At 62.4% G+C, this 55,502-nt stretch carries 55 protein-coding genes, 3 tRNA genes and 1 pseudogene; 9 read left to right on the top strand and 50 right to left on the bottom strand.

The genetic code is table 11. The features are described 5' to 3' along the window. Positions 1–43 precede the first annotated feature (43 nt). The 14 genes from B7G53_RS03510 to metE all read right to left on the bottom strand — a co-directional run bounded on the left by B7G53_RS03510 (position 44) and on the right by metE (position 15,037). Positions 44–298 (bottom strand): DUF2274 domain-containing protein, encoded by a 255-nt coding sequence (locus tag B7G53_RS03510; RefSeq protein WP_096663532.1) that lies wholly within the window; start codon positions 296–298, stop codon positions 44–46. Further along, on the bottom strand, positions 295–1,596 hold the full coding sequence (locus B7G53_RS03505) for a TrbI/VirB10 family protein (RefSeq protein WP_096663530.1): 1,302 nt from the start codon (positions 1,594–1,596) through the stop codon (positions 295–297). Before B7G53_RS03505 ends, B7G53_RS03510 begins: the two co-directional genes overlap by 4 nt. 2 nt (positions 1,597–1,598) lie before the next feature. Then, positions 1,599–2,612 (bottom strand): P-type conjugative transfer protein TrbG, encoded by a 1,014-nt coding sequence (trbG, locus tag B7G53_RS03500; protein WP_096663528.1) that lies wholly within the window; start codon positions 2,610–2,612, stop codon positions 1,599–1,601. Continuing rightward, positions 2,609–3,313, bottom strand: coding sequence for a conjugal transfer protein TrbF (gene trbF / locus B7G53_RS03495; RefSeq protein WP_096663526.1), 705 nt, complete (start codon positions 3,311–3,313; stop codon positions 2,609–2,611). Before trbF ends, trbG begins: the two co-directional genes overlap by 4 nt. A 12-nt stretch (positions 3,314–3,325) precedes the next feature. Next, positions 3,326–4,702 carry a P-type conjugative transfer protein TrbL gene (gene trbL / locus B7G53_RS03490; RefSeq protein WP_096663524.1) on the bottom strand — a complete coding sequence of 459 codons (1,377 nt, stop codon included), beginning with the start codon at positions 4,700–4,702 and terminating at the stop codon, positions 3,326–3,328. Between the two features lie 5 nt (positions 4,703–4,707). Then, positions 4,708–4,986: an EexN family lipoprotein gene (locus B7G53_RS03485; protein ID WP_096663522.1), complete on the bottom strand. Its 279-nt coding sequence runs from the start codon at positions 4,984–4,986 to the stop codon at positions 4,708–4,710. Between the two features lie 10 nt (positions 4,987–4,996). After that, entirely contained in the window at positions 4,997–5,725 is a 729-nt protein-coding gene (gene trbJ, locus B7G53_RS03480) for a P-type conjugative transfer protein TrbJ (protein ID WP_096663520.1), read from the bottom strand. Further along, a complete protein-coding gene (gene trbE, locus B7G53_RS03475) occupies positions 5,722–8,190 on the bottom strand; it encodes a conjugal transfer protein TrbE (RefSeq protein ID WP_096663518.1) in 2,469 nt (822 codons plus the stop codon). Before trbE ends, trbJ begins: the two co-directional genes overlap by 4 nt. Before the next feature lie 22 nt (positions 8,191–8,212). After that, positions 8,213–8,485 (bottom strand): VirB3 family type IV secretion system protein, encoded by a 273-nt coding sequence (locus B7G53_RS03470; RefSeq protein ID WP_096663516.1) that lies wholly within the window; start codon positions 8,483–8,485, stop codon positions 8,213–8,215. Then, on the bottom strand, positions 8,482–8,814 hold the full coding sequence (locus B7G53_RS03465) for a TrbC/VirB2 family protein (RefSeq protein ID WP_096663513.1): 333 nt from the start codon (positions 8,812–8,814) through the stop codon (positions 8,482–8,484). The genes B7G53_RS03470 and B7G53_RS03465 overlap by 4 nt, the downstream gene beginning before the upstream one ends. Beyond that, positions 8,811–9,782, bottom strand: a complete 972-nt coding sequence (gene trbB, locus B7G53_RS03460) for a P-type conjugative transfer ATPase TrbB (protein WP_096663510.1) — start codon at positions 9,780–9,782, stop codon at positions 8,811–8,813. The genes B7G53_RS03465 and trbB overlap by 4 nt, the downstream gene beginning before the upstream one ends. Before the next feature lie 55 nt (positions 9,783–9,837). After that, positions 9,838–10,314 carry a CopG family transcriptional regulator gene (locus tag B7G53_RS03455; protein ID WP_217992578.1) on the bottom strand — a complete coding sequence of 159 codons (477 nt, stop codon included), beginning with the start codon at positions 10,312–10,314 and terminating at the stop codon, positions 9,838–9,840. Continuing rightward, positions 10,311–12,332: a conjugal transfer protein TraG gene (locus B7G53_RS03450; RefSeq protein ID WP_096663507.1), complete on the bottom strand. Its 2,022-nt coding sequence runs from the start codon at positions 12,330–12,332 to the stop codon at positions 10,311–10,313. The genes B7G53_RS03455 and B7G53_RS03450 overlap by 4 nt, the downstream gene beginning before the upstream one ends. Positions 12,333–12,658: 326 nt before the next feature. Next, the gene (metE, locus tag B7G53_RS03445) at positions 12,659–15,037 is read right to left on the bottom strand and encodes a 5-methyltetrahydropteroyltriglutamate--homocysteine S-methyltransferase (RefSeq protein WP_096663505.1); all 2,379 of its coding nucleotides are present in this window, start codon (positions 15,035–15,037) and stop codon (positions 12,659–12,661) included. Between the two features lie 101 nt (positions 15,038–15,138). Between metE and B7G53_RS03440 the strand changes: the two genes are divergently transcribed. Then, positions 15,139–16,068 carry a LysR family transcriptional regulator gene (locus B7G53_RS03440; protein WP_096663502.1) on the top strand — a complete coding sequence of 310 codons (930 nt, stop codon included), beginning with the start codon at positions 15,139–15,141 and terminating at the stop codon, positions 16,066–16,068. A gap of 57 nt (positions 16,069–16,125) precedes the next feature. Here the strand turns inward: B7G53_RS03440 and mmsB are convergent, their stop codons facing one another. The 9 genes from mmsB to B7G53_RS03395 all read right to left on the bottom strand — a co-directional run bounded on the left by mmsB (position 16,126) and on the right by B7G53_RS03395 (position 25,695). Continuing rightward, positions 16,126–17,022, bottom strand: a complete 897-nt coding sequence (gene mmsB, locus B7G53_RS03435) for a 3-hydroxyisobutyrate dehydrogenase (RefSeq protein ID WP_096663499.1) — start codon at positions 17,020–17,022, stop codon at positions 16,126–16,128. 38 nt (positions 17,023–17,060) lie between these two features. Next, complete coding sequence (locus tag B7G53_RS03430) at positions 17,061–18,170, bottom strand: enoyl-CoA hydratase/isomerase family protein (protein ID WP_096663891.1); 1,110 nt, start codon at positions 18,168–18,170, stop codon at positions 17,061–17,063. Positions 18,171–18,192: 22 nt separating this feature from the next. After that, entirely contained in the window at positions 18,193–18,981 is a 789-nt protein-coding gene (locus B7G53_RS03425) for an enoyl-CoA hydratase (protein ID WP_096663497.1), read from the bottom strand. Next, on the bottom strand, positions 18,978–20,147 hold the full coding sequence (locus B7G53_RS03420; protein ID WP_096663494.1) for an acyl-CoA dehydrogenase family protein: 1,170 nt from the start codon (positions 20,145–20,147) through the stop codon (positions 18,978–18,980). The genes B7G53_RS03425 and B7G53_RS03420 overlap by 4 nt, the downstream gene beginning before the upstream one ends. A 7-nt stretch (positions 20,148–20,154) precedes the next feature. After that, complete coding sequence (locus B7G53_RS03415; RefSeq protein WP_096663491.1) at positions 20,155–21,660, bottom strand: CoA-acylating methylmalonate-semialdehyde dehydrogenase; 1,506 nt, start codon at positions 21,658–21,660, stop codon at positions 20,155–20,157. A gap of 89 nt (positions 21,661–21,749) precedes the next feature. Beyond that, positions 21,750–22,610 carry an isocitrate lyase/PEP mutase family protein gene (locus B7G53_RS03410; RefSeq protein ID WP_096663488.1) on the bottom strand — a complete coding sequence of 287 codons (861 nt, stop codon included), beginning with the start codon at positions 22,608–22,610 and terminating at the stop codon, positions 21,750–21,752. A 2-nt stretch (positions 22,611–22,612) separates the two neighbouring features. Beyond that, positions 22,613–24,064, bottom strand: a complete 1,452-nt coding sequence (locus B7G53_RS03405) for a bifunctional 2-methylcitrate dehydratase/aconitate hydratase (protein ID WP_096663485.1) — start codon at positions 24,062–24,064, stop codon at positions 22,613–22,615. Positions 24,065–24,103: 39 nt separating this feature from the next. Then, positions 24,104–25,276, bottom strand: coding sequence for a bifunctional 2-methylcitrate synthase/citrate synthase (gene prpC / locus B7G53_RS03400; protein WP_096663482.1), 1,173 nt, complete (start codon positions 25,274–25,276; stop codon positions 24,104–24,106). After that, complete coding sequence (locus B7G53_RS03395; protein ID WP_096663479.1) at positions 25,273–25,695, bottom strand: acyl-CoA thioesterase; 423 nt, start codon at positions 25,693–25,695, stop codon at positions 25,273–25,275. The genes prpC and B7G53_RS03395 overlap by 4 nt, the downstream gene beginning before the upstream one ends. A gap of 139 nt (positions 25,696–25,834) precedes the next feature. Between B7G53_RS03395 and B7G53_RS03390 the strand changes: the two genes are divergently transcribed. Together B7G53_RS03390 and B7G53_RS22780 are read left to right on the top strand one after the other, a co-directional pair. Further along, on the top strand, positions 25,835–27,286 hold the full coding sequence (locus tag B7G53_RS03390) for a short-chain fatty acyl-CoA regulator family protein (RefSeq protein ID WP_096663476.1): 1,452 nt from the start codon (positions 25,835–25,837) through the stop codon (positions 27,284–27,286). Between the two features lie 219 nt (positions 27,287–27,505). Continuing rightward, on the top strand, positions 27,506–27,697 hold the full coding sequence (locus B7G53_RS22780) for a hypothetical protein (RefSeq protein ID WP_176491270.1): 192 nt from the start codon (positions 27,506–27,508) through the stop codon (positions 27,695–27,697). Positions 27,698–27,705: 8 nt separating this feature from the next. On the opposite strand, the gene B7G53_RS03380 is transcribed toward B7G53_RS22780, so the two are convergent. The 10 genes and pseudogenes from B7G53_RS03380 to B7G53_RS03340 form a co-directional block, all read right to left on the bottom strand. Then, positions 27,706–29,661 (bottom strand): DUF3363 domain-containing protein, encoded by a 1,956-nt coding sequence (locus tag B7G53_RS03380; protein ID WP_096663473.1) that lies wholly within the window; start codon positions 29,659–29,661, stop codon positions 27,706–27,708. A 318-nt stretch (positions 29,662–29,979) separates the two neighbouring features. Further along, positions 29,980–30,492 carry a S26 family signal peptidase gene (locus B7G53_RS03375; protein ID WP_096663469.1) on the bottom strand — a complete coding sequence of 171 codons (513 nt, stop codon included), beginning with the start codon at positions 30,490–30,492 and terminating at the stop codon, positions 29,980–29,982. Continuing rightward, positions 30,489–31,007: a DUF2840 domain-containing protein gene (locus tag B7G53_RS03370; RefSeq protein ID WP_096663888.1), complete on the bottom strand. Its 519-nt coding sequence runs from the start codon at positions 31,005–31,007 to the stop codon at positions 30,489–30,491. Before B7G53_RS03370 ends, B7G53_RS03375 begins: the two co-directional genes overlap by 4 nt. Beyond that, positions 31,007–31,270 carry a chromosome partitioning protein ParB gene (locus B7G53_RS03365; RefSeq protein ID WP_096663466.1) on the bottom strand — a complete coding sequence of 88 codons (264 nt, stop codon included), beginning with the start codon at positions 31,268–31,270 and terminating at the stop codon, positions 31,007–31,009. Before B7G53_RS03365 ends, B7G53_RS03370 begins: the two co-directional genes overlap by 1 nt. After that, positions 31,267–32,013 carry a ParA family partition ATPase gene (parA, locus tag B7G53_RS03360; protein WP_255249896.1) on the bottom strand — a complete coding sequence of 249 codons (747 nt, stop codon included), beginning with the start codon at positions 32,011–32,013 and terminating at the stop codon, positions 31,267–31,269. The genes B7G53_RS03365 and parA overlap by 4 nt, the downstream gene beginning before the upstream one ends. A gap of 169 nt (positions 32,014–32,182) precedes the next feature. Next, positions 32,183–33,025, bottom strand: a pseudogene (locus tag B7G53_RS03355) (replication initiator protein A); the annotation flags it as partial. A 41-nt stretch (positions 33,026–33,066) separates the two neighbouring features. After that, a complete protein-coding gene (locus B7G53_RS03350) occupies positions 33,067–33,354 on the bottom strand; it encodes a helix-turn-helix transcriptional regulator (RefSeq protein WP_176491269.1) in 288 nt (95 codons plus the stop codon). Positions 33,355–33,446: 92 nt separating this feature from the next. After that, positions 33,447–33,995, bottom strand: coding sequence for a DUF2285 domain-containing protein (locus B7G53_RS03345; protein ID WP_369680267.1), 549 nt, complete (start codon positions 33,993–33,995; stop codon positions 33,447–33,449). Between the two features lie 55 nt (positions 33,996–34,050). Next, complete coding sequence (locus B7G53_RS23345; RefSeq protein ID WP_369680266.1) at positions 34,051–34,362, bottom strand: transcriptional regulator domain-containing protein; 312 nt, start codon at positions 34,360–34,362, stop codon at positions 34,051–34,053. Positions 34,363–34,376: 14 nt separating this feature from the next. Next, a complete protein-coding gene (locus tag B7G53_RS03340; RefSeq protein WP_096663458.1) occupies positions 34,377–34,718 on the bottom strand; it encodes a DUF2958 domain-containing protein in 342 nt (113 codons plus the stop codon). Between the two features lie 143 nt (positions 34,719–34,861). On the opposite strand from B7G53_RS03340, the gene B7G53_RS03335 reads away from it, so the two are divergent. Beyond that, positions 34,862–35,170 (top strand): helix-turn-helix domain-containing protein, encoded by a 309-nt coding sequence (locus tag B7G53_RS03335; RefSeq protein WP_096663455.1) that lies wholly within the window; start codon positions 34,862–34,864, stop codon positions 35,168–35,170. 12 nt (positions 35,171–35,182) lie between these two features. On the opposite strand, the gene B7G53_RS03330 is transcribed toward B7G53_RS03335, so the two are convergent. From B7G53_RS03330 to radC, 5 genes are all read right to left on the bottom strand, one after another. Continuing rightward, positions 35,183–35,299: a DUF2958 domain-containing protein gene (locus B7G53_RS03330; RefSeq protein WP_255249895.1), complete on the bottom strand. Its 117-nt coding sequence runs from the start codon at positions 35,297–35,299 to the stop codon at positions 35,183–35,185. Between the two features lie 10 nt (positions 35,300–35,309). Next, entirely contained in the window at positions 35,310–37,475 is a 2,166-nt protein-coding gene (locus B7G53_RS03325) for a phage infection protein (protein WP_096663880.1), read from the bottom strand. 754 nt (positions 37,476–38,229) lie between these two features. Then, positions 38,230–38,538, bottom strand: a complete 309-nt coding sequence (locus tag B7G53_RS03320; protein WP_096663449.1) for a DUF736 domain-containing protein — start codon at positions 38,536–38,538, stop codon at positions 38,230–38,232. An 18-nt stretch (positions 38,539–38,556) separates the two neighbouring features. Beyond that, positions 38,557–39,144, bottom strand: a complete 588-nt coding sequence (locus B7G53_RS23125) for a DUF932 domain-containing protein (RefSeq protein ID WP_255249894.1) — start codon at positions 39,142–39,144, stop codon at positions 38,557–38,559. Positions 39,145–39,721: 577 nt separating this feature from the next. Beyond that, positions 39,722–40,252 carry a RadC family protein gene (radC, locus tag B7G53_RS03310; protein WP_096663877.1) on the bottom strand — a complete coding sequence of 177 codons (531 nt, stop codon included), beginning with the start codon at positions 40,250–40,252 and terminating at the stop codon, positions 39,722–39,724. A 456-nt stretch (positions 40,253–40,708) separates the two neighbouring features. On the opposite strand from radC, the gene B7G53_RS03305 reads away from it, so the two are divergent. From B7G53_RS03305 to B7G53_RS03295, 3 genes are read left to right on the top strand one after another with little or no spacing between them, the layout of a single operon-like run. Continuing rightward, entirely contained in the window at positions 40,709–41,365 is a 657-nt protein-coding gene (locus tag B7G53_RS03305; protein ID WP_096663446.1) for a hypothetical protein, read from the top strand. Continuing rightward, a complete protein-coding gene (locus B7G53_RS03300) occupies positions 41,362–42,471 on the top strand; it encodes a helix-turn-helix domain-containing protein (RefSeq protein WP_096663443.1) in 1,110 nt (369 codons plus the stop codon). The genes B7G53_RS03305 and B7G53_RS03300 overlap by 4 nt, the downstream gene beginning before the upstream one ends. Positions 42,472–42,485: 14 nt before the next feature. Next, positions 42,486–42,719 (top strand): DUF2188 domain-containing protein, encoded by a 234-nt coding sequence (locus B7G53_RS03295; RefSeq protein ID WP_096663440.1) that lies wholly within the window; start codon positions 42,486–42,488, stop codon positions 42,717–42,719. 129 nt (positions 42,720–42,848) lie between these two features. On the opposite strand, the gene B7G53_RS03290 is transcribed toward B7G53_RS03295, so the two are convergent. The 12 genes from B7G53_RS03290 to folC all read right to left on the bottom strand — a co-directional run bounded on the left by B7G53_RS03290 (position 42,849) and on the right by folC (position 54,111). Then, positions 42,849–45,362: a S8 family peptidase gene (locus B7G53_RS03290; RefSeq protein ID WP_176491268.1), complete on the bottom strand. Its 2,514-nt coding sequence runs from the start codon at positions 45,360–45,362 to the stop codon at positions 42,849–42,851. A 111-nt stretch (positions 45,363–45,473) separates the two neighbouring features. Continuing rightward, a complete protein-coding gene (locus B7G53_RS03285; RefSeq protein WP_096663434.1) occupies positions 45,474–46,448 on the bottom strand; it encodes an AAA family ATPase in 975 nt (324 codons plus the stop codon). 111 nt (positions 46,449–46,559) lie between these two features. Further along, positions 46,560–46,703, bottom strand: a complete 144-nt coding sequence (locus tag B7G53_RS03280) for an XRE family transcriptional regulator (RefSeq protein ID WP_255249893.1) — start codon at positions 46,701–46,703, stop codon at positions 46,560–46,562. Positions 46,704–46,856: 153 nt separating this feature from the next. Further along, positions 46,857–46,933: transfer RNA gene (locus B7G53_RS03275), tRNA-Asp, on the bottom strand. Between the two features lie 97 nt (positions 46,934–47,030). Further along, a tRNA-Glu gene (locus tag B7G53_RS03270) sits at positions 47,031–47,106 on the bottom strand. 91 nt (positions 47,107–47,197) lie between these two features. Next, positions 47,198–47,273: transfer RNA gene (locus tag B7G53_RS03265), tRNA-Ala, on the bottom strand. Between the two features lie 50 nt (positions 47,274–47,323). After that, positions 47,324–48,727: a glutamate--tRNA ligase gene (gene gltX / locus B7G53_RS03260; RefSeq protein WP_096663428.1), complete on the bottom strand. Its 1,404-nt coding sequence runs from the start codon at positions 48,725–48,727 to the stop codon at positions 47,324–47,326. After that, on the bottom strand, positions 48,724–49,938 hold the full coding sequence (locus B7G53_RS03255; protein ID WP_176491267.1) for an O-succinylhomoserine sulfhydrylase: 1,215 nt from the start codon (positions 49,936–49,938) through the stop codon (positions 48,724–48,726). The genes gltX and B7G53_RS03255 overlap by 4 nt, the downstream gene beginning before the upstream one ends. 2 nt (positions 49,939–49,940) lie before the next feature. Further along, entirely contained in the window at positions 49,941–51,458 is a 1,518-nt protein-coding gene (purF, locus tag B7G53_RS03250) for an amidophosphoribosyltransferase (protein ID WP_096663422.1), read from the bottom strand. 28 nt (positions 51,459–51,486) lie between these two features. Beyond that, positions 51,487–51,969, bottom strand: coding sequence for a CvpA family protein (locus B7G53_RS03245; protein ID WP_096663874.1), 483 nt, complete (start codon positions 51,967–51,969; stop codon positions 51,487–51,489). Between the two features lie 14 nt (positions 51,970–51,983). Next, positions 51,984–52,763 carry an SPOR domain-containing protein gene (locus tag B7G53_RS03240; RefSeq protein ID WP_096663420.1) on the bottom strand — a complete coding sequence of 260 codons (780 nt, stop codon included), beginning with the start codon at positions 52,761–52,763 and terminating at the stop codon, positions 51,984–51,986. A 22-nt stretch (positions 52,764–52,785) separates the two neighbouring features. Then, on the bottom strand, positions 52,786–54,111 hold the full coding sequence (folC, locus tag B7G53_RS03235) for a bifunctional tetrahydrofolate synthase/dihydrofolate synthase (RefSeq protein WP_096663417.1): 1,326 nt from the start codon (positions 54,109–54,111) through the stop codon (positions 52,786–52,788). A 159-nt stretch (positions 54,112–54,270) separates the two neighbouring features. On the opposite strand from folC, the gene B7G53_RS03230 reads away from it, so the two are divergent. Both B7G53_RS03230 and B7G53_RS03225 read left to right on the top strand, forming a co-directional pair. Beyond that, positions 54,271–54,615: an arsenate reductase gene (locus B7G53_RS03230; protein ID WP_096663415.1), complete on the top strand. Its 345-nt coding sequence runs from the start codon at positions 54,271–54,273 to the stop codon at positions 54,613–54,615. A 144-nt stretch (positions 54,616–54,759) separates the two neighbouring features. After that, the gene (locus B7G53_RS03225; RefSeq protein WP_096663413.1) at positions 54,760–55,491 is read left to right on the top strand and encodes a glycine zipper 2TM domain-containing protein; all 732 of its coding nucleotides are present in this window, start codon (positions 54,760–54,762) and stop codon (positions 55,489–55,491) included. Positions 55,492–55,502 lie beyond the last annotated feature (11 nt).

Here is a 55,502-nt window from a genome sequence, read left to right as displayed (position 1 = left end):
AGACGTGCAAAAGGAGTTTTTTACGCCTGTGGCAAAGGCCCCTTTAGTCGCCCTCCCCCACTCGCGACCTCGGCACCTTGGTTGTCAGAGTCTTGAATCCTCGATCCCGCATGATGAACGATTCCAGCATATGCGGAATCAGCGTGACGGCATCGACCGGGTCGCCGTAGGTCTGCGCATGCAGCGCGGCATAGCGCTCCAGATCGACCTTTAATGCCACAGTCAGTGCGATGGTCAGCTTCACAGTCTCGGTCTTGGGCAGCGGCCCCAGCCGCAATTTGCCAACGGCAGTGCTCATTGCGGTGCCCCTCTCACAAAAAATAGCGGCTGGTACGGTCGCAGAATCAGATCCTTGCTCACCATCACCCGCATCGGAGACCCAGGCCGAATTGTCAGCGTCGGCTGAACACTCATATTCCGCTTACTCATCTCCTGACCCACCTGGTTCACCGTGTCCTGCGCACCCTGACGCACGGCAATGATCACCTTGCCATCACTCCCGCTGCGATCCGGCGCCGCCAACTCGGCCCCCACACCCAGCAGCGTGGACAGCGCCGCACCGGCAAGAATCCGGTCCCAGTGCCAGTCAACACCATCCTCCAACCCGGCGTAACCCGCCGGATCAATCCCAGGCAGGCGGTCCAGTGCAATCGAAGACGTATCCGGCAGGATCAACCGCGTCCACACCAGCAACACCCGCCGCTGCCCGAAAGCAACCTGGCTGTCATATCGCCCAATCAATCTTGACCCCTGCGGAATCAGCAGGTAGCGCCCCGTGGCCGTGTCGTAAACCGTCTCCGTCACGTTGGCGATGACCTGCCCCGGCAAGTCAGAGTTGATGCCCGTCACCAATGCTGCCGGAATGACAGTCCCCGCCATCACCTGGTAAGGTGAGACCGGCATCTGCAGGCTGGCCAGATTGCGCGTAGCCGTGTCACCCGCATTCGCGACAAAAGCCGCCTTTTGTTCCTGCCGGTTCTGCGCAGCGGTCGGATCGGCTGCCTGCGCAGTGGCGGTCGGCGGCCCCATCGGACTGAACGGCTGATTGCCCGGCATCGGTGCCGATGGACTGCCAGCTGAAGCCGAGTTCGCAGTTGCCGCCGACTTGGCTCCATTGCCACTGCTCCTAAAAAACACCGTAGAGCGCGCTGCTTCCTCCGCATCACGCAAGCGCGTCAATCGATCCGCATGCGCAGGATCGTCGTACGCCGCCGATACATTCGCCTGACGCTGACGTTCTGCGCTGACGATGGCTGGCCCCAAATCACCTGGCAGCGGTTCGCCTAAAACAGGTACGGTGGGTTTAACCGGAACAGGTATCTTCGAATAGTCCTTGGGCAACTGGTCCAGGCTCTCGGCCCGTGAAACCCTATCCACGTTGTACAACTCGGTGGCCGGGTTGCGCTCACGCTTGTGCGACTGCAGCGACCACAAGGTACCTCCGAGCACGGCAGCGGCCAGCGTGCCCGCACCAAGCGCCAGCATGCGCCGATTCAGTCGCACCACTGGACGTGGCGGCGCACGCAAGGTCATGGTGTCCGGATCGACCTTCGGGGGCACCGGCGTGTCAGCCTGCGGTGTGGCGGGCGTACTCATGCTCAGTTCCTCCGTACCGCACTGGCGACACCATCGGTGCGCTCGATCCGCACCACCTGGGCCCTGTCTGCCCCCAGTCGCAGCTCGGCAGCACCGAACAGCCGGTCCACCACGTAATAGGGAGAACGGAAACGGTAGTTCACCAACTGTCCATCACCCTGCGCCCCAATCACGAACAGCGGCGGCAGCTCCCCCTGCGCAATACCACCAGGAAACTGGATGTATACCCGCTGCCCGTCATCAAAGGCGCGCAGCGGCTTCCAGGGTGGGCTGTCGCCGGAGATGGCATAGCGGAACTTGATCTGTTCCAGCGACAAACCGGAATCCACTGGCGCGGCCGCTTGAGCCTGCTGCGCCTGCTTCTGCAAGGCCAGCATCCGGTCCTTCGGGTAGTCCCAGGACACCGAAGCCATCCAGGCTTGCGGCGTCGAAGACAGTTCCAGCAGGTACATGCGCCGGTTCGTGGTGATGACCAGGTTTGTTTTAAGGCCAGTGCGAGTGGGTTTAACGAGTACGTTCACGCGCAGGCTGGCACCTGCGCCGCTGGCCGTGTCACCAACGACCCAGCGCACCGTGTCGCCTGCCGAAACCGTCACCAGCTCCTCGCCCTCCTGCAGGGCAATGACCGTGACCCGGCCTGGACTCGTGTAGACCTGGTACAGCGCGCCATCGGCGTATGGCCACACCTGGATGGCGTTGACGTAGCCTTCTCGGCTCGGTGCCACACGCGCCTCCATGTTGGCCCGTGAGACGCGAATCTTCTCGTCAGCAGCTTCTGGTGTGGACTTCGCATCTGCTTCTACGGGCAACGCTTTCAACTGCGCAGGCAAGGCCAGCGGTTCGGGCAACATCACCACTTCGATGGGCTTGGGTGGTTCCGGCAGTCGCTGCGCGGCAACGGGTTCATCCAGTGTGATGGCGGGCGGCGGCTTGCCTTGTGTGGCGCAGCCGGTGATGGTCGCCAGGATAGCGATCATGATCACCGATAAAGCGTAAATACGAAAATGTGTCTTCATGGTTTTACTCCTTGTGTCGCTTCGAGTTCACGGCTCCAGGACAGCCCGTTGACGTAGATGCCCAGTGGATTGCGGCGCAAGCGTTCTTCGGTGCGCGGCGGTTGCAGCACTACCGACACCACCGCCGTCCAGCGCTCGGTGCCCGAGGGCGCGCCATTCGCATAGCTGCGCTCTATCCAGCGCATCTGGAACGACGATTCGCTGGCCCGAACCACGCTGGTCACCTCCACCGAAACAGAGTTCTGCCCGATGCGAGCAAAAGGATCGTTGGCACGCGCGTATTCGTTCAGCGTGGCCGCGCCCTTGTCGGTGGTGTATTCATAGGCTTCGAGCCAGTTCTTCCGCACCACGATGGGATCGATTGACAGCGAACGCACGTCGGTGAGAAAGCGGGCCAGGTGATAAGCAATCTGTGCATCATTTGGCTTATACGGCGTGGCCGCTTCGCCGACTGCCCGCACCTGACCGGCGCTGTCCACCTCGACGACATACGGTGTCACGATGGACTGTGCCGAACGCCAGACCAGTCCGCCCGCCATCAGCAAAGCCAGCGACAAGCAGCCAAAGGCCATCAACCGCCAGTTCTTGGCCTGCACGCGGGCGCTGCCGATGCGCTGATCCCAGACCTGCGCTGCAGCCTGGTACGGGGTGACAGGTTCGGGCGTGTCCGAGTAACGCACCTGGGGTCGTTTGAATAACATGAAGTGATCTCCTTAATGGTTCGAAGGGTCGCGCAGGCTCGGACTGGCGCCGCCCCCGCCGTGATCACCTGAGCGCAGGGTGTGCGCAGCGGTAGAAACCCCTTGCGAAAGACGCTGGTTGCGTTGCAAGCGTTTCGCCCAGGCGGGTGCGGGAGGTGGCGTGTCGGTGCTCATAGCGCCTGTGCCAGTTGTGGCACCTGCGGCCGAAGCCGGTGCAGCCCCTTCAGATACAGCCGATGCAATGCGATCCTTCACGGCCTTGGCACCGGCCGCGATACGCTGGCCGACGGCGCCCGCACCACTCTTCGCCATGTTGGCAAGACCTGCACCGGCAGCGGGAACACCGCCACCGTCGGAAGCCGCGGCACCCGCCAGGAAGGCAGACTTCGCGCCAGCAGCCATGGTGCTTGCAGAACGGGCGGCGCTGGCACCACCCACAATGGCTGCACGTGCCGCCCCCGGCGCCATGCGTGCACCGGCGGCTACGGCGCCAGCGCCTGTGGCAATGGCTGCGCCACCTGCCACGGCCAGTCCTGCGGCACCGAACACGGTCCCCGCCGCAGCACCCGCGCCCAACTGCGGCGCGCCCGACACCAGCCCGGTCGCGATGCCGGGACCGAAGATGCCCAGACCGAGCAGCGCAAGCGAGGCCAGCATGATGACCAGCGCATGGTCGATGGAAAGCTCGGTCCCCGGTGGCGTCTGAAACTCCGCAAACAGCCCTGAGCCGATCCCGACGATCACCGCGAGCACCAGCACCTTGATGCCTGATGACACCACATTGCCCAGCACCCGCTCGGCCAGGAACGCTGTCTTGTTCCACAAGGCAAAGGGCACCAGCACAAAGCCCGCCAACGTCGTCAGCTTGAACTCGATCAGCGTTACAAACAGCTGAACCGCCAGCACGAAGAAGCTCACGATCACCACCAGCCAGGCCAGGAACAGCACGGTGATGACGTCGAGATTGGCGAACACCTCGGGGAAGCCCGTCAGGTCGCTGATCTGCACCATGATGGGTCGGCCCGCATCGACACCGGTTTGCGCGAGCCGTCCCGGCTGCAACAACTGCGCCTGCGTCATACTGGAGCCGGACGCCACCAATCCGAGTCCGGCACAGGAGCGGAACACGATGCCCGCCAGGTTATTGAAGTTGCCGATGATGAAGGCAAAAGCCCCGACATAGAGCACCTTCTTGACCAACTTGCCAATGACATCATCACCACCCCCACTGGCATGGCTCATGGCCCAGAACAGGCCTGCCAGTGTCATGTCGATCCCGACCAGCGTGGCGGTCAGGAAGGCCACCTCGCCATGTAGCAATCCGAAGCCCGAATCGATGTAGCGCGAGAAGACGTCCAAGAAGCGGTCGATGACCGACAGGTCGTTCATGACAGTCAGTCTTTCGAGGTAGCTGGTGGCGCCGGTTTCGGCACGGGATCGTTCGCGTAAGGCGACTTGCCTTCGCCCATGAAGCGCCGCCGCGTGGCCTCGGACACCGCAGCGCAAATGGCGTCCCCCACCTTGACGTGGTCGGCCTTGCACTGGGCGCGAAGCTCTTTCAGGCGTTCAGGATTCGTGACCAGTGATTCGACTGTATCGGTCGGTGTCGATTTACCGCAGCCCGTTGTGAGCGATATCGAAACCGCAAAGACAATGATCCAAAGCTGTTTCATGGCGATCCTCTCAATTGCTGTAAAAGTTGACGGTGTACGGTGTGTAAGGCGTGCCCTCCCCCTGAAAGCGTCGGCGTACCTCACGCGCCCGTTCCTGCACCGCCACCTGCCGTGCCTGCTCCAAGACAGTCGCACGGTCCTGCGTGATCTGAAGCTGTTGCGCCTGAATCGCCTGGCGGGCCTGCAAGGCCAGCAGTTGGTTAGTCGCTTGCGTGGCCTGAAGCGCACCAACAGCCGACTGGCTGCGGTTCACCAGGTCGGTTAGCGTCTGCTCGTCGGATCGAAAGTTCTGTACCGCCTGCGACTGCACCTGGGTCGCGGTGCGCAGAGCTTCCAGCGAGTTGCGCCAACGCTGCCGTGCGTCCAGCGCCATCTGACCGCCTGAGGTAGATGCGGAATACGCATTCGGGTAAAGCCGTGAAAACTCCCCATCCATCTGCGACACATTGAAGGCCATGCCCTGCGCCTGCTGAATCAGTTGGTTGGTCGCGGACAAAGCGGACCGCAAGTCAGCCAGTGCGCTGAAATCCAGACCCGTCAGATTGCGCGCTTGGTTCATCAGCATCTGCGCTTCGTTCTGTAACTGCCGGATCTGGTTGTTGATCTGCTCCAGCGTGCGCGCTGCGGTCAGGATGTTCTGGGAATAATTGGACGGGTCGAACACGACCCACTGGGCTTGTGCAGCAGGCATCGCGGTCACAAGCAAAGCAGTGGCAACGACCAGCAAGGTCTTCTTCATGGCGAGTTCTCCTGAGGGGTTGAGGGTGTGGATGGAAAAGATGGAGACGGAGGAAAGGACGGAGTCAGGTCCGCAGCCCAGTCCAGACCCCGATGACGTAACCAAGCGGCTGCGAAGTCCGCAGGTGAGACGGATGCCGACACCGAATCCATGGCACGCTGGTCCTCGGGTTTGGCCGCACCTGCAAACGCCAGTGCCACAGGCCCGAGTCCCAAATCAAAGACCCGGTTCCCCAGCCGCGACTGGTAGTAGTAGTCCCGCTTGGGTTGCGCCTGCGCGACGATGTCGATCTGCCGGCTGTTAAGCCCAAAGCCTTCGTAGATGACGCGAATCTGCGGTTCGGTTGCCTGTGGGTTAGGCAGGAAGATGCGGCTGGTACAGCTCTCGATGATGGCCGGCGCAATTGCGGAGTCCTTGATGTCGGCCAGGGATTGCGTGGCAAAGATCACCGACACATTCCTCTTGCGCAAGGTCTTCAACCACTGGCGGATGCGCGATGCAAACACCGGATCGTCAAGGAACAGCCAGGCTTCGTCCAGAATCAAAAGCGTCGGTGCCCCGTCGAAGCGTTCCTCGAAGCGGGCGAACAGGTAACCCAGTACGGCCAGCATTGCCGCCTTGCTGTGCATCAGCTCTTCCATCTCGAAACCCTGCACGTCGGCGGAACCGAGCCTGTCCGAGTCGGCATCCAGCAGCTTGCCGTGCGCACCACCCAACACATAGGGCTGTAGGGCCTGGCGCAAGGCGTTGGATTGCAGCAGCACCGACAGACCCGTCATGGTGCGCTGATTGACCGGAGCACTGGCCAGACTGTTCAAAGCCGACCAGACCGCATCCTTCTCGGCCGGACCAACGGGGACGCCTTCGTGAATCAAGCGCCCTGCTATCCATTCCGCCGCCCAGGCGCGATAACCGTCCTGGTCAATGCGCGCCAGCGGCTGGAAGGAAATAGCACCCTCGGCACCACCATCATTCCCCAAGTCGTAGTGCTCACCGCCCAGCCCGAGGATGGTGGCGCGAATCGAACGCCCCATGTCGAAGGCCAGAATGCGTGAACCCGGATAACGACGAAACTGCATGGCCAAGGTGGCCAGCAGCACCGATTTGCCCATGCCGATGGGGCCGACCACCAGCGTATTGCCCACGTCGCCAATGTGCGTGACAAGCCGGAACGGTGTCGCACCATCGGTGCGCGTCACGATCAGGGGCGGCCCGTCCAGGTGCGCATTGCGTTCCTGCCCCGCCCAGACGGCTGACACCGGCATCATGTGGGCCAGGTTCAAGGTTGAGACGATGGGTTGGCGCACATTGGCGTAGGCATGTCCCGGAATCGACGACAGCCAGGCATCGACCGCGTTCAAGGTCTCAGGGATCGTCACGAAACCCCGGCCCTGGATGGTTCGCTCCACGGCGCGCAGCTTCTCGTCGGCGGCCGTGGCATCCGTATCCATCACCGTGACCGTCGCCGTCACATACCCGAACGAAACCTGGTCACTGCCCAGTTCCTGCAAGGCAGCATCGGCATCCGTCGCCTTGTTGGACGCATCGGAATCGACCAGCGGGCTTTCCTGCTGGAAGATGGTCTCGCGCAGCAGCGCGACAATGTTCTTGCGCTTGGCGAACCACTGGCGGCGCAAGCGCGTCAGTTCTTTCTCGGCTTCTGCCTTGTCCAGGCACAGGAAACGCGTGCTCCAGCGGTAGGCAAAACCCAGACGGTTCAGGTCATCCAGTAAACCCGGCCAGGTCGAGGTCGGGAAGCCCCGCACCGACAGCACGCGCAGGTGCTGATTCCCAAGCATGGGGGCAAGCCCACCGGTCAGCGGCTCGTCCGCCAGCAAGGCGTCCAGGTGCATCGGCACCTCGGGCACAGCCACCGGATGCCGGCGCGTGGACACGCAGCCATGCAGGTAGGTCAGCGTCTGTCCATCGTCAAGCCAGCCAATCTCGGGTATCACGCCTTCGAGCAGGCCGAAGAAGCGTGCCGTCTCGGACACAAAGGCGTCAAGCCTTTCGCGCCAGTCAACGCCCTGGGCTTTGGTGTTCTCGTACAAGAGCTTGGCGGCGCGGGCCTGGGACTCTTCGGGCGGCAGATACACCAGCGTCAGGTGGTAGGTGCTTTCGAAGTGGCTATCGGCCTCCTCGAATGCGGCGCGGCGCTCTTCATCGACCAGCCACGACAGCGGCTCCGGGAAAGAAGACTCGGGATAGTCCGCCGCTTCGCGCCGTTCGGCCTCGACAAATAGCGCCCAGCCCGACCCCAGTCGGCGCAGCGCGTTGTTGAGCCGTGCAGAGGTTGCGACCAGTTCACCCTGCGTCGCGCTGTCCAGGTCCGGCCCCCTAAACCGTGCGGTGCGCTGGAACGAACCATCCTTGTTCAGCACAACACCCGGCGCCACCAGCCCGGCCCAGGGAAGCCAGTCGGCCAGCAAGGCCGGGCGTTTGCGGTATTCGGCGAGGTGCATCATGCTGTGTTCTCCATGGCTTGCCTCACACGTCCAGCAGCACGCGGTGCTTGATATGCCGCGCGAAGACAGGCATGAACTGCGGGTCCAGGCGTGCGCCCCAGACCGCCAGCGAGTGGCCGATGATCCACAGTGCAAGGCCAGGCAACCAGAGTTGCAGGCCCAGCCCGATCGCAGCAGCCAATGTGCCGTTGGCAATCGCCACAGTGCGCGGCGCGCCACCCAGCAGGATGGGCTCGGTCAGGGACCGGTGCAGCGGCACCTCAAAACCCGGTGTGTTGGCCGTGCCGGCGTTCATGCCAGTACCGCCCCACCCGAGAAACTGAAGAAGGTCAGGAAGAATGACGACGCAGCAAATGCAATCGACAGCCCAAACACGATCTGCACCAGCTTGCGAAAGCCACCGCTGCTGTCGCCAAACGCCAGCGTCAGACCCGTGGTAATAATGATGATCACCGCCACAATGCGGGCCACTGGTCCTTGAACCGATTCGAGGATGGACTGCAGCGGCGCCTCCCAAGGCATGTTCGAGCCGGCCGCAAAGGCAGGCAAGGAAACGGTCAGCAATAGCGCGCCAATGGTGGCGACCTGAAGGACTGGTTTTACGGAAATGCGTGAAGTCGTCATGACGGTTCTCCGGTAGTGGCGGTAGGTAAGGTGGCGGATGAAATGGAAGGAAACGAAGGCATCAGCTCGGTGCTGAGCTGGTAGCCGTGACTGTCGAAGCCGATGACGCGCGCAATCTCCTGCACGCGCCTATGGCGGCCGCGGCCTGCGATGAAGACGATGACGTTGACCGCCTCAGCAATCAGCGCGCGAGGAACGGTGACCGAGACCTCCTGGATCAGTTGCTCCAGCCGGACCAAGGCACCATGGGCCGAACCGGCGTGCACGGTGGCGATGCCGCCGGGGTGGCCGGTGCCCCATATCTTGATCAGGTCCAGCGCCTCGCCACCGCGTACTTCGCCAACTACCACGCGGTCTGGCCGCAAGCGCAGCGTGGCGCGCACCAGGTCGGCCATGGTGCTGACGCCGGGCTCGGTGCGCATGCACACGTGGTCGTCGGATCGACACTGCAGCTCCACCGTGTCTTCGAGAATCATGACCCGGTCGCCGGTATCGGCAATCTCGTTGAGCAACGCATTGGCGAGCGTGGTCTTGCCGGTGCTGGTGCCGCCACATACGACGATGTTGAGCCGCTCGCGCACGGCAGCGCGAAGAAACCCCGCTTGCGCTTCGGTCAGGATGCCATCGGCCACGTAGTGGTTCAGCGTCATGATGCGCAGCGCCCGCTTGCGGATCGCAAACGAGGGCGCACGCACCACCGGCGGCAACACCCCCAGAAAGCGATCTCCGGTCTCGGGCAGCTCAGCCGACAGGATGGGTGCCCCGGCATTCACCTCGGCCCGCACGTGTGCCGCCACCAGGCGAATAATCCGCTCGGCCACCGCAGGCGGCAGCGTGGTGCCGGTCGGGGCGCGCCCCGAGCCCAGCCGGTCCAGCCACAGCGAACCGTCCGGGTTCAGCAGCACTTCCACGACTTCCGGGTCTTCCAACGCCGCCGCAATCTCCGGCCCCATGGCCGTGCGCAGCATCCGTATGCGGCGCTCCAATGAGACGGCGGCGCTGCCGCAGTCCGCCGTGTCTCTGTCAGGCTTGTGGAGCACTGGATATCTCCCCTTCCTTTTGTTCTGGTGTGGTCACCTGCGAAGCCAGGTCATCCGGAGCAACCTCTTCATGGACCTCCCGGACCAGGCTGCGCCCGCGCTGGATGTGACGGGCGAGCTGTTCGATGAACTGGGCATAGCGGGCGCGGCCCTGGGCTCTAGCCGCATCCTGCTGGCCTTCAGGCACAGGCAGAGAAACGGTCAGGAAGTAGCGGATGTAAAGCGCCACCGTTTCAATCAGGATGGACTGATCGCGCTCCAGCCGGTCGAACTGACGCGAGAGGCGGTCCAGCCGTTTGCCCATGGCCGCTTCGCGCTGGTCGGCCGCATCCGGTGAGAGGAACGAGGCCAGGGCGGCGGCGATCACCGCCGACTTCGACACACCCTTGTGCACGGCGAGCTGATCCAGCCGCTTGGCATGATCTGGCTCGATGAAGATATTGAGACGGGTCCGAGTCATAGTGAAATCCCGTCATCCGGGTCCAATGCAGCGAGTCGCGCATTGCGCTGCATTCTTTGGTCCGTCTCACCAATGTCCCGCCTATCCCGCTTCAGGCTGTGCGGTTGCAACGACATGTCGTCCTCGTCATCGAGCACCAGCAGGTCGTCGATGTCCATCGGGGTGGGTGCATCAAACGCAACGTCCAATTCAGGTTTGAGCTGGTAGCCGCCTTCGTCGGCAAAGCCACCCGACTGGATTGCAGTCAAGGCCTCGGACACGGCAGGGATCGCCAATCCGGTCCAGTCGTCTGGTCGCGCCATGGGTTTGTCTGCATAGCCGTCCAGCCCAAGCACCGGCGGTGCCAGCATCCGGACCATGAAATTCCTGTCCTGGTAGTAGCGCAGCTTCGCCGCCTTGATCGGTGGATGCCCCGACACCATCACAACTTCTTCATCGGGCGGCAACTGCATGACCTCACCCGGCGTGAGCAAGGGGCGTGCGGTTTCTTGCCGCGACACCATCAGGTGCCCCAGCCACGGGGCCAACCGGTGGCCCGCGTAGTTGCGCTGCGCCCGCAGTTCGGTGGCCGTGCCCAGAGCTTCGGAGATTCGCTTGGCCGTGCGTTCGTCGTTGGTCGCGAAGGCAATGCGCACATGGCAGTTGTCGAGGATCGAATGGTTCTGGCCGTAGGCCTTGTCGATCTGGTTCAAGGACTGTGCAATCAGGAAGGCGCGCAGACCGTAGCCGGCCATGAAGGCCAGTGCGGACTCGAAGAAGTCCAGGCGTCCCAGCGCCGGGAACTCATCGAGCATCAAGAGCAGCTTGTGTTTCCTGGCAATGCCGTCGGAGCCGTCCAGCGATTCGGTCAGGCGTCGGCCGATCTGATTGAGGATCAGCCGGATCAGCGGTTTGGTGCGGCTGATGTCGGAGGGCGGCACCACCAGGTACAGCGATACCGGGTTCTCCGCTGAAATGAGATCGGCGATGCGCCAGTCGCAGCGCGAGGTGACTTCGGCCACCGTGGGGTCGCGGTAGAGACCCAGAAAGCTCATGGCGGTGGAGAGAACACCGGAACGTTCGTTGTCGCTCTTGTTAAGCACTTCGCGCGCGGCCGAAGCAACGACGGGATGGGTGACGTCACCCAAGTGCGGTGTGGTCATCATCCGGTGCAGCGTGATCTCGAACGGGTTGGCTGGATCCGACAGGAAGTTGGCGACGCCGCGTAGAGTCTTGTCGTCACCGGCGTAAAGCACGTGCAGGATGGCCCCGACCAACAGGGCATGTGAGGTCTTCTCCCAATGGTTGCGCCGCTCCAGCGCACCTTCGGGATCGACCAGGATGTCGGCGATATTCTGCACGTCGCGCACCTCATGCATGCCGCGCCGCACTTCGAGCAGCGGGTTGTACGCAGCAGAGCGGGCATCGGTCGGGTTGAACAGCAGGCATTGCGAGAAACGTGAGCGCCATCCGGCGGTCAAGGTCCAGTTCTCGCCCTTGATGTCATGGATAACGGCGGAGCCAGCCCATGATAAGAGCGTTGGTACCACCAGGCCGACGCCCTTGCCTGATCGGGTCGGGGCGAAAGCCATCACGTGTTCCGGGCCTTCGTGACGAAGGTAGCCACCTTCTTTAGTCTTCAGTCGGCCGAGGAACACGCCAGCCGGTTGGGTCAGGCCCGCCGCCCGAACCTCTTCAGGATCCGCCCACCGGGCTGAACCGTAGGTCGTGACGCGCTTTGCAAGACGCGAGCGCCAGACGGCCATTGCGATGGCGGCAGCGGTTGCAAGCAGTCCGCTGGATGCCGCGATGATGCCTCCGCGCAGAAAAACTTCGGGTGCGTAGGCGTCGAAGAAGTACCACCATTCGAATAACTGCCAAGGGTGATAGATTGGTATGCCAGACAGGTCGAACCAGGATAGCCCAAGGCGCGCCTGGTAGCCCAGCGCTGCCGCCGTCCATTGGGTGGCGACCCATAGGCCACCAAGCGTGAGGCCGAGCACTACAGCTATCTGTCCGAACAGGATGCCTGTTGGCATACTTTCCCCCTTATGCACCGACTCCAAGCCTGCGCATACCACGGCAGCAGCGCTGATGTGAGTCTGACCTCAGAGGGTCACGCCACATACCCATGGGCGAGTAGCACAGCGCAGTTCGTCAAAGAGAATCCAATCCCCCCCCTTTATACTGACCGCAGACATTGCCAATATCGGCCGGCGTTGCCGAGGAGAAAATTCTGGGTGTCTGTCATATCCACACCGTCCCAATAAGACAATTGAGAGCAGCAGCAGCTGTCCCCCTGGCATGAAATTGCGCGCCAGAGTGTCAGTCAGACAACCAGTTGCACTACGCCCGCTCAAAGAACTCAAGAATCTTCGGTTGCTTTGGGTTGGCTATTGGGTGCCAGCTTTTGGCGCAGTAGTTTCGTAGCCGTCATCATGTTCAACAGTGCGGCTTCCGTTTCAGGCCAGCCGCGGGTCTTGAGGCCACAGTCCGGATTGACCCAAAGATTCTCTATCGGTACGACACCAGCCGCCTTCTGAATGAGATTGATCATTTCGTGGACGCTTGGCACACGTGGCGAGTGAATGTCGTACACACCGGGTCCAATCTCGTTCGGGTACTTGAAGTCACCAAAGCCGCGCAACAACTCCATCCCCGAGCGGCTGGTCTCGATGGTGATCACGTCCGCGTCCATCGCGGCGATCTCGGGCAGGATGTCGTTGAACTCCGAGTAGCACATGTGGGTGTGGATTTGCGTCCGGTCGGCCACGCCGCTGGCGCTGACGCGAAAGGCGCGGGTGGCCCACTCCAGGTAGGCCTTCCAGCCCGCGCGGCGCAGCGGCAGGCCTTCGCGGATGGCGGGCTCGTCGATCTGGATAATGCCTATACCGGCCCGCTCCAGATCCAGCACTTCGTCGCGAATGGCCCAGGCAATTTGCTGGGCGGTGCTGCTGCGCGGCTGGTCGTCGCGCACAAAAGACCATTGCAGGATGGTGATGGGACCGGTGAGCATCCCCTTCATGGGCAGCGGGGTAAGGCTCTGAGCGTACGTGGTCCACGCCACCGTCATGGCGGCGGGGCGTGACACGTCGCCGTAGATCACCGGCGGCTTGACGCAGCGCGAGCCATAGGACTGCACCCAGCCATTGGTCGTGAAGGTGAAGCCGGCCAGCTGCTCGCCAAAATACTCGACCATGTCATTGCGTTCAGCTTCACCGTGAACCAGAACATCCAGGCCAATGGCCTCCTGCTTGCGCACGGCCAAGGTAATCTCGGCCTGCATTTTCTGGCGGTAGCTGGCTTCATCGAGCTGGCCGCGCTTGAAGGCGGCGCGGGCGGCGCGGATGTCGGCCGTCTGGGGAAAGGAGCCAATGGTGGTCGTCGGCAGCAAGGGCAAAGCAAAGCGCTCGGCCTGCACCGCCTGGCGCTGCGGGAAGGCGGAGGCGCGTCTGTCGTCATCGGCCGTCGTGCGGGCCAGGCGCAGGGCGACATCGGCACGGTGCACGCGCGGGCTGCTGCGGCGCGCGGCGCAGGCGCTGCGGGCCTCGGCAAGCGCGGCCTGCACAGAAGCCGCGTCGTCATTGAGCACGGCCTTCAGCGTCTGCAGCTCACCGAGTTTTTCAACGGCAAAGGCCAGCCAGGACTTGATCTCCGGGTCCAGCGTCGCTTCGGCCTGCAGGCTGTAGGGCACATGCAGCAGCGAGCAGGACGGCGCAATCCACAGCGCGCCCTGGTGCTTGTCGGCCACCGGGCGCAGCCGGGCCAGCGCCGCGTCCGGGTCGGTGCGCCAGATGTTGCGGCCATCGACGATGCCGACCGACAGCACCTTGTGGCTGGGCAGCCAGTCGGCCACGCCGGTCAGTTCTTCGGGGGCGCGCACCGCATCGACATGCAGACCAGCCACCGGCAACTGGCAGGCCAGGCGCAGGTTTTCCTGCAGCGGCGAAAAGTAGGTGGCCAGCAGCACAGGGGGCGCGCTGCGCGCCAGCCGCGAGTAAGCCGGCTCGAAGGCATGGCGCCAGTGATCGGGCAAGTCCAAGCCCAGGATGGGCTCGTCGATTTGCACCCATTGCACGCCCTGCGCCTTCAAGCGGGCCAGGATGTTTTCGTAGACCGGCAGCAGTTGCTCAAGCAACGAGAAGCGGTCAAAACCGGCCTCCTTCTCCTTGCCCAGCCACAAAAAGCTCAAAGGTCCGAGCAGCACCGCCTTGACCGGGTGGCCCGCCTGCAGGGCTTGATCCACTTCCTCAAACAGCCGGTGGCTCGCCAGCTTGAACTGCGTGGTGCTGGAAAATTCGGGCACCAGGTAGTGGTAGTTGGTGTCGAACCACTTGGTCATCTCCAGCGCCGTTTCGCCTTCGGACCCTTCTGACGTGTTGCCGTGGTTGCAGGCGAGGCCGCAGGTGTGCTCAGCATCGACCTGCACACCGCGTGCCATCGCAAAGTAACGCGACAAAACCGGCTCATCGCCGCCAAAGCCAAAACGGGCGGGCTCGCAACCGAGCAGCTGGATCTGGTTGGCAACATGGTCATAAAACGCAAAATCGCCCACCGTGACAAAGTCCAGCCCAGCTTCGCGCTGGATGACCCAGTGGCGCGCACGCAGATCGGCGCCGACGGCCTCCAGCGCCGCCGCATCGATGTCGCCTTTCCAGTGTTGTTCAAGTGCAAGTTTCAGCTCGCGGTGCGCGCCCATGCGGGGGAAACCAAGGGTGTGGGAAAGGGTTTTCTTGGCGGTCATGCCGGTCCTCTTGTGATGGATTGGGAGTCAGGACAGCATGGTCGGCCAAGCCAGTATATTATTCAAGCGAAACATTTGGCCATTCAACATGAAAAATTCTAATGCAACAATCGGTTCTTGAAATTCGCCACTTGCGCACGCTGGTCGCGCTGCGCGATGCCGGCAGTCTGGTGCGGGCTGCGCAGTTGCTCAATCTCACACAGTCGGCACTGTCGCACCAGGTCAAGCTGCTGGAGGAGCGTTATGGCGTGACGCTGTTTGAACGCAAGTCGGTGCCGCCACAATTCAGCGCGACCGGCCTGCGACTGCTGGGCCTGGCCGATGCAGTGCTGCCGCAGGTGGAGGAGGCTGAGCGCGACGTGGCTCGCATTGCACAGGGTCTGGCGGGGCAACTGCGCATCGTCGTGGAGTGTCACACCTGCTTCGACTGGCTCATGCCCGCCATGGATGCCTTCCGGGAACGCTGGCCCGAGGTGGAGCTGGACATCGTCTCGGGCTTTCACCCCGACCCGATCGCGCTGGTGCTGCAGGACCGGGCCGACATCGCCATCGTGTCGGAGCAGGACGCCGGCGAAACGGTGGACTTCCATCCCTTGTTCCGCTTCGAGATAATGGCGCTGCTTGCCAATGACCACCCGCTCACGGCCAAGCCACATCTTGTAGCAAAAGACTTTGCGGACGAAACGCTCATCACCTACCCCGTACCCGACGACATGCTGGACGTGGTGCGCCAGGTGCTGGAGCCCGCAGGCATCAAGCCCGCGCGCCGCACCACCGAGCTGACGATCGCCATGCTGCAACTGGTGGCCAGCGGCCGCGGCATCGCGACGCTGCCGCTGTGGGCAGTACAAAGCTACCTGGACCGCGGCTACGTGACCGCGCGGCCGGTGGGCCGCAAGGGCCTGACCGGCCACCTCTACGTGGCCTGCACCAGCACGACCTCCGGGCGCCCCTGGCTCGCGGACTTCGTCGCCATCACGCGCGAGAGCTGCTTCCTCACCTTGAGCGAGATCGAGCTTCTCTACGGATGAAATCCGGCTCCAGCCCTTTCTCCTCGGACGCAAAAAGCTATCGAAAAGATAGCAACTTCAGACCTGTGGCTTTTGCAGCAAGCGGATCACGCTGGAGAAATCCAGCGCGCCGCCGCCGGCCAGGCTGTGCGCGGCATACAGGCTGCGCGCCAATCCGCCCAGCGGTGTGGCTGCGCGCACGGCTGTGGCATTTTCTTGCGCAAGGCCCAGGTCCTTGAGCATGAGGTCGGCGCCAAAACCGCCCATGTACTTTTTCGAGGCGGGCGCATTTTCCATCACACCCGGCAAGGGGTTGTACTTTTCCAGCGCCCAGTTGCCGCCCGAGCTGCGGCGCATGATCTCCGACAGCACCTTGGGGTCCAGCCCGTTGGCCACACCCAGTGCCAGCGCCTCCGACGTACCGATCATAAGGATGCCCAGCAGCATGTTGTTGCAGATCTTGGCGGTCTGGCCGGCACCGGCCTCCCCCGCGTGAAAAATGTTTTGCCCCATCTTCTCCAGCAAAGGCCGCGCACGCTCCAGATCCCCGGCCGTGCCGCCAACCATGAAGGTCAGCGAGCCTGCGATGGCGCCACCGGTGCCACCGGACACGGGCGCGTCAATGCAGGCGATCTGCCGCTTGGTGGCGCCCTCGGCCACCTTGCGCGCAGTGGCGGCGGCAATCGTGCTGCAGTCGATCACCAGGGTGCCGGCGGGCAACTGGTTCAGCAGGCCGGGCTGGCCGTTGCCAAAATAAAGCGACTCCACATGCTGACTGGCTGGCAGCATGCTGATGACGACCTCGGCGCCACGCACCACGTCCTGGGCCGAGCCGGCAATCCGCAGTCCCTCCTCGCCCAGCCGCTTGCAGGCATCTTCCGACAGGTCGAAGCCCGCCACCTCGTGGCCGGCCTTGTGCAGGTTCAGCGCCATGGGCGCGCCCATGTTGCCCAAGCCAATGAATGCGATTTTCATGTGTGTCTCCTCAGGATGGTTTGAAGGGGGTTCAGATTTCAGGCCAGCGCGGCCAGCGGATGGGGTGCGGCGAAGCGGGGTTCAAAGTGCTCGTTGATCCACTCCGGCGTGACATGCTCCAGCGTCTGTGGCGTCCAGTGCGGGTTGCGGTCCTTGTCGATCAGCAGCGCGCGTATGCCTTCGGCAAAGTCAGGGTGCGCGCAACAGCCGAGTGACACGCGGTATTCGAGACGGAACACCTCGGCCAGCGAAAGCCGCTGCACGCGGCGCCAGAGTTCGAAGACCAGCGCCGCCGAGGTCGGCGAGCCTTTGGCGAAGGTGGCGGCGGCTGTCATCAACCAGGCGTCGTCGCTTTGCAGCTTGCGCAGGCGCTGTGCGATGTCAAGAAGGTCATCGCCGGCCATGAGTTCGTCGATCAGGTCGAAATGCCGGCGCAGTTTCGATTCCGGGAGGTCCTGGGCCGCCTGCCCGGCCAGCAGGCGCGACAACGCTGCGCGGTTGTCGCCCGCAGCATCGTGCCAGTTCGCCGCTGCAATGCTGCTCAATACATCCGTCCGGTTTTGGCTACCCAGGTAGAAATCGGCCAGTCCGCAGAACAGGGCATCCGCCGCGTTGAGTGGCGCGCCTGTCAGCGCGAGGAACAGGCCGACGCGCCCAGGCATGCGGCGCAGGAACCAGCTGCCGCCCACGTCGGGATACAGGCCGATGCTGATTTCGGGCATGGCGAGCTTGCTGGTAGAAGTCACCACACGGTGCGAAGCACCCGCCATCAGGCCGATGCCGCCGCCCATCACAATGCCCTGGCCCCAGCACAACAGCGGCTTGGGGTAGCGGTGGATCAGGTGGTCGAGCTGGTATTCCTGCGCGAAGAAGCCCTGCGCATAGGGGTTGGGGCCGGCGCCGCAGTCGCGCATGGACTGGTAAAGCTCGCACAGGTCGCCGCCTGCGCAAAAGGCTTTGTCGCCGCTGGCCTGCAGCACCACGCCGGCGATACCGGGGTCCACCGCCCAGGCGCGCAGGGCCGGTGTCAGCGCCTGCACCATGGGCAGGGACAGGGCGTTGAGTGTGGCGGGCGCATTGAGCGTGGCCAGGCCAAAACACCGGCCGCAAGCCGTGGGCAGTTCGTCAAACAGGACGACGTCGGTCATCGTCATTTCTTTCATGGTCATTTCAGGCGTTACGCCAGACCGGCGCGCGCTTGGCCAGAAAGGCGCTCACGCCTTCGCGCTGGTCCTGGCTGTCAAACAAGTCGACAAAAGCCTCGCGCTCGGCCACCAGGGTGGCCGTGGGCGACTGCGTGCGCGCGCCCTGAATCAGGCGCTTGCAGGCGGCCACGCTGGTCGGGCTTTGTTTTTCCACGCGCTGGGCCAGCAGCAGGGCCTGCGCCAGCGCCTGGCCGCGCGGCACGACTTCTTCGACCAGGCCGATGCGCAGCGCGGTGGCCGCGTCCACGCGCTCGCCGCACAGCACCATGCGCTTGGCCCAGCCCTCGCCGACCAGCCAGCTCAGCCACTGCGTGCCACCCGCGCAGGGCAAGAGACCCACGGCGGCCTCGGGCAAGGCCATCTGCGCCTGTTCCTCGGCGATGCGCAGGTCGCAGGCCAGCGCGCATTCGAGACCGCCGCCCATGGCATAGCCGTTGATCGCGGCAATCGACAGGCCGCGAAAACCGGACAGCGCCTCAAACGCTTCGCCGAAGCGGCGCGCTATCTCGCGTGCCACGGCCTTGTCGCCGTCGGCAAACAGCTTCAGGTCGGCGCCGGCCGAAAAAAACTTCTCGCCCTGGCCGGTGACGACCAGGCTGTAGATATCGCGCCTGGCGTTCAGCTCGCTCACCAGTCGCGTGAGTGCGGCCAGGCTTTGTGCTGTCCAGGTGTTGGCGGGCGGGTTGGCCAGGGTCAGCACGGCGGTGTGACCGCGCAGTTCCAGTTGCAGGCCTGCGTAAGTTGTTGGGCTCATCGGATCTCCTCGGTATGGTCTGTGTTGTCGGTTTCCAGCATGCGGCGCGAGACGATCACGCGCATGATTTCGTTGGTGCCTTCAACGATCTGGTGCACGCGGGCATCGCGCAGGTAGCGCTCCAGTGGGTACTCGCGGGTGTAGCCGTAGCCGCCGTGGATTTGCAGCGCCTCGTTGCAGACGCGAAAGCCAATGTCGGTGGCAAACTGCTTGGCCATGGCGCAGTACACAGTCGCCTGCGGCACTCCGGCATCGAGCCGGGATGCGGCCAGCCGCACCATCTGGCGCGCGGCCACCAGCTCGGTCGCCATGTCGGCAATCTTGAACTGCAGGGCCTGAAAACTGCTGAGCTTGCGCTTGAACTGGCTGCGCTCATGCATGTAGCGCCGCGCTGCGTCCAGCGCACCCTGCGCCGCGCCGACCGAGCAGGTGGCGATGTTGATGCGCCCGCCGTCCAGCCCCTTCATGGCGATGCGAAAACCCTCGTCCTCCTCGCCCAGCAAATGGTTGATCGGCACCCGCACGTTGTCAAAGGCGATGGTGCGCGTGGGCTGGCTGTTCCAGCCCATTTTTTCTTCCTTGCGGCCAAAGCTGATGCCGGGCGTGTCGGCCGGTACCAGCAGCGCCGAAATGCCGGCCGCGCCTGCGCCGCCGCTGCGCGCCATGACCACCAGCACATCGGTCGCACCGGCGCCCGAGATGAAGGCCTTGCTGCCGTTGAGCACATAGTGATCACCCTCGCGCTGGGCGGTGGTGCGCAGCGCGGCGGCGTCCGATCCCGCGCCGGGCTCGGTCAGGCAGTAAGAGGCGAGCTTTTCGCCGCTGCTTAGCAGCGGCCCCCAGGCCTGCGCCAGCTCGGGGCTGGCCCAGCACGTCACCATCCAGGTCGCCATGTTGTGAATCGTCAGGTAGGCCGTGGTCGAAGGGCAGGCCGCGGCCAGCTCTTCAAACACCAGCGTCGCGTCGAGCCGCGGCAGGCCCAGGCCGCCGTAACGCTCGTCGGCGTACAGGCCGCAAAAACCGAGCCGGCCCGCCGCGGCCAGCGCCTCGCGCGGGAAGATGCCTTCGGCGTCCCAGCGCGCCGCATGCGGTGCGAACTCGCCCGCAGCGAAGTCGCGCGCGCTGTGCTGATAGGCGCGCTGCTCGTCCGACAGTTCGAAGTTCATCCGGGGCCTACCGCAGGCTGATGGTGGTGTTGACCGCACCGGCCACGCTGCTGTCGTCAAACCAGCGCTCGGTGATGGTTTTGGTCTGGGTGTAGAACAGCACCACCTGCTTGCCGTAGGGCCCGAGGTCACCGAGCTTGGAGGCGCGCGAGCCGGTGAACGAGAACAGCGGCACCGGCACCGGAATCGGCACGTTGATGCCGACCTGGCCCACGTCGACCTCTTCCTGGAACTTGCGCGCCGCCGCCCCCGACTGGGTGAACAGCGCCGTGCCGTTGCCGTTGGGGTTGGCGTTGATCAGGGCAATCGCCTCGTCCAGGCTGGCAGCCTCTGCAATGCACAGCACCGGGCCAAAGATTTCCTGGTCGTAGATGGCCATGCCGGGCTTGACGCCCGAGAAGATGGTGGGGCCGACGAAATTGCCTTCACGCACACCCCCATCCAGCGGCGGCTGGCGGCCGTCGAGATCCAGCGTCGCCCCTTCGGCCACACCTTGCGCGATCAGGCTTTCCACGCGCTCTTTCGCGGCGCAGGAAATCACGGGCCCGACATCGGTGCCGGCCGCGGCCCCATTGCCAATCACCAATTTCTGGGCGCGCTCGACCAGCTCAGGAATCCATTTCCGGGCCTCGCCCACCAGGATGGCGACCGACACCGCCATGCAGCGCTGGCCTGCGGCCCCGAACCCCGCGCCAATCAGATTGTTCAGCGTCTGCTCCTTGTGTGCGTCGGGCAGGATGATGGCGTGGTTTTTTGCGCCCATCATGCACTGCACGCGCTTGCCCGCCTGCGAGGCGCGGTGGTAAACATGGGTGCCCACGCGCGTGGAGCCGACAAAGGACACGGCCTTGATGTCGGCATGGTCACAAATCGCGTTGACCACCTCTTCGCCGCCGTGCACCACATTGAGCACGCCGGGCGGAATGCCGGCCTCAATGGCCAGCTCGACCAGGCGCATGGTGCTCATCGGGTCTTGTTCGGACGGCTTGAGCACAAAGGTGTTGCCGCAGGCAATCGCCATCGGGAACATCCACAGCGGAATCATGGCCGGGAAGTTGAAGGGCGTGATACCCGCGCAGACGCCCAGCGGCTGCTGCACGGTGTAGGTGTCAACGCCGGTGGCCACGTTGTTGGCCAGCTCGCCCATCTGCAGGTTGCCGATGTTGGCGGCATGTTCCACCACTTCCAGCCCGCGGAAGATGTCGCCCTCGGCATCGGGCAGGGTCTTGCCCTGCTCGGCCGTGAGAATGGCGGCCACTTCCTTCATGTGTTCGCGGATCAGTTGCTGGTATTTCAAAAAGATGCGGGCACGCACGCCGATGGGGGTGTGGCGCCAGGTTTTAAAGGCCAGCTTGCCGGCGGCGACGGCGGCATCGACTTCTGCGCGGGTGGCCATGGGCACGCGCGCCAGCACCTGCTGGGTGGCGGGGTTGACGATGTTGCGCCACTCGGTGGTTTCCGATTCGACGAACTGGCCGCCTATCAGCAGCTTGACGGTGGGGATGGTGTTCATGCTTGTCTCCTGTTGATATGAAATTGCTATTAATTTAATAGCTGCTTGCACCCATTCAATATGGGCTAGAGGCCTAAAAGGCTTGTCATTCAGGTGTATTGGCGCTCCAGCGCGTCGTACAAGGGCTTGTTCACCAGCCGCTGCCGTTCAGCAAACGGTACGACCAGCGCCGGGTCTTCGTCAATACGCCGGGTGTCACGCAGCACGGTCAGGGCTTTCTGCATGCCCGCCAGCGCGCCCTGCAGTGCGGCGTTGGCATACAGCACGATGCCGTAGCCCAGCCCGGCCAGCTCGTCGGTGCCGAAGATAGGCGTTTTGCCGCCTATCACCATGTTCATCAGCTGGGGCTTGGGCAAACGCTGCGGCAGCGCGCGGATTTCATCGGCCGTCGTCACGGCCTCGACGAACAGGATGTCGGCCCCCGCTTCGCCGAACTTGTGCGCGCGCTCGATCGCAGCTTCGAAGCCGTGCACCGCGCAGGCATCGGTGCGCGCCATGATGAGCAGGTCGGGGTCGTGGCGTGCATCCACTGCGGCCTTGATCTTGCCCACCATTTCTTCGCAGGAAATCACTTCCTTGCCTGCAAAATGCCCGCAACGCTTGGGCGCTACCTGGTCTTCCAGCTGGATGCAGTCGGCGCCGGCCCTTTCCAGCACGCGCACCGTGTGGCGCACGTTGAGGGCGTTGCCAAAGCCGGTGTCGGCATCGACGATCAGCGGCAGCTGCACCGCGTCGCGAATGCGCGCCGTGTGGTCGGCGATCTCGGCCAGGCCCATGAAGCCCTGGTCGGGCAGGCCGAGCCACATATTCGTCACGCCGGCGCCGGTGACGTAAATCGCCTCAAAACCGAGGTCTTCAATGACCCGGGCCGAGAGTGCATTGAAGGCGCCCGGCACCAGCACGCCGCGGCGGGCTTCGGCGAGTGCGCGCAGTTGTTGTTTGGTTCCCATGTTCAGATCACGTAGAGGTCGACGTACTCGTGCACTGGCATGGCTTCCAGCTTTTTCTGGTCCAGGCTCACGGCCAGAATTGCCTCCTGCTGCTTTTTCGGAAAGCGCCGCGCCAGGTTGGTGCGGAACTTGGCTTCGAGCAGCGGAATGCCGTCGGCGCGGCGGCGCTTGTGGCCGATGGGGTATTCGACCGCGACTTCGGGAAAGCTGCTGCCGTCCTTGAATGCCACCGTCAGCGCATTGGCGATGCTGCGTTTTTCCGGGTCGTGGTAGTCGCTGGTGTAGCGGCTGTCTTCCACGCAATGGATCCTGGCCCGCAAGGCGTCAATGCGCGGATCCGCCGCCACGCTGTCCTCGTAGTCGGCCGCAGTCAGGTTGCCAAAGATCAGCGGCACGGCCACCATGTACTGGATGCAGTGGTCGCGGTCGGCCTCGTTGTTCAGGGGCCCCTGTTTGTCGATGATGCGGATGCAGGCTTCGTGCGTGCGGATGGTGATCCGTTCGATGTCCTCGACCCGCTTGCCCGCCGCCTTAAGCTGCTGGTGCAGCGTGACGGCGGCTTCCACCGCCGTCTGGCTGTGAAACTCGGCCGGAAAGCTGATCTTGAACAGCACGTTTTCCGACACATAGCTGCCGTAGGGCCGCTGGAACTTGAAGGCCTGGCCCTTGAACAGCACGTCGTAAAAGCCCCAGGTCTTGGCCGTGAGCGCCGACGGGTAGCCCATTTCGCCGGTCTGCGCAATCAGCGCCAGGCGCACGGCCCGGCTGGTGGCATCGCCCGCGGCCCAGCTCTTGCGGCTGCCGGCGTTGGGCGCATGGCGGTAGGTGCGCAGGCTTTGGCCATCGACCCAGGCCAGCGACACGGCCGCCAGGGTTTCGTCGCGGCTCAAACCCAGCAGTTGCGACACCACGGCCGTGGACGCGACCTTGACCAGCAGCACGTGGTCCAGCCCGACCTTGTTGAAGGAGTTTTCCAGCGCGATCACGCCCTGGATTTCGTGCGCCTTGATGATGGCCGTGAGTACGGCATGCATGGTGAGCGGCGGCTTGCCGGCGGCCACGGCGTTGCGGCTAAGCCAGTCGGCCACGGCCAATATGCCGCCCAGGTTGTCGCTGGGATGGCCCCACTCTGCCGCCAGCCAGGTGTCGTTGAAGTCCAGCCAGCGGATCAGCGCACCGATGTTGAAGGCGGCCTGCACCGGGTCAAGCTGAAACTGGGTGCCCGGCACCTTGGCCCCGTTGGGAACCACCGTGCCTTTGACGACGGGGCCCAGCAGTTTGCAGGCAGCCGGGTATTCCAGCGCTTCCAGGCCGCAGCCCAATGTGTCAATGAGGATGTTGCGCGCCGTGTCGTAGGCGAGGGCCGACTTGACGGTGTAGTGGAGGGCGTAATCGACGATATCGACGATGACGGGGTCCCATTCAGGGCGAACGTTGCTGATGTGTGCGGACATGTGTGCGGGTGGTTGATGGAGTGAGAGAAATGAAAAAATTCAGACGCGCTCGGCAATCGGCACGAAAGCCAGGTCGTCAGGCCCGGTGTAGTGGGCGCTGGGGCGAATGATCTTGTTGTCGAGGCGCTGCTCGATGATGTGGGCGGCCCAGCCCGAGGTGCGTGCGATCACGAACAGCGGCGTGAACATGGCCGTGGGCACGCCCATCATGTGGTAGCTGACGGCGCTGAACCAGTCGAGGTTGGGGAACATCTTTTTCACCTCCCACATCACGGTTTCCAGCCGCTCGGCGATGTTGAACATCTTCATGGAGCCAGCCTCTTGCGACAGCTGTTTGGCCACGCGCTTGATCACCTCGTTGCGCGGATCGGACACGGTGTAGACCGGGTGGCCAAAGCCGATCACCACTTCCTTGGCTTCGACGCGGCGGCGAATGTCGGCCTCGGCTTCGTCGGGTGAGTCGTAGCGTTTCTGGGTTTCAAACGCCACCTCGTTGGCGCCGCCATGCTTGGGGCCGCGCAGCGCGCCTATGGCGCCAGTGATGGCCGAGTAGACGTCCGAGCCGGTGCCGGCAATCACGCGGCTGGTGAAGGTGGAGGCGTTGAACTCATGCTCGGCATAGAGGTTGAGCGAGGTGTGCATGGCACGCTCCCAGCTTGCCGACGGTTTTTGCCCGTGCAGCAAATGCAGAAAGTGCGCGCCTATGGAATCGTCATCGGTTTCGACCACGATGCGGCGGCCCTGCGTGGACCAGTGGTACCAGTACAGCAGCATGGAGCCCAGCGACGCCATCAGCCGGTCGGCAATGTCACGCGCGCCGGGTGTGCCGTGCTCGTCTTTTTCGGGCAGCACGCAGCCCAGTGCCGAGACGCCGGTGCGCATCACGTCCATCGGGTGGCTTGACGCGGGCAGGTGCTCCAGCGCCTCCTTCACGCTGGCGGGCAGGCCGCGCAAGGCCTTGAGCCGGGTTTTGTAGGCCCGCAGCTCGGCGCTGTTGGGCAGCTTGCCATGCACCAGCAGGTGCGCGATTTCCTCGAACTCGCAGACATCGGCCATGTCCAGGATGTCATAACCGCGGTAATGCAGATCGTTGCCGGTTTTGCCGACGCTGCACAGCGCGGTGTTGCCGGCAGTCACGCCCGACAGCGCGACCGATTTTTTGGGTTTGAAACTGCCTGGCAGGGCGGTAATGGCGGTGATGGCGGCGTTCATAGGGTCTCCGTTAAAAGTGTTGACGCAGGGCTTGGCGTCAGGGCGCTCGGTTTGATGGCGGCCGGCTTGCCTTGCGCATCCACGGCCACCATTTCAAAGCGCCCCTGCAAGGCGCGCTGGCTTTGGCCGGTGGCCAGGCTCTCGGCCATGCCGACCACCTCCACCGTCAGCGAGCTGCGGCCCACGCGCACCACCTGGGCCATCAGCTCCAGCGTCTGGCCCAGCCTCACCGGCCGGTGAAACTGCACCTCCTTGCAAGCGGCCATCACGACGGATTGCCGGGCGTAGCGGCTGGCCGAGATGAAGGCGGCCTTGCTCAGCAGGTTCAGGGCGTTGCCGCCGAACAAGGTGCCGTAGTGGTTGGTCTGGTCCGGAAAAATCATTTCCACCAACCGGGTTTTGAGGGCTTGATCTGTCATGGATTCGCAATTTACGCCGAAGTATTCATCTGCGGAAGGACTGAATTGGCGAAGGAGTGCGAAGGTTTTTTGCCGGTTTTGCGAATCTTGCGAATAAAAATGGCGTTAGCATGCGGGCAGATGATCAGGAGCGCTTGAGATGAAAAAAACCTTCATGGGCATACGCCTGCGCCGCCTGCGCGAAGAGCGCGGCATGACCCAGCTCGCGCTGGCCCACACGCTGGGGCTATCGCCCAGCTACCTGAACCAGCTGGAACAAAACCAGCGGCCTCTCACCGTCTCGGTGCTGCTGAAGATCAACGCCGCTTTTGGCGTGGATGTGCAGATGTTTTCCGAAGACGAAGAGGCTCGCCTGATTGCCGGCCTGCGTGAAGCGCTGGCCGATGTTTCTGCGGCCGATCCGGTGTCCTTGGCCGAGATCCGCGAGCTGGCTTCCAACATGCCGGCCGTGGGCCGCAGCCTGATCGGCCTGCACCGCCGCTACCGCGATGCCATTGAGCGGCTGGAGACCATGGCGGCCCGCCTCGGCGATGACCGGGGCAGCGCGCCGGGCGTGCAGCCCATGCACTACGAAGAGGTGCGCAATTTCTTCATCGCGCGGCACAACCACATCGCCGAGCTTGACGAACAGGCCGAGCGCCTGTTTGTCGAATGCCGGATTGAAGTCGGCAACGCTGCAGAGGGACTGGAGCGCCGGCTGGCGCAGCGGCATGACGTCAAGGTCATCTATGCCGACGGCGATGCGGGCCTGCCTAAAACCGACGTGCAGCGCCAGTACGACCCCAAGAGCCGCGTGCTGCGCCTGTCGCCGCACCTTGAGCCGGGCCAGCACGCCTTCCAGATGGCCACCCAGCTGGCTTTCCTGGAGATGGGCGCGGTGTTGCAGAAGCTGACACAGGGCGACAACGAGCTGTCGGGCGACCATGCCCGCGCGCTGGCCCGCATTGGCCTGGCCAACTATTTCGCCGGTGCGCTGCTGCTGCCCTACCGGCAGTTTCTGGATACCGCCGAATCGATGCGTTATGACATCGAACGGCTGGGGCATCACTTCGGCGTTGGATTTGAGACCGTGTGCCACCGCTTGAGCACGCTGCAAAGGGCTGAAGCGCGCGGTGTGCCGTTCTTCTTCATCCGGGTGGACCGGGCCGGCAACATCTCCAAGCGGCAGTCGGCGACGCATTTCCACTTTTCGAAAATGGGCGGCACCTGCCCCTTGTGGAATGTCTACGAGGCGTTTGCCCAGCCCGGACGGATACTTACCCAGCTGGCCCGCATGCCGGACGGGCGCGCCTACCTGTGGATTGCCCGCGCCGTGTCGCAGGGGCATGGCGGCTACGGCGCACCGAGCAAGACATTCGCGATCGGTCTGGGCTGCGACATTCATCAGGCCGAGCGGCTGGTGTACTCCAAAGGACTCGATCTCAAAGACCCGGAAGTGCCCACACCCATCGGCATGGGCTGCAAGGTCTGCGAACGCGAAGCCTGCCCGCAACGCGCGTTTCCGTTCATCGGCGGTGCGTTAGACGTCAATGAGAACCAAAGCCGGTTTGCACCTTACCCAGTCGCCTCCCAGCCACTGCGGCCCAGTTAAAACGGAATACTCATGCAACTGATTTGCCAAAAAATGTAGCCTCCTTGCAGGACAAAATTCGCGTCAAACCGCCCCGTAACACGGGGTATCCAACCATCACTTGTTGCACCAAAAAAAGTGCGTGATCGGCCACTATTCTTTGAAGGGTTCCATTGCACCAGGTCTGCGCAACATCTTGTTCACTTCATCAAGATGCAACTCTTCTTGAACAATCATTTCATGGGCATATTCCTCAAGCAAAACCGAAGCGTCTTCCGCGATTTTTCAACAGATCGTAATAGGCCCCCAGTGAACCTTTTCATGCTCAAGGCTTTCTCGAAGAATGTCGCCAATATCGTGTTTCTCGGTTTCAAGCAGGGCACCAATTTTCAACGAAATGTGACCGCCCAAATGATTGCTTCACCCCCATAACCCTAAACCTATCGGCCACGCTGCCGCCCCAGCCCCCAAGTAACTGATACCCCCCGTGCGATGGCTGACACCTGCTGCCCCAGCCGCTGCTCCACCACCGGTCTCCACGGCACCAGGCTGAACCCCATGCCATCGTCCAGCATTGCGAATCGACCGCTGGCAAGCTGGACTGAGCGGCGGTAGACGCCGTTTGCCCGCTCACCATCAAGCAGCGGGCGGTGGATCAGTCCGGTCTGATGCTGAATAACTTTGCCCGTTTCTGCCAGTTCCCGGTCACGCAAGGTGGACAGCAAATTGCGCGCTAAAACCACGCGCTGGCCGCGCCGGTCGGCCAAGCCCTGATCGACGAGGAAGCCCATCCGATCCTGCAACGCACCATGCACCTGGGCCCCAAAGCCCTTTGGCGACAGCTCTTTGGCATCACCCACCAATCGATGGTCCAGCCATGTTGCCCCCTGAGCATGCACTTGCTGCTCAATAGACAGGTGCGAACGCAATTCGACGATGACCCCCGCAGCTCGCTGTGCATCATGTACCTGGGCATGCGACAAGAAGTCAGACGGCACGCGCCAAACACCATCAGCCACGCGCTCCACGACCCCCGATCGGCGCAACGCTTCGAGGCGACGCACATGGACATCGACCGCAGTTTGCGGGTCTCGGGAGCCTTCGTGTCGAAGTCGCGCACGATGGTCAGCGCCACGGTAAAGCCCCTCGCGCACGATGCCTGCGATATTGCGATCTACCGCTCGTTCCACTCCAGCGAACGTCACTTCCACGATGCCACCCACCGGCAGTGCAGCCAGGTCAGCGCCGGCCGGCAGACGAACATAGTGTGCACGACCATCAATGCCATCCACCACAAGATACCCCCGGTCGTTGAGCTCGTCGGCCAGGCCCTTGGCCGTGATGCAGCCGACGACGGGTGTTGCCGGTTCCGCTTCCAGCACCAGCTCCCGTTGCTGTTCCTTCAAGGCCTTGTGCATCGTGCGCAGGATGTCTCCGCGCTCGCCCATAGCGGTCAGCGTCTGTTCCATCCTTGGGGATAACCGCCAATGGTTCGCATCGATTCGCTGGACCAACTCCATCGCCTCCAATCGCTGTAGTCGGGCACGAAGGAGGGTCTGGCGCTGTCGATCAGTAGGCTGCTGGGTCAAGTCCACGATATCCACGGTGGCTTGCCGCAGCAGCGCCCGGTCCAGGCTCGTCAGCCGTTCATGTTCAACTTCCCGTAGCAGCCCTTGCCGGATCTCCAGTTCGGTACGTGGACCCAACCATTCGGTTGCCAGTTCACTGGCCCGCATGCGCATGCTGTGGGCCATGTAGTCCGGCGCAATCACCAGGTCCTGACCTTTCCCCCTCCCCTCCCCGGCGCGCCCGCGTAGCACAATGTGCGTGTGCGGGTTGTCGGTATCCCAGTGGTCAACGGCCACCCAGTCCAGCCGGGTTTCCAGGTCGGTGGCCATGCGTTGCATGAACTCTCGCGTGTAGTCGCGCAAGTCTTCCAGCGCCTCGGCATCTTCCACCGACACGATGAAGCGGAACTGGTGACGATCACCCTTGCCGCATTCCTCGAAGGCCTTCAGGTCGGCGGCGTCAGTCTCAGGTCCGTAGGCCTGGCCGCGTTGCCCGTCGCGTGTCACTCCATCCCGTTCCATGTAGCGCAGGTGGGTGGATACGGAATTGACTCCGGCCTTCTTCAGCACCACATAACGGGACTTGATCACCACGCGCCGGGCGGTCACCGCCAGCGTTTGACCTGCCCTTCCCGCTGCAACGCGCCCTCGACCGAACGTCGATGCAGGGCGCGCACCACGCGTGCCAGAAGCCTTCGCACCGGACTTCGAGACTTGCTTCAACACCTGCGAGACGAAGCGTTGCGCACGTTGTCCACTACCTCCGCCAGCAACGTCCTTGGGTGCTCCTGGCTTGACCTTGAAACGCTCATCGTCACGTGTGACCATGGCACAAGCTCCAGCGCAATGCAGCGAATCGCATCGAAGACAGCACGCGGCCAGCCCTGATGCTCTGCGGGTTTGCGTTCTGCGACGGCACACAGGCTGCAAGCCGCCGTGCCGCGTCAACCCCACGTGCAGACTGGCTTTGCAGCCGGGCGCGTGCCGGCCCTTTTATCTTGCCCTCTGTCTTCACCGGTCCCCTCCGGTCCCGGCTCCGACTCTGCGCCAGATGCACACCAGGCGTGCCACGCTGCCCAACGGACAGCGCCAGTGCAGCAAAAGCTGCACGCTGGCGACAGGACATCTGCACGATGGACAACACCATCATGGCGTGCTCCAGGTCCAAATCGGCTGCGCATTGCCAATCACATCCGATGCACGGATGGGACCGAAGTAGCGACTGTCGAACGACACCGGATTCGTGCTACTCAACAGAAACAATTCACCGCGCGCCAGTCGTCGGCACTGCGGCCAGGCAGACAGTGGACGGCCACGTCCATCGACAGGCAGCACGGAGGCTACCGCCACGTCGTCGATGCGCACCGATGCGCCATCCATGCACACCCGTTGCGGTGCCACGGCACCAACGCGCTTGAGCAAGGGAATGCCGGCTGGCAGATAGTCACGCTGCGCCGCCAGCGTAGCCGCCTGTACCGGAAGCCGGGCCAGCACGATGTTACCAACCTGCAGCGAGTCGGCAGATTCGATGCGGTACCAGCCGCGCGGCACGCTGTCGCTGGGGTTGTAGCCCAGGTGCACACGGTTTGGGATGGCCAGCGGCATGAGCAGCGCCGCCAGGCCGATGTCCATGCAGAGAATCACTGCAGCCCGTTTCATTGCAGCGCCTCTCGCGCAATGTGCGCCGCATGCCGCTCGACTGTGTACTCGGGCAGCGGCTGGCGTGCAGCCAGCCGGTTGCCAACCATGCGCCAACACGTCACAGCCACAGTACACGGGTCGATGCCCAACGCCTCAATGCCGTCAATGACGACTAGCACGGCCTTTACCTGAAGCTCACCGTCGGCACGCAACAGAATGCGCGCTCCTGGCACCACACCTGCGACGCGCTGCGCACCGTCAAACAGCATGGGTGCCTGCAACACCATCAACTGCCATAGCGCCGTCCCGTAGTCATTGGCAATCCACTTCACCCGGCAACAGACCGCGCCGGGTTCGAACACCGCGACGCGCCGCCAGCGGTTCAGAACGGTGTCGCGCAATGGCCTGCCGAAACGCAGCCACACGTTCACCCGTTGCTCGACGAAGGCAAGGGAAACCTGCATCGGTATCGACCTGTGCGTTGCCAATTCAGGTCGCATGACCTGTACCGCTGCTTGCACGCTTGACTGCATCATGACGCCCCCTCCGGAAACTCACGCTCCAACAGTTCGCGCAACATCTCGACGGCAGTAACACCACGTTTGAACGCCACAACCTTGATGCGCCCACGTAGCACGGGCGTGACATCAATGGTGAGCCGTGCGGTGTAGACCGATGCCTTTGCGGTCGCTATCACCGCGTCAACCTTCTGGACCCAGGCTGCTGCCGGATCGGCACCTGGCCTGCGACCAATCGGTGCACGCCGCTGCGAATTGGACGACTGTGGTTTTGTCATAACAGCATCTCCCGCACCGCTTGCGCCAGCGCCGCGATCTCGCGCGCGGCTGCGCAGTGCGGTGCCACCTCGAACGCCAGTCGACCCGCGGCAACGCTGTCGGCAAACACGATGCGTTGTGAGACTTCCACTTGCAGCGCAGGAAACGGCTGATCGGCGAGCGCCGCACGCGCCTCGCGCCCAATCACCGTTCCCACAACGCGCCGGTTGATCACAAAGGCCGTGCGCAGCTGCGGCCGAAACACCCGCGCTTCGGTGATCAGCTGCACCATCTCATGGCTGGCCCAGACGTCATAGGCGCTGGGCTGTACCGGAATCAGCACCAGGTCTGCGGCCAGCAGCGCGGAGCGCGCGAGTGCCGCGACCCGGGGTGGGCCGTCAATCACGACGAAATCCGCCTGCAAGGCAATCTGCGGTGCTTCCTGGTGCAGAGAGTCCCGTGCCAGGCCAAACACACCGTACAGGCGACCATGGCCGCTTTGCGCACGTCGCTGCGCCCAGTCCAGGGCGGAGCCCTGCGGATCGGCATCCAGCAGTGTCACGCAGCTTCCCGCGAAAGCGAACTCCCCCGCGAGGTGCGTGGCCAGCGTGGTCTTGCCTGCCCCGCCCTTCTGGTTGAGCAGCGCGATCACCTTGCCGGGCTTGGTTTCCGCTTTGGTTTTTGCTTCTGATAAACGGTTTTCATCGGTGCTGGATGAAGCACTGCCCGTTTTTTGGGCAGCGGTGTTTCCTCTTTTATCCATAGTTATGTCTTTAGTTAGATTAGTTAAGGAGGCCCGAAACCGTTGCTGGGCGTGGGCTGGCGGCCGATGCGCACGTGTGATTACCCGTGTCGTTTGCGGGCGATTCCCCGAATGCCGTGCGGGTGATTCCCGAGTCCGGACACAGCTTGTCCACCGACTTGTCACCAGCGCCTGTGGATAAGTCGGGTTGCGGTGGGTGCGACCAGCAACGGAATCGGAGCCAGTCCGCGCCGCCCACGTGCTCAAGGGAGAGCCAGTAACCTGGCAGTGACTGCCGGTGCACCAGCCGTCGCAACTGAACTGCGAAGTCGGCATAGCGCTGCAAGCTGCCCGACTTCAGGTGCAGGTGGCGCAGATTGAAGCGCCAACCCTCCGCCTGCCGGCCACCGTGCTTGCGCACTACGCGATACAGCCAGCGCTCAATGCCCCCAGTGAGCCGGAAGTACGCCGGGTCCAGGGTCAGGACCAAGGCATCGTCCATCACACCGGCATAGAACCAATCCGCCAGAATCAACTCAATGCCGTAGGACCGGCCCCGGGCACCGGGCAGTTCCTTCCATTCGTTGATCCAGGAGAAGCGGTGCATGCGCCGCCCCGCAGGCTGGCGGATGGACGTGGCCACCGTGGTGGACTGCAGCCGGTCCAGCGCCGCCTTGAGCATCAGGTAGTCCTTGAAACCGGTGCCGCGCTGCACGAAGGTCAGGATTTCATGCGGCGTTGCGGCCATCAGGCGCGAAGTGCGCAAACCCCGGTCCCGCGCCTGCACGAGTTGGCTGGCCGCCCAGATCAACACGTCGGCATCCCAGATGGTCGCTATACCGTGTTCCGGCACGCCTTCGACCGTCAGCGACACGCTCCCTGCTTCGAAGCAGATCGGCACCACCCTGCGGGACTTGGCCAGCGAGAAGAACGGGTAGGCCATCAGATCCTGCGCATCGCGCGGGGCCATGTCGCCGCCCGGCAGTGCCCGGAACAGCATCAGCTGGTCGCGGTCAGTCAAGGGTTTAACCATGACGCCCCATCGATTCGCGCGTTCGTGAATCGGACACCGGATCAGCGAACAGAAGCCCGCTGCGGGCAGCCGGGATCGGAGGTCATGTCATAGGCCCGGCTGTTGGCCCAGGCACGCAGGTCCTCGGCCGCGTAGAGCACGCGTGCGCCAAACTTCCGGTAACGGGGGCCGCCACCCAGAACGCGCTGCTTCTCCAGCGTGCGGGGCGAAAGGCGCAGAAAGGCTGCGGCCTCATCGTTCGTCAGAAACTCAGGGTTACCGGGTGCTGCAGCAGACGGCTGCGCAGCCGCAGGTAAAGGACGCAAAGGCAGGGAATTCGCAGTTGCCATGAAGGACTCCATCGACGGTCATCGCCTGGCAGCGAAATGCCGCCAGATGGAGGGAGTCTCAGAAAAGCCAGGCCAACTGCGAAGGGAGATATTCAGTGCGCCGGTTCGTCTCCGGGGGCGCCAGTGTGCTGCTGGCGTACCCCGGCCAAGGCCAGATAACCGCCACGCATCAAACCCTCGGCCCGACTCAGGAGGTGGCGAATCTGCGCACGAAGTTCGCCATCTGCTGTCCAGCGCTTGCGCACGGCGTCAGCGCCGAACAGTGCCCCGGCAATGTCGCGATGGCGTGCACCGGCCCGCCACCCATCGAGCGCCTGCAGGGCGCGCAAATGCAGCAGCGCCGCGCGGCCCGCTGGTCGAGGCAGGGGTCGGGGAACTTCGCCATGAAATACACGCGCCTGTGCCTGGTACTCGGGCAGCCGTGCGCGCGGGGACGGGTCGAGCGGCACCATCAAACCGCAAGCCGTGCCGTCTTCCAATTCAGGGGACAGCGAGGCACGCAAGCAGTGCGGACCATGCACCGCCACGAGAACCAACTCCGTGCCCGCATGCGCCATGCGCTTACGACCAGGAATCTGCCAGGCGCTGAATGTCCTGGCTACCGAGGTATCGTGCTTGCCCGTGGCGCGTGCGTGGAGCAATTCAGCAGTACCAACGGCCCAAAGTGGATGCGCATGGCGTGCATCCAGGTCAGGATCATCGGCAATACTTCAACCCCCATCGGGCCGCCTCGGCCCGGTGGCGCTTACCGAGCCAGCTGGCACGGTAAGCAGGGTTGCGGCGCAGGTACTCCCATGCGAGCGCAGGATCGTCCAGGTCCAAGGTGTAGAGGTAGGCTGCCGCAGCGCGCCAGGGCGCGGGACAGTCAGCGGCATCGATTCGGATCGTCATTGTTTTTACTCCCTTGGCGCTTCCAGAAACCTGCCGCGGATGGTAGGGCAACCGGTCGTCATCAAGACAGCTGACTGTTACCAAAGGTTGTTGCCAACGCTCCATCTGGATGGCCATGGCGGCAACACCCGTCAATCGTGAATCGACCCATCCCGTGCCGCATCAGCGGCATAGGCCGACAGCGCTTGCCTGGCCTTGAAATGCGGATCGGCCACGATACGCAGGCCGCGCGGGCCGCGTACGCCCGCCAAGGCGGACAGGCTCACCGTGCCCAGCTCTGGAAATCCGGTGCCAGCATCGCACAGTCCGTAGGCCTGGTCACCATCCGCATCCAGGCTCACCAGCAGCCAGACGGCACCGGCGTCCAGTGTGTAGAGCTTGACGACGGGAAAAGGATCGATGGCTTCGCCACGCGCACGGGCTGCGCCGTTGGCCAGCATTTGCGCGCGCTGCAACTCAGTGAGGAAGGTCATGGCGCATCCGTGGGATCGTTTACAGAAATTTACTGTTTTGGAACCGCCCTGAACAGCTTCAACTTTAGTCGCAGTTTGCGTTCAAGGCAAAAGAGTTAAATATAACGTGGTTTAAATTGTTCTAAACCGCGACGCTCCTGTCCATGCAGAAGCGTGTCATTCAGCGAGGAAGGCCAACCGGCGCAACGACCTTTGAGTCCGCGCCCGCTCTGGCGTTCGGGGCTGCGGTGCGCGCCACCAGAACCGAAGACGGCATCGCCCAGGAAACGCTGGCTTACATGGCGGGCATCGAGCGCTCCCACCTGGGCAAGATCGAACGTGGCGAGCATATGCCTACGTTGGCCATGATTTTAAAGATCGCGCGGGCATTGGGCCGCAGTGCAGGTGAACTGATGCTGGAGACGGAAGCCAGGCTTCCGGCGGAATGGCATCAACCGCCAGCCGACGGTTGATGCCCGCGGCGCTTACGCCACGATGCGCCCCACCATCCGGGCTTCCCGTGCATAGGCGCTGATCGGCTTGTCGGCTGTGAAGCGCAGATCCCGCTCCACCATCGACGACTGGCGGGGACGAAGGAACACTATCGGAAGACTAAGCAAGCGATAGGACGTCCTCGTACAGCCTACGCAAATGGCTATCGGACATGTCGAGGATCGGCTCGTACATGAAGGAATTCAGGTGGATGTTCTCCGGTGTCATAAGCACGACGCGCTGTAGCGCGGAGATGGATGCAGTCTCTGTCGAAAAGTTGTTCTTGAAGCGCTGCAGCAAAGCTGGTGTCTGATTCGCGGTGATCGAGGCCACCCATGCATCGTCGCTGATCTTCTTCACCATGAACCGCTCGGCTGCAAGTCGGGTTGCGATGGACAAAACCACCTTGTTCTCGAAGTTAATCCCGTCCGGCGCCTTGAGGCAATTGCTCGCTTCGCCTTCGATGAGGTTCATCACAGCGATAGTGCCGTCCGGTGATTTGCCGTTGTCAGAGAAAAGCCTGCTGTAGATGACGTCCAAGTCCCCGATCGTGATCTTTGCAGAGTCAGGCTTCCAGTGCAGCAGTGACGTGAGCTGGAGGAAATCCGCGTCGCCTTCGCCTTTCGTGTACTCGATTAGGTTGCGCATGAACGGAACGCAGGCGACCTTCTTCTTGGTGTCGGTGTAGAACGCATTCTTCCAGTCCCGCACGAACACGTTTTTTACGCCAATTGCCTTCTCCAACTGAACCCCTGTGCTCCCTTTCGAAACCATGAAGCAACTACTACGGTTGACGAGTCGGCTCTCCAGCGTGCGGTAGAAATCGAAGTTGTGCGTGAGAATCAGCTGCTTGAAGCAATCGTCCACGGAGATGTCCATCAGGTATTGGATGATGGCGTACTTGTTCTTGTAGTCGAACGAGTCCGCGATATCGTCGACCACGATCAGCGTATCGACCTTGGCCTTGCGACGCACCTCGATCTCAAACAAGATGTTCAGCACGTAGAACGCCTTCTTCTCACCGGTGCTGAGGGCTTGCATCAGGGTATCGCGGCCCACCGACGCCTTTTCGGCGCCGTCCTCAAAAATGAAGCCGAGGGTCAGGATGTCCTGCTGGCCAAGCATGACCTCGATCTTATTAGCAGGCACGAGCTTGAAGGGAACGAAGAAGCGTTGGTTGAAGATGTCAATTACTAGCTCCCACAGGGTGCGCTCCTTACTGGCCTGCTCCTGGATCTCCTTGCGGCGCGCCTCCGCAGCCTGATATTTTTCCAACAACGCGATGTACAGGTCGTAGCAATTCCGGATGTACGACTTCCAGAGCTTTTCCTTGAACGCCGGAATATTTGCGAACTCTGCCAAGAGCTCCTCATGGTTTTGCAGATAGTTCTCGAAATCGCGCAGGGTGACGTTCTTCTGGATCTGCTTCTCGATATCCGCGAATTTTTTCCGCAGATCTGCGTCATTGGAGATCGCCTCTTTCTCCTTGTTGATCAGCGCCTCCAAATCCTTCTCGGACTTGATTTCCAGCGGCGTTTCTGCATTCAGGCTCACCGTGTGCTTCGCTTTGAAGAACCCATTGTCGGCCAACTGTTTGGCGATGGTCGAGGCGTTGTAGAAGTTGAAGGTGCCCTTCTTGAAATACTTTGACGCTGCCAACAATTCGTTATATTTCTTGACATAGGCGTCAATGGACGTCCTGAAGTCCTTGGTATCGAGGAAGGCCAGCACCTTCTCATCCATTACGGTGTCGTAGGGTACCGCCGCGAACGGCACCTCGGTTTGCGAAGCCAGTTCACCCTTGATCCGATTCAATGCGACATAGAACTGATCTTCACTTGCGGTGAATGTCGCCGAGAGTTCCTTCTCCAGATTCCTCTTCGAGCCAGACTGATCCTTCAGCCCTTTCAAGAAGGCAGCCTTCGCGGTATCGATGTCCGCGTAAAGTGTCTCGTATTCCTTGCGCAGGTCCGGATTGACGAGCAGGGTAGATATTTGCGTGGTGTTTCCAAAAACTTCGTCATACGGACGCACCACTAGCACGCTTCCTTTCGGGAGGTCTTTGCCGTTCTCGTCCAGGATCAAGCGCTTGGTCTTGCGATCCGGGAAAATACGGTCCCTGGAGTCTTTGTCGTCGGCCACGTCCTGAAAGGTTTGTGCCAACGAACTCTTCATCGACCCGTTCGGCGCGTACACCGAGATCGCGCTGGACTTTGAAAAATCCAGGCTCGTCTGCAACTTGCGCACTCCGTAGCAGTTCTCGAGGTCAAGACTGATCAGCTTCAAGTTGATTACTCCCTGTGCATGGCGCCCCAATGGCTAGGCGCGCGCTGTTGTACATACCTGCATTTTGCATGACTGACCGGGGCCTATCGGATCGATTTAGGTTCTCGATTGCTTGGGGGGATGACGCCGTCAAATCCAGCGGTCTCGGTCACCGAGGCGCATCATGAAGCAGACAGGTTGCAGTCATAGGACCGAAGGCGGGGAATGGCCGCCAACAGCCTATGAGAAGAACTGCGAAATGTCGGCGGAATCGGCGCGACGGCGTGGCTGCTCTACCGGCCGATCAGGCACCGTCTGTTCTGCGGACTTGGAGGGGCGCCAAGCATCGCGCGGCGGGGACGGGCTGGCAGCCGGTCCCCTGAAGTGCAAGCGAAGCGCGCAGGCGTCAGGGATGGAAGCCCAAAGGGGCGAGACGCCATCGGTGGCTCGATGCGCAGCACGACAGCGCGACCCGGCATCGCCGGGGGACGCTCGGACATCCGTGGAACCTGCAATGCGTCTTTACTCAAAGCCTCAGAAACACGAAACCACCTTCACGCATCTGCGTAAACCCACAGAACCGTACATCCGTAAAAGCGACTTTGTGCTCATGCAGAAATCCGGATTTGCTTGTCTGCGTCAATCCGTACATCCGCAAACCCGTCAATCAGCAGAACAGGTCAAACGTAAAAAATACCCGCGACACATGGCGGGCCACTCACTTGCCGGGGTTGGCTAAAACGCCCCGCCACAGGGCGGGGCGTCAGGGCGACGCTCAGTCGCCCTTGCTGCGCGACCAGATCAGGTTGTGCGTACCGTCCTCGGCTTCAACCAGTCGGGCGTAGATGGTCGCCGGGAACGACGGATCATCCAGGGTCGCCGACAGGTAGGGCCGCTGCTCCGCCTTGCTGAGTTTCTTCCATGCCGCACCGATCTCGAAAGTGCCGGCGACGATGCGGTAGTCCGGGGCGTTCTCGCTTTCCTTGGTGTTGGGAACGATTTTGACCTTGACGTTGAGCGTCAGGGTGCGAACCGTGCCGGAGAAGCTGTTGCCTTGTGCGGTGAAATTGCCGATGTTGGCCATGATGAAGTCCTTTAGAAGTTAACCAGGTCGCAACCATTGCGGCCTTGGCGTGATCCGATGGGCGCGGGTCCGGGCGCGCTGCACCGCAAGGCGGCCGCAACGCAGTGAAGGACCGGTAGGCCCAAAGAATTTGTTTCGCGAGGAAGGCGCGCAGCGACGGGGAAATTGTTTGGGCCGGACGGTTGCAGCGAACAAGCCCGAGGCGAAGCCGTGCCCGCGCCAGGATTCACGACAAATACAAGGCCGCTGTGGGTGCGATCCTGCCTTTAAAGGACGCATGCCGTCGTGCGAGTTCAACAAGATGATTTCGTTGGCCTCTGCACCGTTGATCTGGTTGGAGTGGCGCAATCGCAGCATGTGCTTGGTGTACTCGCGCTTGCCGGTATCGCGTACACGCGTCTGGCACACCATGAACGGCTGAAAACCTTCTTTGCGCAAGGCACCCAACACCTCCCCGGTCGGGATGTAGGTGTAGCGCTCGGATCGGCTCTGGTGCTTGGCCTCCGCATAGATGGACGGGGCGACCCGGTAAATCTGCTCATCCGATAGCGGATGATCGGCGCGTAAGAGAGGGGTCGCATTTGCGAAACGGGAACTGAGTTGCATGGTATTTCTCCAGTGGTTACAAGCTGTGGTATCAAAGCTGACCGGATTCCAAGATTCGGAGCCCGGTGTGGCTTCGGTGGGTTCGGCGCAGTGACCTGGGCTGGTCGCCGTTACCGCCGTCTTTCCTGAGTTCATCGCCCGCGAATAACCGGGCCGGCGGGGAATGGCTGTCAGGGGAACAAGCGCAGGGTTGGTGCGGCCCGCAGCCGCAGGCGAGGACACGGCCCTGCGCGCCTTGACGGCCAGGCACCGCGGGCTACGGTCGCGGGATCAGTGATGAAGTAGGGGCAAGACGGATGACCGGTCAACGGCCAAGTCTGCGACCTTGGGCGCCGAACCCACGCCGCGCGGCGAGCGCCCCGCGTGCCGTAGTCACGCCTGGCTGGTGGTACACAGAGCGCATAGCGTGAAATGAACAACGTGCACTGGCCGATCAGGCACCGCCTGTTCGGCGGTATCCTGGGGCGCAAAGCCAGCGCGGCGGGGTGGGCCGAAGGCCGCCCCCTGGAGGCAAGCCCAGCGCGCAGCCTTTCCCCAACACCAAGGGCGAAGCAAAAAGGGGGCGGTGCCCCCTGGGTCACATCAGCCCGCGCTCCGCCATCGACAGGATGTCGTTGCCCGCCACAATCAGGTGATCCAGCACCCGTACGTCCACCAGCGCCAGTGCAGTCTTGAGCGTCTGCGTCAGCATCTCGTCGGCCCGCGACGGCTGGGTTGAACCGCTCGGGTGGTTGTGCACCAGTAGCAAGGCGGCCGAGTTGCGCATCATGGATTCCCTGACCACCTCGCGGGGATAGACCGATGTCTGGCTCACCGTACCGCGAAACATCTCGACGTATTCGATGACGCGGTTCTGCGTATCCAGATGAACCACCGCGAACACCTCATGCTCCAGCGTCCCCAGCTTGACCCGCAGGAAGTCGCGCACCGCCTGCGGCGAGGCCAGCACGTCACTGCCCCGCACCCGGCCCAGCAGCACCTGCTGCGCCGCCTGCAGCACCTCGTCGGCATCGACTTGCCGATAGTCGCCCGCAACGTCACGAACGAGAAGGACAGAAGAATTGGAAGAATCGAAGGAAGCGAAAGAGGAAAAGAGATCGTGCGACATGGTCAGCTCCGTGCATCGGGCGGGATTGCCCGAGACCGGCAGAAACACGGCGCAGCGCAGTTGTCACAGGTTCAAAGACGGCCGCCAGGACGCAAGCGCACAAGGTGCGCGCAGACCTTGACAGCGAGAACGCCGTGGTACGGTGAAGGGAACAGCAAGCCAGCCCCACACCCCCCACTACTGCATCACGGCAAGCGCAGCGCGCAGGCCCACCGGGCCGGAGGCGTGAAGGATCGAAGCCGAAGGGCCGAGACAGGCGCAGCCTGACTCGGGGTGTAACCCGCAGAGCCTGCCGGCAGACCGTACCGGGACGCACTAGCATCGACAAAGCTCGCCATGAGGTCCGGTCGTATGACATGATTTTTGCCTTCGTCAAGTCGAAACTTCTTGTTTTACCTCCTTATTTAAGGTATAAAAACCGGAAGTTAAGCCCACTGGGCAGAAAGGCAACTAAACATGACGCAGATTTACGCAGACGCCGGAGACATTGACGGTCGGCTGACTCAACTCGGACTCGAAGAAAGCAAGCTGGCAGAGATCGTGCGCCGTGGATACCTCGCCTTTGCGTCATGCACGCCGAACGATCCTCCTCTCTACCCAGGTTTTAGCGCCTGGGCGGCCATGGTCCGAGGACTGCGGGAGTACTTGCTGCCTGAATGGGAGCGCTGTGACGAGAACAACTATTCGCTGGTCATCAATCCAACGGGAACCATGGCAATTGTCGTAGCGACCGGCGACGATGCAACGGGTCGCCCTGACGCCGCTCCCACAACAAAGTCTTCCAAAGGGCCGAGCACTATTGAGGCTGTCACTTCAAATCAGATGCAGTTGGAGCTTCCCTACGTTTTCGACTCTGTGCCCGCCTCGTCGCCTGCGCGCCCTGAAAACACGGATGAGCAGCGGATGACCTGGATTCTTCTTGTCCACCGTGCGCGTGGCGAAGTCCGGTGCGAACTGTCGTTGCCGACGTCAATGGGTTCAGATGGCCGTGTGGACGGATGGCGCGAGCGAATCATTTTGAAGGCAATCCCGACCGACTCCGAGATCGTGGAAATCACGCCGCCACAGCCGTCGCTGCCGGACATCTCGGTCGACGTCAAGCGTCGAGCATGATTGCTAGCCGACTTTTCAACCCGTCTCGGCTCACTTTAGCGCGCAAACGCCGCGGGCTGACAATGATTAAATTGGCAACTGCGGTTGGCGTAGAGCCACGTTCGGTTTCAGCCTATGAAAAAGGCGAGTTTGGACCTGATGACAGTCGAATGGCCAGCTTGGCATCGGTATTGAAGTTCCCCCAAGCATTCTTCTTTGGAGATGATTTGGACGAACCTACACCCGATATCGCCAGTTTTCGGGCGCTGTCGAAGATGACCGCTGGGCAGCGGGATACGGCGCTGGGTGCTGGCGCCATTGCGCTGATGCTCAACGCATGGATCGAGGCTCGCTTCGAGCTGCCATCCCCAGATCTGCCGGATCTGAGCCGCGAGGGCAACCCCGAAGCCGCCGCACATGCATTGCGGCAGCAATGGGCGCTTGGCGAGCTACCGATCAAAAACATGATCCACCTGCTCGAAGCGAAGGGGGTCCGGGTTTTCTCGCTGTCTGTAGATGCGGCCGAGGTCGATGCTTTTTCTATGTGGCGTCAGAGAACGCCATTTGTGTTCCTGAACACAAAGAAGTCTGCAGAGCACAGCCGGTTCGATGCCGCGCATGAACTTGGGCACCTGGTCTTACATCGCCATGGATCACCACAAGGTCGCGAAGCCGAACGTGAAGCCAACGCCTTTGCCTCTGCATTTCTGATGCCTAGGGCAAGCGTGCTCGCCTATGCACCTCGGATGGCCACCATCGACCATCTGATCAAGCTCAAAAAAATCTGGAGTGTTTCGGTGGCAGCCTTGACATACAGGCTGCACTCAATCGGCGTACTCAGCGATTGGCACTACCAGTCGCTGTATATCGAGCTGTCATCGCGGGGCTATCGCAAGAGTGAGCCCGATGAAGGGCAACGGGAAACCTCGCAAGTGCTTCAGAAGGTTTTTGCCGCGTTGCGGGATGAAAGCATTTCGAGAGGTGATATCGCGGGCGAGTTGTGTGTTCCCGTAGAAGAGCTGGATCAACTTGTGTTTGGGCTCGCGCTCACGGGGCTCAGCGGTGGCGGTGGCAATGGAAGTGCTCGAACAAGAAAGCCACCTCAACTTCACGTCGTGAGCTCATAAAAGGAATTTCAAGAATGACCAAAAAGGATGTCCATGTGGTTCCCCATGAAGATGGCTGGGCCACAAAGAAAGAAGGAGCGGGGCGCGCAGGCGTAGTCGTCAACACACAAAAAGAAGCGATTGAACGTGCACGCGACCAAGCCAAACGAGAGCACGTTGAGGTTGTCATCCACCGCCGTGACGGAACAATTCGGGATAGTGACAGCTACGGGAACGACCCGAACCCGCCAAAAGACAAGAAGCACTGATTCACTTCGCTGCTTTGTGGCAGTCATTGTCCGATTGACGGGCAACGGTCGATTGTCATCGTCACCACACATCATATGCCTTTGGTGGCCTCAGCGATTCTGTTGACGGCGACGAAACGCGTACCGAATTCAGCCAGCAACTGGCTGAATGATGACCGGCGGTTTGATTCTGTCGCGTATTTCTTGGTACACAGGAATACCCGAACCGACTGCGACCTCCAGGGATACGCAGACCGCGAATCGAACTTTGCCCGTCAACTCACCCGCGTCAGCGGCGCAGTTCACCTTACACTGGAACCGGTTGCCATCGACGAATGCCACTGCATCCGTACCTTCAAGGATCTCATGCTGCACGGAGCCACGTAGCGCCGCCTTGTCATGCACGCTATTGGCTCGTTTGATCCGAAGTTGATCCTGCGGCGGCGTCATCCAGAGCTTGGCACGGCGGTACCCCTGGTGGGAACAATTGATTGGCGCCATCCATGCCAACGTCACGGTCAAACGGCGCCATGCAATCTTGCCGGCCAATGTCGGCGGCAGCGGTGCAGAAAACACAAAGGCCTCATCTGCACCCAACTCTCCCACACCGAGCAGCGTTGCTCGCTCGGCCGCACAGGTAATGGCTCGTTCGACATCGACGGGGCCGTACCCCAACCATCGCGTCACCAGGTCCTTCTCGGCTGCATGCCTCGCCACTCCATGAGTGATCGCCGCGATTTCCGGGTGCTCGGCCAAGAGCCGCTGCGGCCAGTCACCCCACTGCGCGCCATGAACCAACAACGCTTTGAGCAGCACTGCGTCATACATGGCTCCCGGTGCGTCTTCCACCTCGGCACGCAACAATTCGAGCATGTCATAGGCTTGCACGGCCGCACGACTGGCAAGAGCAGCGGCGTTGCTGGTGCCTCGGGTATATGCAGTCGCGGCCAGTGTTTCCCCTTGTAGCGGCGGCACCGCCACGCGATGACCAGGTGCCACCCCTGCCGTGACGACCTCCAGCACGCTGGCAGTCGGATCGGGCTGCATCCTGGCGCGATAAAGCACACGTCCTCCCGGCATCAGGATGTCCGGTTTGATGGCTCGACGAAAACCATGGCCGACGCGCGACAGCGGACTGAGCCCGCCGGCCGCGAAGAGGTCGAACCGTCCGGGCACCACGGGCGGATTTGCTTGGTCAGCGTGCAAGGCACCGACGGTCAGCACATTCAGCGCCTCCGCGGGAGCCAGCAGGCGCCGCTCCACGTGTTCGGTGGTCATCGCCGTGAATGCCAGCGCAGATCGCTGCTCGGCAGTCAGTCCATCCAAGGTGTGGCTCGGCGTATTGAGGCTGAGCGCCCGCATGTCGTTGCCCACGCTGACGATGAACAGTACAGAATACCGGAACGACAGCCAATCCAGCAGGCGCGCCCATGGCGACATCTGGCGTTCGAACAAGCGCGCTTCGTCGCCAATCGACAAGTTGATGACACGCACCGACGGTGCCGCCGCGGGCTCCTGGCCCTCCCCTTCGCAAATCCGCTTGACGGCTCGGTGGATCAAGTCGATCAACAATACGTCGTCCGGCGTATGCTCGCGCCGGCGGGCGTTGAAGTTGTCATTGGGATCAGGACGCAGGACCGGGCGCACATAGAGGCGGCGTCGCAGAGGTTCAGCAGGACCATCCAACTCACCGTGCAGGATTAGAGAAGCCATCGCAGTGCCGTGTACCCGGTCCTTGGCCGCGTAGTTTCCCTCCCAACCATCTGGGTCATCCACCAACAGCCGTCCTTGTAGCTGCGCGTGGTTCTGCAAGGGCAACCCGTCGAGCAGTGCCACCACCGGCAGTTGGTCCGAGGCCCCAGCCGCGGGAGCTTGAGAAAGTACATCGGCCTCGTTGACGCCATCGGTGATAGATTGCGCTTTGGGCCGGAAGAACATGATGCGGTCAGACAACACCAACTCAGGTGTCTCACCCGCCATCACGCCGGCAACGGCTTGCGCGGGCATTTCCACAAGAAACCCGTGGTAGCCGATCTCTCCAATGAGCGCACGGCGCAGAACCTGTCCGCCGAGCCCTTGGACCAGGGTTTCTATTTCCTCGCGGGATTTGTCGTTCTTCTGCTGCGAGACGAAATACCATGCCTCGATCTCGAACCGGATGACCTGCAGGCCATCGTCGATACAATCCTGCCAATACTGGCGAACGTCAACATCGATACGGTCCGCCACGCTCCAATGGCGAATGTTGCGTAACTGTCCAAACAGGTTGCGGAACTTGTTCAGTCCGCGCTCGAACTGAGCGGCGGGGTCATTCTGGTAACGGGTCCAGAGCGCCAGCAACTGTGTGAGCGCCTCCTGGTTGCTTCCCAACAGAAACAAGCGCCCCGAGAAAGGCTTTTCTTCCTTGCCTCGGATGAAAAAATCATCATCCGGTGCAATCTGGTCTTCGGCCCATTCAATAAGCCATTCCAGTCCAGGTATCTTGGCAACGGCCTTGGCGAAGTCCTCCACCGTGCTCGCAACTTCCAGAACCAGGATCAGTTCTGGGTTCTCCATCGGCGCCGTCTGCTGCAGCTTCAGGCGCTGTGCATCGAAAGCCTGTTGCAGCACTGCGAGCTGTGGGGCGATGCGAGAACGCTGGCGTGCAATATCCGGAATATGCACCTTGCCTCCTCCGCCTGGGAGGAGGTTTCGATCAGCGGGTGTAGGTTCGGGAAAAAATAGAAGTGGGAAATTTCCTGTTGCCATCCGTTGATCATCCCTTGTTGTCGCTTGTTATTGGCTAATGGTGAATCGAGCCTGCCATTGCTTGAGCCTTTCCGCCACGATGCGCTTCAGATTCGCATCAGGGAGCGACAGCACATAGCGCCGCTGAATATCCTCGCAAAACTGCTCCAGGTCCGAAAAACTGGAGGCTTGAATCTTGGTGGCCAGGGTCTTTGGCGAGAAGCCGAGCGGTCCTTCCAGACGGGCCTGAAAGCGCGTGAACCATTCTTCCTTCTGCGCGAGCGTCGGTGCCGGCAGCGAAAGCCGCAACTGGAACCGGCGCCACACTGCCCGGTCCAGCAGTTCGGCATGATTGGTCGCGGTCACCACCACGACATGGCTGGGCAGGGCATCGATCTGCAGCAATAGCGAACTGACAACACGCTTGATCTCACCGGTTTCATGGACATCACCACGCTCCTTGCCGAGCGTATCGAATTCGTCGAAAAAAAGAACGCATTGATGCGTACGAACGAAGTCGAACAGCTTCTTCAGTCGCCCGCTGGTCTCGCCCAGAAAGCTGCCGATAACCGCCTCATACCGTACGACAAAGAGAGGGACGAGCAACTGAGCAGCTATCGCTTCGGCAAGAGAAGTCTTACCGTTGCCCGGCGGGCCGGACAACAGAACGCGGTGCCTTGGCTCCAGGCCATATGAACGAAGGATGTCCTTGCGATGTTGCTCTTCCACCAGCTCGCGGCATGCCGCAAGCGACGCGGCATCCAGGAACAGCGCTTCGAGAGCGCGGCGCGGCTCCACCTCATACAGCAAGCCGCCGTGCCCACCATCGAACGAGCGGACGACCTCAGGCGTGCGCGGCCGTCCATTAACGGCCCGCAAGTTCTGTTCGAGTTTGTCTGCGAGCTGATGATGATGTTTGGCACGCTCTTCCGCAGCCATCGCTTCAACTGTCGTGCGCAGCAACTGTTGATCGCCTTGGCTCCCTGCTTTGACGAGACTGACTATGAGGTCTGCTCGTGACATATCTCCACCTCTCTCAATATCGGATTCATGTGCTCTTCCCGCATCTTCTCACACTGCAACCCGGATCGAACCGCTGCCACCCCTGCGACAGGGCTTGACGATAATCTCAACCTACGGGTTCAGAGCAAGAACGGCTTGCATCAAACGCTCCAGCGAAATCTCGCGGAGCTTGTAATTCCGGATGACAGACACCTTCGGGTGAGGCATGCCCAGGAGCATCGTCCACTCGTTGACTCGAAGGATTGAACGGATCACGCAATCAAAACGCGAGCGTCGCGTGACGGCAGACTCAGGGCACCGATGAACATCAAACACTTAAGCCAAGTTCAAGTGTTCCCATAAGCGTTCCCATGGCGAAGACAAAGAAAAACGGGTTACAGCAAAACTGCTGTAACCCGTTGATTTTATTGGCGGAGTGGACGGGACTCGAACCCGCGACCCCCGGCGTGACAGGCCGGTATTCTAACCAACTGAACTACCACTCCTGGTAGTGACAACTTTCGCTCTTGCGAGCCAAGTCACCTGCTTGCGCAGGCTTGTTATCAACTTGTGCCTTGTGCTTCACATCGCTGTGAAGAATTTTGGCGACCCTAAGGGGATTCGAACCCCTGTAGCCACCGTGAAAGGGTGGTGTCCTAGGCCTCTAGACGATAGGGTCTAAACCTTGGAACTTCCGTCAGCAGGTTTTTTGTTTTTACACAAAGACCTGCAAAAAAAACTCTACTCAAAAAAACTTTTCGACCATTTAATGGTGGAGGTAAGCGGGATCGAACCGCTGACCTCTTGCATGCCATGCAAGCGCTCTCCCAGCTGAGCTATACCCCCCTGTTGCAAGTTTCCTTGCAATCGTCGAGCCTTGAATTATAGCCCGAAAATCAGAGCCTTTTCAAGTGGACGAGACGCGCAATCACGTTTTCCCTGTCCATCAACGACAAAAAAGCATCGAGCGACGGTGTTTGCTGGCGGCCGGCCACCAATACCCGCACCGGCATGGCCAGCTGCGGCATCTTCAGGCCCGTGTCCAGCAGCACCTGCTTGATGGCGGCCGCGATCGCCGGCTTGCTCCACTCGCAGCTGGCCAGCAACTCGGCGAGTTGGTACACGGCCGGCGCCACATCGGCCGGCACATGGGCCTGGATGTCTTCCGCGCTGACCGGCTCATGGCTGACCAGCACGCCCATCCAGTCGGCCAGTTCCACCAGCGTGCTGCAACGGTCTTTCAGCAAGGCGCAGGCGGCCACGCGCCGGCCTGCGTCGAGACCAGCGAGCGCATGCTCATTAAGGAAGGGCAACACCAGTTCCGCGAGCCTGTCATCGGCCAGGGCCTTCATGTGCTGGGCGTTGACCCAGCGCAGCTTGGCTTCGTCGAACTGTGCCGCGCTCTTGCCGAGGTGATCTAGGTTGAACCATTGCAGGAACTGTTCGCGGCTGAAGATTTCATCGTCGCCATGGCTCCAGCCCAGGCGCGCCAGGTAGTTGACCATGGCATCGGGCAGATAGCCTTCTTCGGCGTACTGCGTGACCGCCTTGGCGCCGTGGCGCTTGCTCATTTTTTCGCCCTGCTCGTTGAGCACGGTCGGCAGGTGGGCATACACCGGCACGTCCTTGCCCAAGGCACGGAAGATGTTGATCTGGCGCGGCGTGTTGTTGATGTGGTCGTCGCCGCGGATCACATGGGTGATCGCCATGTCGAGATCGTCGACGACCACGCAGAAGTTGTAGGTCGGCGTGCCGTCGGGCCGCGCGATCACCAGGTCGTCGAGCTCGTCGTTGCTGATCTCGATGCGGCCCTTGACCTTGTCGTCCCAGACCACGGCGCCGTCCTGCGGGTTTTTGAAACGCAACACGGGCAACACGCCTGCGGGAGCCGGCGGCAGGGTCTTGCCGGGCTCGGGCCGCCAGGTGCCGTCGTAGCGCGGTTTCTGCTTTTCGGCCATCTGCTTTTCACGCAGGGCATCGAGTTCGGCCATGCTCATGTAGCAGGGATACACATGGCCGGCGGCCTGCAGCTCGGCCAGCACGGCCTTGTAGCGGTCCATGCGCTGCATCTGGTAATAAGGGCCTTCGTCGTAGTCCAGGCCCAGCCAGCGCATGCTTTCAATGATCACGTCCACCGCGGCCTGCGAGGAGCGCTCGACATCGGTGTCTTCAATGCGCAGGATGAAGTCGCCGCCGGTGGCGCGCGCAAACGCCCAGGGGTAAAGCGCCGAGCGGATGTTGCCGAGGTGGATGAAACCTGTCGGTGAAGGCGCAAACCGCGTTCTTGTTTTTGGTGTCATGTCAGGGTGCCCAGGCCGCGCAGCAGGTCGGCCTTGATGTCTTCAATATGCTCCAGGCCCACCGCCACGCGTATCAGGCCCTGGCCGATGCCGGCGGCCTGCCGCTGGGCTTCGGTCAGACGCCCGTGCGAGGTGGTGCCGGGATGGGTGATGATGGTCTTGGTGTCGCCGAGGTTGGTGGCGATGCTCAGCACGCGGGTGCTGTTGATGACATGGAAAGCATTGATGCGCGCGGTGTCGGGGTCGTTCCCCACAACGTCGAACGACACCACCGCCCCGCCCTGCCCCGACTGCTGGCGCATGGCCAGGTCGTGCTGCGGATGGGAGGCCAGACCCGGGTAATAAACGCGCGCCACGCCGGGCTGCGCTTCCAGCCAGCGCGCCACCGCCAGCGCATTGGCGCACTGCGCCTGCATGCGGATGCCCAGTGTTTCGAGCCCCTTGAGCACGACCCAGGCATTGAAGGGCGACAGCGTCATGCCGGCGGTGCGCACGACCGGGCCAAACACATCGACGATCAGCTTCGAAGGGCCGCAGATCGCCCCGGCCATCACGCGGCCCTGGCCATCGAGGTATTTGGTGCCGGAGTGGATCACCAGGTCGGCGCCCAGTTCAGCCGGCCGCTGCAAGGCCGGCGTGCAGAAGCAGTTGTCGACCGCCAGCAGCGCACCGGCGCCGTGCGCGAGATCGGCGAGGGCGGCAATGTCGCAAACGTCGGTCAGCGGGTTGGTCGGCGTTTCGGCGAACAGCAGCTTGGTGCTGGGCTTGATCGCTGCCTTCCATTCGGCCACATCGGTTTGCGAGACAAAGGTGGTCTCGACGCCGAACTTGCCGAATTCGCGGCCGATGAGTGTCAGCGTCGAGCCGAACATCGAGCGCGAACAAACAACGTGGTCGCCGGCCTTGAGCAGGCCCATGCACATCATGAGGATCGCACCCATGCCGGTCGACGCGCCTATGGCGGCTTCCGTGCCTTCCAGCGCGGCCAGCCGGCGCTCGAAGCTGCTGACAGTGGGGTTGGACGTGCGGCCGTAGGTGTAGCCGTCTTCCGTGCCGGCAAAGCGCCGGGCCGCGGTTTCGGCGTCGGGCTGCACGAACCCGCTGGTCAGGTAGAGCGCTTCGGAGTGTTCGCCGTATTGGCTGGATTCCAGCGCCACGCGCACGGCCAGCGTGTCGCGGTGCAGGTTGTCGGGCAGTGGTTTGCCGGCCATGCTCAGGCTTCCTGCGGATTGGGCAGCGCCAGGCGCGAGACATCGACATCGCCCTCTTCGCTGCTGTCAACGCGCTGCGCGTTCATTTTGGCAATGCTCTCGGGCGTGATGTCGCCGGTGATGTAGACGCCGTCAAAACACGAGGCGTCAAAACCGTCGAGCTTGCCATTGAGCGAGCCGATGGCGCGTTTCATGCCATCGACGTCCTGGTAAATCAGCGCATCGCAGCCAATGGCGAGGCGGATTTCCTCGACCGTGCGGTCATGCGCCACCAGTTCGGCCGCGGTCGGCATGTCGATGCCGTAGACGTTGGGGTAACGCACCGGCGGCGCGGCGCTGGCCAGGTAGACCTTCTTCGCGCCGGCGTCACGCGCCATCTGCACGATCTCTCTGGAGGTGGTGCCGCGCACGATGGAGTCATCGACCAGCAGCACGTTGCGGCCCTTGAACTCGCTGGCGATCACATTGAGCTTTTGCCGCACGGATTTTTTGCGCACGCCCTGGCCCGGCATGATGAAGGTGCGGCCCACATAACGGTTCTTCACGAAGCCTTCGCGGTAGGGAATTCCCAGCAGGTGTGCGAGCTGCGTAGCGCTCGGGCGGCTCGACTCGGGGATCGGAATGATCACGTCGATTTCGTTGGGCGGCACGGTGGACACCACACGTTTGGCCAGCGTCTCGCCGAGGTTCAGGCGCGCCTGGTAGACCGAAATGCCGTCGAGCACCGAGTCGGGCCGCGCCAGGTAGACGAATTCAAAAATGCAGGGCATGAGTTGCGGGTGCTCGGCACACTGCTCGGCGTGGACCTTGCCGTCCATGTCGACAAACACCGCCTCGCCCGGCGCAATGTCGCGCTCGAACTGGTGGGCCGTGCCTTCCAGGGCCACCGACTCGCTGGCCACCATGACGGTGTTGCCGCTGTCGTTCTGGCCATGGCCGATGCACAGCGGGCGAATGCCGAAGGGGTCGCGAAAAGCCAGCAGGCCGTGGCCGGCAATCAGCGCCACGACGGCATACGAGCCCTTGATGCGTTTGTGCACGCCGCGCACGGCTGCAAACACGTCGGCGGGTGTCAGCGGCAGGCCGCGCGTGGTTTTTTCCAGCTCATGCGCCAGCACGTTGAGCAGCACTTCGGAGTCGCTGTCGGTGTTGATGTGGCGGTGGTCGGTGTTGAACAGCTCCGCCTTGAGTTCGGCCGCATTGGTCAGGTTGCCGTTGTGCGAGAGCACCAGGCCAAACGGTGCGTTGACGTAAAACGGCTGGGCCTCGTCTTCGCTGAAGGCGTTGCCGGCCGTCGGGTAACGCACCTGCCCCAGGCCCACGTTGCCCGGCAGCGCGCGCATGTTGCGCGTGCGAAAGACGTCGCGCACCATGCCCTTGGCCTTGTGCATGAAGAACTTGCGTCCCTGCTGCGTGACTATCCCGGCCGCATCCTGACCGCGGTGCTGCAGCAGAAGCAGACCGTCGTAAATCAGCTGGTTCACCGGGGCCTTACTGACAACGCCAACTATTCCGCACATAGATTTCCGTTCATCAATTCGCCAATCATTAAAGGTACTTTGCAAACTGTTCGGGCAACACCGGCTTCAGGCCCTGGACCGCCGCCGTCAGCACCCCGGCGCCAACGGACTCCTGCCACCAGGCGCTGGCCTTGAAGGCGGTCATGTTGACAACCACCGTGACCGCCAGCAGCAGGATCACCCCGCGCACCAGGCCAAAAGCCGCCCCCAGGGTCCGGTCCACCGGCCGCAGGCCGATGGCCTCCACCAGTTTCTTGAACAACACCGCCAGCAGGCCCGCCAAAAACACGGACACAATGAAAATCAGTACAAAGGCCGCGGCGAAACGCACCGGATCGGATGCACTCTGCAGCGGCAGCACGGCAGCGACCTCTGGCGCAAACCATTGCGCGATGTAAAACGACAGCGCCCAGCCGAGGACGGAGAGGATCTCGTACACCAGCCCCCGCCACGCGCCGATGATCAGCGACACCACCAACACCCCCAGAAACGCCCAGTCCGCAACAGCCAGCACGCGACACAAACCTACAAGGTCAGGACGGCGGCCGGCAAATCAAGGCTTTTGATCTTGCTGGCGGCCTTGTCGGCATCGGCCTTGCTGGCAAATGGCCCGACCCGCACGCGGATGCGCTTGCCGTCCTTGGTGTCGGCCACCTGGGTGTAGGTCTTGAGCCCCGCCCTTTCCAGTTTCTGGCGCACTTCGCGGGCCTTGTCGGCATCGGCGAAAGCGCCCACCTGCACCACCAAGCGGCCTTCCGCCTCGGCCTTGGCGGCGGTCGCCTTGCCGTCGAGCAGGGCCTTGGCACGGGCGCCCTCGTCGCCGGCAGGCGCCGTTGCGGGCGTTTTGGCCGCGACCTTGGGCTCTGGTTTGGGTTCTGGCTTCAGCTCCGGTTTCGGTTCGTGTTTTGCTTCTTTTTTGATAGCAGTTTGCGCAGGTTCAGCGGGCGCCTCGGCCTTTTTTTCCGCGATGATTTCTTCGCGGGGCGAGAGGCTGGACGGCGTGGCGACCTTGTCGCTGACTGCAGGTGCGGGACTGGCTGCAACGGCCGGTGTGGTGGCCGGCACCGGCATCACCAGCGGCTTGCCGCCGCTCTTGGCAGGGATCTCGATCGGAATATCAACCGCCACCGGGCGCGGCTGGGTGTCGAACAACAGGGGGAAACCGATCACCCCGGCCAGCACCAGCACCACCGCACCGATGAGGCGGTGCTTGGCACGTTTGCGCATCACTTCCACGCTCTCGGTCTGGGCGGCAGACCCGGCTGCAGCAGAGGCTTGGCCCCGGCGAAAGTTGAAAAACGGCATGGCGATGACGGTATCCGTTACGTTAGGTATCGGTTGATGAAGCGTGGCGCTCAGGCGCAGCGTGCGGAGCGAAAAGACGCGGCAGGCCGTCCTTCAAAACACCCCCCACCGTATAGAACGATCCGAAGACCACAATTCTATCAGCGGGGTCTGCGGCAGCGACGGCGGCCTGCAGGGCTTGCACCGGGTCGGCATGCACGCTGGCACGGGCATCCTGGCGGGTGTTCAGCGCCTGCCACGTGGCCAGCAAATCCCCGGCCCTGGCGGCGCGGGCGGTCGGCAGATCGGTGAAATACCAGCGGTCGACCAGCGGCCCCACCCGCTTGAGCATCTGCGCCAGGTCCTTGTCGGCCATGGCGCCGAACACGCCGTGGGTGCAGGGGTAAAAACCCATGGCGTCGAGGTTCTCCGTGAGCGCCGCTACCGCGTGCGGGTTGTGCGCGACGTCCAGCACCAGCGTCGGCTGGCCGGAAATGATCTGGAAGCGCCCCGGCAGTTCGACCATGCCGAGCCCGTTGCGCACCGCCTGCGCGGTCACCGGCAGGCGGTCGCGCAGGGCCGTCAGCGCGGCCAGCACGCCCGAGGCATTGACCAGCTGGTTGGCGCCGCGCAGCGCCGGGTAGGCCAGGCCGGCGTAACGCCGCCCGCGGCCGGCCCAGGCCCACTGCTGCTTGTCACCGGAAAAGTTGAAGTCCTGGCCCAGGCGCCACAGGTCGGCGCCCACTTCGGCGGCGTGGTCCAGCACGCTTTGCGGCGGCACCGGGTCGCCCACCACCACGGGTTTGCCGGCGCGCATGATGCCGGCTTTTTCAAGACCGATGCTTTCCCTGTCCTTGCCCAGCAGCTCGGTGTGGTCGATGTCGATGCTGGTGATCAATGCGCAGTCGGCATCAATGATGTTGACCGAGTCGAGCCGACCGCCGACCCCGACTTCGAGAATGACCACGTCCAGGCCGGACGCAGCCATCAGGCTGAAGATGGCGAGCATGGTGAACTCGAAATACGTCAGTGAAATGTCGCCGCGCAGGGCCTCGACCCGCTCGAAATGCGGCAGCAGCTGGTCGGCGCGGGCCATCTCGCCGCGGATGCGGCAGCGCTCCTCGAAATGCACCAGGTGCGGCGAGGTGTAGACCCCGGTGCGGTAGCCGGCCTGCCCCAGGATGGCCTCGAGCATGGCGCAGCTCGACCCCTTGCCATTGGTGCCGGCCACGGTGATGACCGGGCAGTCAAAACGCAGCGCCATGCGTTCAGCCACGCGGCGGACGCGGTCCAGTCCGAGGTCAATGGCGTGGGGGTGCAGGCGCTCGCAGTAAGCGAGCCAGTCGTCGAGGGTGTTGGGCTTGTCCATGGAAGCCGTATTGTCGCCGCTGCCGCGCCGCGTCCCGTGGTGCCGCCGCCCCGCCCGTACGCAAGATGGGGTTGTACAGCTATCAAATCAATAGCTATCGACGCCCTCGCTGCAAGGGGTCAAGGCCCATTTGATGCCAAACCATGCGAAAATCCGCACATGATCACTGTTTACGGCATCCCCAACTGCGACACTGTCAAAAAAGCCCGCGCCTGGCTGGCCGCGCACGATGTTGCCCACACTTTTCATGACTTCAAAAAACACGGCGTGCCGGCAGACCGGCTGGCCGCCTGGGAGCAAGCGGTGGGCTGGGAAAAACTCCTCAACCGCCAGGGCACGACCTGGCGCAAGCTGGACCTGCCCTTGCAGGCCGCCACGGTGGACGCAACCAGCGCCCAGGCCCTGATGCTGGCGCAGCCCAGCGTCATCAAGCGGCCGGTGGTGGACTGGGGTGGGCAGATCACGGTCGGTTTTGACGAAAAAAGCTGGTCGGCACGGCGTTGAAACGGCGTTGAAGCGGCCGGGGCAGCTTTACAGGGCTTTACTGAACTTGTGTGCACCAAATCCACTCTGAATCATTAAACTGATAGCCGTTATTTTGGCCTCCCCGGGCGGCCTCTTCCAGCCGGCTGAAAAGGGATTTGCACCATGAAAAAAACACTTGTTTTATCGGCAGTTGCCGCAGCCTCCGGCCTGTTTGCCGTCAACGCCTCGGCCATGGACATCCTGGCACGCGTGATCTCCAGCACCCCGGTGGTCCAGCAGGTCAGCGTGCCGCGCCAGGTCTGCTCCGTCCAGCCCATGGTCACCGAAGCCCCGCCCTCGGGCGCCGGCGCCGTGATGGGCGCCCTGGCCGGTGGCGCGATGGGCAATGCCATTGGCGACGGCGGCGGGCGCGCCTTGGCGACCATGATTGGCCTGGTCGGCGGCGCCATGGTCGGCAACAACATCGAAGGCAACCGCAGCCAGGTGCAGAACGTGCAGCAGTGCGGCACCCAGATGTCCTACGAAAACCGCACCACGCACTACAACGTGGTCTACGAATACGCCGACAAGCAGCACACCGTGCAGATGCCCAGTGACCCCGGCCTGTATGTGCGGCTGCAGGTCACGCCGGTGGGCGCGATGCCCGCGCCACAGGCCGGTGTTCAGCCCGGTTATGCCCAGCCCGCCCAGCCGGTGTATTCGCAGCCGATCTACGCCCAGCCTGTCTATGCCCAACCTGTTTATGCCCAACCGGTGTATGCCCAGCCGGTTTATGTGCAGCCGGCGGTGGTCGCTTACCCCGGTTATTACCCGCGGCCCTACTACCCGCCGGTGGGCGTGTCGCTCAATTTCGGCTACAGCCGCGGCGGCTACGGGCACCGCCACTGGCGCTAGGGCCTGTTCCC

The sequence above is a fragment of the Polaromonas sp. AET17H-212 genome, assembly GCF_002379085.1.
In the GTDB taxonomy this organism is placed as follows: domain Bacteria; phylum Pseudomonadota; class Gammaproteobacteria; order Burkholderiales; family Burkholderiaceae_C; genus Polaromonas.
The sequence above is the reverse complement of the archived record's forward strand: the minus strand, read 5'-3'. Positions and strand labels throughout refer to the sequence as shown.

What these genes read in the sequence shown, in the direction of transcription:
- B7G53_RS03510 (WP_096663532.1), bottom strand. Translation starts at nt 298, where the DNA reads ATGAGCACTGCCGTTGGCAAATTGCGGCTGGGGCCGCTGCCCAAGACC.
- B7G53_RS03505 (WP_096663530.1), bottom strand. Translation starts at nt 1,596, where the DNA reads ATGAGTACGCCCGCCACACCGCAGGCTGACACGCCGGTGCCCCCGAAG.
- trbG (WP_096663528.1), bottom strand. Translation starts at nt 2,612, where the DNA reads ATGAAGACACATTTTCGTATTTACGCTTTATCGGTGATCATGATCGCT.
- trbF (WP_096663526.1), bottom strand. Translation starts at nt 3,313, where the DNA reads ATGTTATTCAAACGACCCCAGGTGCGTTACTCGGACACGCCCGAACCT.
- trbL (WP_096663524.1), bottom strand. Translation starts at nt 4,702, where the DNA reads ATGAACGACCTGTCGGTCATCGACCGCTTCTTGGACGTCTTCTCGCGC.
- B7G53_RS03485 (WP_096663522.1), bottom strand. Translation starts at nt 4,986, where the DNA reads ATGAAACAGCTTTGGATCATTGTCTTTGCGGTTTCGATATCGCTCACA.
- trbJ (WP_096663520.1), bottom strand. Translation starts at nt 5,725, where the DNA reads ATGAAGAAGACCTTGCTGGTCGTTGCCACTGCTTTGCTTGTGACCGCG.
- trbE (WP_096663518.1), bottom strand. Translation starts at nt 8,190, where the DNA reads ATGATGCACCTCGCCGAATACCGCAAACGCCCGGCCTTGCTGGCCGAC.
- B7G53_RS03470 (WP_096663516.1), bottom strand. Translation starts at nt 8,485, where the DNA reads ATGAACGCCGGCACGGCCAACACACCGGGTTTTGAGGTGCCGCTGCAC.
- B7G53_RS03465 (WP_096663513.1), bottom strand. Translation starts at nt 8,814, where the DNA reads ATGACGACTTCACGCATTTCCGTAAAACCAGTCCTTCAGGTCGCCACC.
- trbB (WP_096663510.1), bottom strand. Translation starts at nt 9,782, where the DNA reads ATGCTGCGCACGGCCATGGGGCCGGAGATTGCGGCGGCGTTGGAAGAC.
- B7G53_RS03455 (WP_217992578.1), bottom strand. Translation starts at nt 10,314, where the DNA reads ATGACTCGGACCCGTCTCAATATCTTCATCGAGCCAGATCATGCCAAG.
- B7G53_RS03450 (WP_096663507.1), bottom strand. Translation starts at nt 12,332, where the DNA reads ATGCCAACAGGCATCCTGTTCGGACAGATAGCTGTAGTGCTCGGCCTC.
- metE (WP_096663505.1), bottom strand. Translation starts at nt 15,037, where the DNA reads ATGACCGCCAAGAAAACCCTTTCCCACACCCTTGGTTTCCCCCGCATG.
- B7G53_RS03440 (WP_096663502.1), top strand. Translation starts at nt 15,139, where the DNA reads ATGCAACAATCGGTTCTTGAAATTCGCCACTTGCGCACGCTGGTCGCG.
- mmsB (WP_096663499.1), bottom strand. Translation starts at nt 17,022, where the DNA reads ATGAAAATCGCATTCATTGGCTTGGGCAACATGGGCGCGCCCATGGCG.
- B7G53_RS03430 (WP_096663891.1), bottom strand. Translation starts at nt 18,170, where the DNA reads ATGACCGACGTCGTCCTGTTTGACGAACTGCCCACGGCTTGCGGCCGG.
- B7G53_RS03425 (WP_096663497.1), bottom strand. Translation starts at nt 18,981, where the DNA reads ATGAGCCCAACAACTTACGCAGGCCTGCAACTGGAACTGCGCGGTCAC.
- B7G53_RS03420 (WP_096663494.1), bottom strand. Translation starts at nt 20,147, where the DNA reads ATGAACTTCGAACTGTCGGACGAGCAGCGCGCCTATCAGCACAGCGCG.
- B7G53_RS03415 (WP_096663491.1), bottom strand. Translation starts at nt 21,660, where the DNA reads ATGAACACCATCCCCACCGTCAAGCTGCTGATAGGCGGCCAGTTCGTC.
- B7G53_RS03410 (WP_096663488.1), bottom strand. Translation starts at nt 22,610, where the DNA reads ATGGGAACCAAACAACAACTGCGCGCACTCGCCGAAGCCCGCCGCGGC.
- B7G53_RS03405 (WP_096663485.1), bottom strand. Translation starts at nt 24,064, where the DNA reads ATGTCCGCACACATCAGCAACGTTCGCCCTGAATGGGACCCCGTCATC.
- prpC (WP_096663482.1), bottom strand. Translation starts at nt 25,276, where the DNA reads ATGAACGCCGCCATCACCGCCATTACCGCCCTGCCAGGCAGTTTCAAA.
- B7G53_RS03395 (WP_096663479.1), bottom strand. Translation starts at nt 25,695, where the DNA reads ATGACAGATCAAGCCCTCAAAACCCGGTTGGTGGAAATGATTTTTCCG.
- B7G53_RS03390 (WP_096663476.1), top strand. Translation starts at nt 25,835, where the DNA reads ATGAAAAAAACCTTCATGGGCATACGCCTGCGCCGCCTGCGCGAAGAG.
- B7G53_RS22780 (WP_176491270.1), top strand. Translation starts at nt 27,506, where the DNA reads ATGGGCATATTCCTCAAGCAAAACCGAAGCGTCTTCCGCGATTTTTCA.
- B7G53_RS03380 (WP_096663473.1), bottom strand. Translation starts at nt 29,661, where the DNA reads ATGGTCACACGTGACGATGAGCGTTTCAAGGTCAAGCCAGGAGCACCC.
- B7G53_RS03375 (WP_096663469.1), bottom strand. Translation starts at nt 30,492, where the DNA reads ATGAAACGGGCTGCAGTGATTCTCTGCATGGACATCGGCCTGGCGGCG.
- B7G53_RS03370 (WP_096663888.1), bottom strand. Translation starts at nt 31,007, where the DNA reads ATGCAGTCAAGCGTGCAAGCAGCGGTACAGGTCATGCGACCTGAATTG.
- B7G53_RS03365 (WP_096663466.1), bottom strand. Translation starts at nt 31,270, where the DNA reads ATGACAAAACCACAGTCGTCCAATTCGCAGCGGCGTGCACCGATTGGT.
- parA (WP_255249896.1), bottom strand. Translation starts at nt 32,013, where the DNA reads ATGGATAAAAGAGGAAACACCGCTGCCCAAAAAACGGGCAGTGCTTCA.
- B7G53_RS03350 (WP_176491269.1), bottom strand. Translation starts at nt 33,354, where the DNA reads ATGGCAACTGCGAATTCCCTGCCTTTGCGTCCTTTACCTGCGGCTGCG.
- B7G53_RS23345 (WP_369680266.1), bottom strand. Translation starts at nt 34,362, where the DNA reads ATGGCCATCCAGATGGAGCGTTGGCAACAACCTTTGGTAACAGTCAGC.
- B7G53_RS03340 (WP_096663458.1), bottom strand. Translation starts at nt 34,718, where the DNA reads ATGACCTTCCTCACTGAGTTGCAGCGCGCGCAAATGCTGGCCAACGGC.
- B7G53_RS03335 (WP_096663455.1), top strand. Translation starts at nt 34,862, where the DNA reads ATGCAGAAGCGTGTCATTCAGCGAGGAAGGCCAACCGGCGCAACGACC.
- B7G53_RS03320 (WP_096663449.1), bottom strand. Translation starts at nt 38,538, where the DNA reads ATGGCCAACATCGGCAATTTCACCGCACAAGGCAACAGCTTCTCCGGC.
- B7G53_RS23125 (WP_255249894.1), bottom strand. Translation starts at nt 39,144, where the DNA reads ATGCAACTCAGTTCCCGTTTCGCAAATGCGACCCCTCTCTTACGCGCC.
- radC (WP_096663877.1), bottom strand. Translation starts at nt 40,252, where the DNA reads ATGTCGCACGATCTCTTTTCCTCTTTCGCTTCCTTCGATTCTTCCAAT.
- B7G53_RS03305 (WP_096663446.1), top strand. Translation starts at nt 40,709, where the DNA reads ATGACGCAGATTTACGCAGACGCCGGAGACATTGACGGTCGGCTGACT.
- B7G53_RS03300 (WP_096663443.1), top strand. Translation starts at nt 41,362, where the DNA reads ATGATTGCTAGCCGACTTTTCAACCCGTCTCGGCTCACTTTAGCGCGC.
- B7G53_RS03295 (WP_096663440.1), top strand. Translation starts at nt 42,486, where the DNA reads ATGACCAAAAAGGATGTCCATGTGGTTCCCCATGAAGATGGCTGGGCC.
- B7G53_RS03285 (WP_096663434.1), bottom strand. Translation starts at nt 46,448, where the DNA reads ATGTCACGAGCAGACCTCATAGTCAGTCTCGTCAAAGCAGGGAGCCAA.
- gltX (WP_096663428.1), bottom strand. Translation starts at nt 48,727, where the DNA reads ATGACACCAAAAACAAGAACGCGGTTTGCGCCTTCACCGACAGGTTTC.
- B7G53_RS03255 (WP_176491267.1), bottom strand. Translation starts at nt 49,938, where the DNA reads ATGGCCGGCAAACCACTGCCCGACAACCTGCACCGCGACACGCTGGCC.
- purF (WP_096663422.1), bottom strand. Translation starts at nt 51,458, where the DNA reads ATGTGCGGAATAGTTGGCGTTGTCAGTAAGGCCCCGGTGAACCAGCTG.
- B7G53_RS03240 (WP_096663420.1), bottom strand. Translation starts at nt 52,763, where the DNA reads ATGCCGTTTTTCAACTTTCGCCGGGGCCAAGCCTCTGCTGCAGCCGGG.
- folC (WP_096663417.1), bottom strand. Translation starts at nt 54,111, where the DNA reads ATGGACAAGCCCAACACCCTCGACGACTGGCTCGCTTACTGCGAGCGC.
- B7G53_RS03230 (WP_096663415.1), top strand. Translation starts at nt 54,271, where the DNA reads ATGATCACTGTTTACGGCATCCCCAACTGCGACACTGTCAAAAAAGCC.
- B7G53_RS03225 (WP_096663413.1), top strand. Translation starts at nt 54,760, where the DNA reads ATGAAAAAAACACTTGTTTTATCGGCAGTTGCCGCAGCCTCCGGCCTG.